Annotated in this window: 49 protein-coding genes, 1 other RNA gene and 1 pseudogene (2 of these 51 cut by a window edge); 35 read left to right on the plus strand and 16 right to left on the minus strand. The window is 50.4% G+C overall.

What is annotated here, in order from left to right; genetic code table 11:
- Nucleotides 1–1,027: the 3' end of an ExeM/NucH family extracellular endonuclease gene (locus L2725_RS16775; protein ID WP_249249994.1), read on the plus strand. The gene continues 2,099 nt to the left of window position 1, outside the view; the window shows 1,027 of its 3,126 coding nt (coding positions 2,100–3,126); the start codon falls outside the window, past its left edge; its stop codon occupies nucleotides 1,025–1,027.
- 74 nt (nucleotides 1,028–1,101) lie between these two features.
- Nucleotides 1,102–3,687, plus strand: a complete 2,586-nt coding sequence (locus L2725_RS16780; protein WP_249249995.1) for an endonuclease — start codon at nucleotides 1,102–1,104, stop codon at nucleotides 3,685–3,687.
- A 176-nt stretch (nucleotides 3,688–3,863) separates the two neighbouring features.
- Here the strand turns inward: L2725_RS16780 and L2725_RS16785 are convergent, their stop codons facing one another.
- Together L2725_RS16785 and L2725_RS16790 are read right to left on the minus strand one after the other, a co-directional pair.
- Nucleotides 3,864–4,526 carry a spondin domain-containing protein gene (locus L2725_RS16785; RefSeq protein WP_249249996.1) on the minus strand — a complete coding sequence of 221 codons (663 nt, stop codon included), beginning with the start codon at nucleotides 4,524–4,526 and terminating at the stop codon, nucleotides 3,864–3,866.
- 106 nt (nucleotides 4,527–4,632) lie between these two features.
- A complete protein-coding gene (locus L2725_RS16790; protein ID WP_249249997.1) occupies nucleotides 4,633–5,265 on the minus strand; it encodes a DsbA family oxidoreductase in 633 nt (210 codons plus the stop codon).
- A 275-nt stretch (nucleotides 5,266–5,540) separates the two neighbouring features.
- Between L2725_RS16790 and katG the strand changes: the two genes are divergently transcribed.
- From katG to L2725_RS16805, 3 genes are all read left to right on the plus strand, one after another.
- Nucleotides 5,541–7,757, plus strand: a complete 2,217-nt coding sequence (gene katG, locus L2725_RS16795) for a catalase/peroxidase HPI (RefSeq protein WP_249249998.1) — start codon at nucleotides 5,541–5,543, stop codon at nucleotides 7,755–7,757.
- Nucleotides 7,758–7,929: 172 nt separating this feature from the next.
- Entirely contained in the window at nucleotides 7,930–8,694 is a 765-nt protein-coding gene (locus L2725_RS16800) for a class II aldolase/adducin family protein (RefSeq protein ID WP_115137965.1), read from the plus strand.
- A gap of 38 nt (nucleotides 8,695–8,732) precedes the next feature.
- Entirely contained in the window at nucleotides 8,733–9,908 is a 1,176-nt protein-coding gene (locus tag L2725_RS16805) for a mandelate racemase/muconate lactonizing enzyme family protein (RefSeq protein WP_248935923.1), read from the plus strand.
- 148 nt (nucleotides 9,909–10,056) lie between these two features.
- Here the strand turns inward: L2725_RS16805 and L2725_RS16810 are convergent, their stop codons facing one another.
- From L2725_RS16810 to smpB, 4 genes are all read right to left on the minus strand, one after another.
- A complete protein-coding gene (locus tag L2725_RS16810; protein WP_249249999.1) occupies nucleotides 10,057–10,905 on the minus strand; it encodes an amidohydrolase family protein in 849 nt (282 codons plus the stop codon).
- Complete coding sequence (locus L2725_RS16815; protein WP_249250000.1) at nucleotides 10,905–11,630, minus strand: SDR family NAD(P)-dependent oxidoreductase; 726 nt, start codon at nucleotides 11,628–11,630, stop codon at nucleotides 10,905–10,907. Before L2725_RS16815 ends, L2725_RS16810 begins: the two co-directional genes overlap by 1 nt.
- A gap of 250 nt (nucleotides 11,631–11,880) precedes the next feature.
- Nucleotides 11,881–12,235: a transfer-messenger RNA gene (ssrA, locus tag L2725_RS16820) on the minus strand.
- A gap of 87 nt (nucleotides 12,236–12,322) precedes the next feature.
- Nucleotides 12,323–12,811 (minus strand): SsrA-binding protein SmpB, encoded by a 489-nt coding sequence (gene smpB / locus L2725_RS16825; RefSeq protein ID WP_248935919.1) that lies wholly within the window; start codon nucleotides 12,809–12,811, stop codon nucleotides 12,323–12,325.
- A 182-nt stretch (nucleotides 12,812–12,993) separates the two neighbouring features.
- Between smpB and L2725_RS16830 the strand changes: the two genes are divergently transcribed.
- The gene (locus L2725_RS16830) at nucleotides 12,994–13,428 is read left to right on the plus strand and encodes an SRPBCC family protein (protein WP_115137825.1); all 435 of its coding nucleotides are present in this window, start codon (nucleotides 12,994–12,996) and stop codon (nucleotides 13,426–13,428) included.
- Nucleotides 13,418–13,750 (plus strand): RnfH family protein, encoded by a 333-nt coding sequence (locus L2725_RS16835; protein ID WP_249250001.1) that lies wholly within the window; start codon nucleotides 13,418–13,420, stop codon nucleotides 13,748–13,750. Before L2725_RS16830 ends, L2725_RS16835 begins: the two co-directional genes overlap by 11 nt.
- Before the next feature lie 71 nt (nucleotides 13,751–13,821).
- Here L2725_RS16835 and L2725_RS16840 read toward each other — a convergent pair whose 3' ends face one another.
- Nucleotides 13,822–14,322, minus strand: coding sequence for an outer membrane protein assembly factor BamE (locus L2725_RS16840; protein WP_249250002.1), 501 nt, complete (start codon nucleotides 14,320–14,322; stop codon nucleotides 13,822–13,824).
- A 256-nt stretch (nucleotides 14,323–14,578) separates the two neighbouring features.
- On the opposite strand from L2725_RS16840, the gene L2725_RS16845 reads away from it, so the two are divergent.
- The 7 genes from L2725_RS16845 to L2725_RS16875 all read left to right on the plus strand — a co-directional run bounded on the left by L2725_RS16845 (nucleotide 14,579) and on the right by L2725_RS16875 (nucleotide 23,728).
- Nucleotides 14,579–14,818, plus strand: a complete 240-nt coding sequence (locus L2725_RS16845) for a hypothetical protein (protein ID WP_249250003.1) — start codon at nucleotides 14,579–14,581, stop codon at nucleotides 14,816–14,818.
- 262 nt (nucleotides 14,819–15,080) lie between these two features.
- A complete protein-coding gene (locus tag L2725_RS16850) occupies nucleotides 15,081–15,878 on the plus strand; it encodes an SAM-dependent methyltransferase (RefSeq protein WP_249250004.1) in 798 nt (265 codons plus the stop codon).
- Between the two features lie 41 nt (nucleotides 15,879–15,919).
- Nucleotides 15,920–16,135, plus strand: coding sequence for a hypothetical protein (locus tag L2725_RS16855; RefSeq protein ID WP_249250006.1), 216 nt, complete (start codon nucleotides 15,920–15,922; stop codon nucleotides 16,133–16,135).
- A gap of 17 nt (nucleotides 16,136–16,152) precedes the next feature.
- The gene (locus tag L2725_RS16860; protein WP_249250008.1) at nucleotides 16,153–17,898 is read left to right on the plus strand and encodes a tetratricopeptide repeat-containing diguanylate cyclase; all 1,746 of its coding nucleotides are present in this window, start codon (nucleotides 16,153–16,155) and stop codon (nucleotides 17,896–17,898) included.
- A 1,076-nt stretch (nucleotides 17,899–18,974) separates the two neighbouring features.
- Nucleotides 18,975–20,606: a malate synthase A gene (gene aceB, locus L2725_RS16865; protein ID WP_249250010.1), complete on the plus strand. Its 1,632-nt coding sequence runs from the start codon at nucleotides 18,975–18,977 to the stop codon at nucleotides 20,604–20,606.
- 57 nt (nucleotides 20,607–20,663) lie between these two features.
- Nucleotides 20,664–21,989: an isocitrate lyase gene (gene aceA / locus L2725_RS16870; protein ID WP_249250012.1), complete on the plus strand. Its 1,326-nt coding sequence runs from the start codon at nucleotides 20,664–20,666 to the stop codon at nucleotides 21,987–21,989.
- A gap of 311 nt (nucleotides 21,990–22,300) precedes the next feature.
- Entirely contained in the window at nucleotides 22,301–23,728 is a 1,428-nt protein-coding gene (locus L2725_RS16875) for an HDOD domain-containing protein (protein WP_249250014.1), read from the plus strand.
- 33 nt (nucleotides 23,729–23,761) lie between these two features.
- Here L2725_RS16875 and L2725_RS16880 read toward each other — a convergent pair whose 3' ends face one another.
- The 3 genes from L2725_RS16880 to L2725_RS16890 form a co-directional block, all read right to left on the minus strand.
- Nucleotides 23,762–24,583, minus strand: a complete 822-nt coding sequence (locus L2725_RS16880) for a M90 family metallopeptidase (protein ID WP_249250015.1) — start codon at nucleotides 24,581–24,583, stop codon at nucleotides 23,762–23,764.
- Between the two features lie 224 nt (nucleotides 24,584–24,807).
- On the minus strand, nucleotides 24,808–25,137 hold the full coding sequence (locus L2725_RS16885) for a hypothetical protein (protein ID WP_249250017.1): 330 nt from the start codon (nucleotides 25,135–25,137) through the stop codon (nucleotides 24,808–24,810).
- Nucleotides 25,097–25,840 (minus strand): AAA family ATPase, encoded by a 744-nt coding sequence (locus L2725_RS16890; protein WP_249250018.1) that lies wholly within the window; start codon nucleotides 25,838–25,840, stop codon nucleotides 25,097–25,099. The genes L2725_RS16885 and L2725_RS16890 overlap by 41 nt, the downstream gene beginning before the upstream one ends.
- Before the next feature lie 501 nt (nucleotides 25,841–26,341).
- Here L2725_RS16890 and L2725_RS16895 point away from each other — a divergent pair.
- From L2725_RS16895 to L2725_RS16910, 4 genes are all read left to right on the plus strand, one after another.
- Entirely contained in the window at nucleotides 26,342–26,551 is a 210-nt protein-coding gene (locus L2725_RS16895) for a DUF3820 family protein (protein ID WP_115137838.1), read from the plus strand.
- An 88-nt stretch (nucleotides 26,552–26,639) separates the two neighbouring features.
- Nucleotides 26,640–26,942, plus strand: a complete 303-nt coding sequence (locus tag L2725_RS16900; protein WP_115137839.1) for an NrfJ — start codon at nucleotides 26,640–26,642, stop codon at nucleotides 26,940–26,942.
- Nucleotides 26,943–27,018: 76 nt separating this feature from the next.
- A complete protein-coding gene (locus tag L2725_RS16905; RefSeq protein WP_249250019.1) occupies nucleotides 27,019–27,561 on the plus strand; it encodes a GNAT family N-acetyltransferase in 543 nt (180 codons plus the stop codon).
- A 131-nt stretch (nucleotides 27,562–27,692) separates the two neighbouring features.
- On the plus strand, nucleotides 27,693–28,166 hold the full coding sequence (locus tag L2725_RS16910; protein WP_249250020.1) for a DoxX family protein: 474 nt from the start codon (nucleotides 27,693–27,695) through the stop codon (nucleotides 28,164–28,166).
- A gap of 40 nt (nucleotides 28,167–28,206) precedes the next feature.
- On the opposite strand, the gene L2725_RS16915 is transcribed toward L2725_RS16910, so the two are convergent.
- Together L2725_RS16915 and L2725_RS16920 are read right to left on the minus strand one after the other, a co-directional pair.
- Complete coding sequence (locus tag L2725_RS16915; protein WP_249250021.1) at nucleotides 28,207–29,937, minus strand: bifunctional metallophosphatase/5'-nucleotidase; 1,731 nt, start codon at nucleotides 29,935–29,937, stop codon at nucleotides 28,207–28,209.
- A gap of 117 nt (nucleotides 29,938–30,054) precedes the next feature.
- Nucleotides 30,055–31,128, minus strand: coding sequence for a CNNM domain-containing protein (locus L2725_RS16920; protein WP_115137842.1), 1,074 nt, complete (start codon nucleotides 31,126–31,128; stop codon nucleotides 30,055–30,057).
- Nucleotides 31,129–31,392: 264 nt separating this feature from the next.
- On the opposite strand from L2725_RS16920, the gene rlmN reads away from it, so the two are divergent.
- The 10 genes and pseudogenes from rlmN to nrfA all read left to right on the plus strand — a co-directional run bounded on the left by rlmN (nucleotide 31,393) and on the right by nrfA (nucleotide 43,229).
- A complete protein-coding gene (gene rlmN, locus L2725_RS16925; RefSeq protein WP_115137843.1) occupies nucleotides 31,393–32,514 on the plus strand; it encodes a dual-specificity RNA methyltransferase RlmN in 1,122 nt (373 codons plus the stop codon).
- A gap of 111 nt (nucleotides 32,515–32,625) precedes the next feature.
- The gene (pilW, locus tag L2725_RS16930) at nucleotides 32,626–33,408 is read left to right on the plus strand and encodes a type IV pilus biogenesis/stability protein PilW (protein ID WP_249250022.1); all 783 of its coding nucleotides are present in this window, start codon (nucleotides 32,626–32,628) and stop codon (nucleotides 33,406–33,408) included.
- On the plus strand, nucleotides 33,408–34,364 hold the full coding sequence (locus L2725_RS16935) for a RodZ domain-containing protein (RefSeq protein WP_249250023.1): 957 nt from the start codon (nucleotides 33,408–33,410) through the stop codon (nucleotides 34,362–34,364). The genes pilW and L2725_RS16935 overlap by 1 nt, the downstream gene beginning before the upstream one ends.
- A 64-nt stretch (nucleotides 34,365–34,428) precedes the next feature.
- Nucleotides 34,429–35,541: a flavodoxin-dependent (E)-4-hydroxy-3-methylbut-2-enyl-diphosphate synthase gene (ispG, locus tag L2725_RS16940; RefSeq protein WP_115137846.1), complete on the plus strand. Its 1,113-nt coding sequence runs from the start codon at nucleotides 34,429–34,431 to the stop codon at nucleotides 35,539–35,541.
- 137 nt (nucleotides 35,542–35,678) lie between these two features.
- Nucleotides 35,679–36,953: a histidine--tRNA ligase gene (hisS, locus tag L2725_RS16945; RefSeq protein WP_115137968.1), complete on the plus strand. Its 1,275-nt coding sequence runs from the start codon at nucleotides 35,679–35,681 to the stop codon at nucleotides 36,951–36,953.
- A gap of 27 nt (nucleotides 36,954–36,980) precedes the next feature.
- A complete protein-coding gene (locus L2725_RS16950) occupies nucleotides 36,981–37,610 on the plus strand; it encodes a tetratricopeptide repeat protein (protein ID WP_115137847.1) in 630 nt (209 codons plus the stop codon).
- A 10-nt stretch (nucleotides 37,611–37,620) separates the two neighbouring features.
- Nucleotides 37,621–38,808: an outer membrane protein assembly factor BamB gene (gene bamB, locus L2725_RS16955; RefSeq protein ID WP_249250024.1), complete on the plus strand. Its 1,188-nt coding sequence runs from the start codon at nucleotides 37,621–37,623 to the stop codon at nucleotides 38,806–38,808.
- Nucleotides 38,809–38,876: 68 nt separating this feature from the next.
- A complete protein-coding gene (gene der, locus L2725_RS16960; protein WP_249250025.1) occupies nucleotides 38,877–40,343 on the plus strand; it encodes a ribosome biogenesis GTPase Der in 1,467 nt (488 codons plus the stop codon).
- 420 nt (nucleotides 40,344–40,763) lie between these two features.
- A complete protein-coding gene (locus tag L2725_RS16965; protein ID WP_249250026.1) occupies nucleotides 40,764–41,636 on the plus strand; it encodes a DUF2927 domain-containing protein in 873 nt (290 codons plus the stop codon).
- Between the two features lie 214 nt (nucleotides 41,637–41,850).
- A pseudogene (gene nrfA / locus L2725_RS16970) lies at nucleotides 41,851–43,229 on the plus strand (ammonia-forming cytochrome c nitrite reductase).
- A gap of 109 nt (nucleotides 43,230–43,338) precedes the next feature.
- Here the strand turns inward: nrfA and L2725_RS16975 are convergent.
- From L2725_RS16975 to L2725_RS16985, 3 genes are all read right to left on the minus strand, one after another.
- Nucleotides 43,339–43,683 (minus strand): antibiotic biosynthesis monooxygenase family protein, encoded by a 345-nt coding sequence (locus tag L2725_RS16975; protein WP_249250027.1) that lies wholly within the window; start codon nucleotides 43,681–43,683, stop codon nucleotides 43,339–43,341.
- 141 nt (nucleotides 43,684–43,824) lie between these two features.
- A complete protein-coding gene (locus L2725_RS16980) occupies nucleotides 43,825–44,652 on the minus strand; it encodes an SDR family NAD(P)-dependent oxidoreductase (RefSeq protein ID WP_249250028.1) in 828 nt (275 codons plus the stop codon).
- A gap of 121 nt (nucleotides 44,653–44,773) precedes the next feature.
- Nucleotides 44,774–45,763, minus strand: coding sequence for a zinc-dependent alcohol dehydrogenase family protein (locus L2725_RS16985; RefSeq protein WP_249250029.1), 990 nt, complete (start codon nucleotides 45,761–45,763; stop codon nucleotides 44,774–44,776).
- Nucleotides 45,764–45,877: 114 nt separating this feature from the next.
- Between L2725_RS16985 and L2725_RS16990 the strand changes: the two genes are divergently transcribed.
- From L2725_RS16990 to L2725_RS17000, 3 genes are all read left to right on the plus strand, one after another.
- Nucleotides 45,878–46,780 carry a LysR family transcriptional regulator gene (locus L2725_RS16990; protein WP_249250030.1) on the plus strand — a complete coding sequence of 301 codons (903 nt, stop codon included), beginning with the start codon at nucleotides 45,878–45,880 and terminating at the stop codon, nucleotides 46,778–46,780.
- A 366-nt stretch (nucleotides 46,781–47,146) separates the two neighbouring features.
- Nucleotides 47,147–47,773, plus strand: a complete 627-nt coding sequence (locus L2725_RS16995) for an NAD(P)H-dependent oxidoreductase (RefSeq protein WP_249250031.1) — start codon at nucleotides 47,147–47,149, stop codon at nucleotides 47,771–47,773.
- Nucleotides 47,770–49,695, plus strand: coding sequence for a monovalent cation:proton antiporter-2 (CPA2) family protein (locus tag L2725_RS17000; RefSeq protein ID WP_249250033.1), 1,926 nt, complete (start codon nucleotides 47,770–47,772; stop codon nucleotides 49,693–49,695). The genes L2725_RS16995 and L2725_RS17000 overlap by 4 nt, the downstream gene beginning before the upstream one ends.
- A gap of 44 nt (nucleotides 49,696–49,739) precedes the next feature.
- On the opposite strand, the gene L2725_RS17005 is transcribed toward L2725_RS17000, so the two are convergent.
- Nucleotides 49,740–50,231 (minus strand): peptidylprolyl isomerase, encoded by a 492-nt coding sequence (locus tag L2725_RS17005; RefSeq protein ID WP_249250034.1) that lies wholly within the window; start codon nucleotides 50,229–50,231, stop codon nucleotides 49,740–49,742.
- Nucleotides 50,232–50,324: 93 nt separating this feature from the next.
- Here L2725_RS17005 and cyaB point away from each other — a divergent pair, with 93 nt between their 5' ends.
- From cyaB to L2725_RS17025, 4 genes are all read left to right on the plus strand, one after another.
- The gene (gene cyaB, locus L2725_RS17010) at nucleotides 50,325–50,876 is read left to right on the plus strand and encodes a class IV adenylate cyclase (protein WP_249250035.1); all 552 of its coding nucleotides are present in this window, start codon (nucleotides 50,325–50,327) and stop codon (nucleotides 50,874–50,876) included.
- A 179-nt stretch (nucleotides 50,877–51,055) separates the two neighbouring features.
- The gene (locus L2725_RS17015; protein ID WP_249250036.1) at nucleotides 51,056–51,535 is read left to right on the plus strand and encodes a GNAT family N-acetyltransferase; all 480 of its coding nucleotides are present in this window, start codon (nucleotides 51,056–51,058) and stop codon (nucleotides 51,533–51,535) included.
- Between the two features lie 100 nt (nucleotides 51,536–51,635).
- Nucleotides 51,636–54,794 (plus strand): HD domain-containing phosphohydrolase, encoded by a 3,159-nt coding sequence (locus L2725_RS17020; RefSeq protein WP_249250037.1) that lies wholly within the window; start codon nucleotides 51,636–51,638, stop codon nucleotides 54,792–54,794.
- A 150-nt stretch (nucleotides 54,795–54,944) separates the two neighbouring features.
- On the plus strand, nucleotides 54,945–57,671 hold the 5' portion of the coding sequence (locus L2725_RS17025; protein ID WP_249250038.1) for an HD domain-containing phosphohydrolase. 432 nt of this gene lie beyond the right edge of the window; the window shows 2,727 of its 3,159 coding nt (coding positions 1–2,727); its start codon is at nucleotides 54,945–54,947; the stop codon falls past the right edge of the window.

The raw sequence follows: 57,671 nt of genomic DNA on the forward strand, positions 1-57,671 counted from the left end.
GGGTGTAGAGTTCGGTGATGCTACTGTTTGGGAAGATGATCCTGAAGATCTGGACGCGCAGGGCTCCTGTGAACATTTCCGCGTTGCAGCGGCTTATCACCTGGGTAAAGAGATGGAAAAGCTGCCTGGCGACAAGATCATCCTGGGTGACTTAAACTCCTATGCTCAGGAAGACGCCATGCTGGTGTTGACCGATAACCCAAGAAACAAGACGCTGACCACTGCCAGTTACACCTATATCGACAAGAAGCCTCAGTTCAATACCGATGGGTCTCCGGTCAATATCACCAAGAGTTATGGCTACATTGACTCAGTGGCACTCAAGAGCGCTGAGCGAGGTGAAACCGGCTGGAGTTACTCTTACAACGATGAGGTGGGTTCTCTGGATTATATTCTGATCTCCCCATCATTGTCTGACCGCCTGCTCGATGCGACTGATTGGCACATCAACGCTCCTGAAGCCTCACTATACGACTACAACCAGGAGTACAAAGGTGATTCGGTGGATCACTTCTATCAGCCAGGTCAGTTCCGATCTTCTGACCATGATCCGGCCATTATCTCGTTGAGCTATAAGCCTGGCGAGACAGATCCTGGTAAAGAGCTGCGCCTGCCGCTGTGGGACAAGCTGATGACGGCCCCTTATCAAATTCCTGAGTCTGTCGAAGTGATGGCTGGTGATATTGCCCATATCAACCTGACTCCTGAGGATGATGAAGAACGTCTGGATCTGACTCAGTTGGTATTACCGAGCGTGGTGATTAAGCAAGACGGTCAGCAGCTGGTGCAATTTGAGGTATTCGGTGCCCCGGAAGCGGCCTATTACGCCGATTTCTCGCTGCGTCGCAATGGCGAAGTCGTGCCTGGCTCAGAGCAGTCTGTGCTGGTGGAAGTTAAGAAGCGCGACACCCTGGTGCCTTCTTTGGTGACAGAGCCACACGATAGTACAGGTGGTGCCACTGGCCTGTTCGGTCTATTGACCCTGCTGGGTTTGACCGGTCTGCGCCGTCGTTGGTTCAAGGCTTAATTGTTTGTTGCCTCCGCTGGTTGTCGCCAGCGGAGGCATGACGTCGAATCAAAATAAAGTCTTAAGGATAAGAAATGAAAACCCATCCTACAAAAATCGCACTGGCGCTGATGGCGCTGGGCGGCTTTTCGGCGCAGGCCAGCGCCAATCTGGTGATAACTGAGTATGTTGAAGGTGGTGGTCAAAACAAAGCGATTGAGATTTCCAATATGGGAGCAGTAGAGGTTGATCTCTCTGCTCATGAATACAAGTTAGTTCAATATAAAAATGGGGCAACGAACTCTAGTTACATTCAATCATTAGTTGGAAAGCTGTCCCCAAATGAAAGTGTGGTCTATCGCCACAAAGACGCTGAAACTGAAGTTGGAATAGCTTCAACGATTATTGACCATAATGGCAATGATGCATACATACTGTACAAAGATGATGTGGTTATTGACCGCTTTGGTGTTAAAGGTGAGGACAAAACCTGGACAGATGCTGGTACCGGTTTTAACTCTAAAGATAAAACTTTAAGACGGAAAGCGTCTGTTATCAGTGGTGATACAAATCCTACCGCTCCATTTCCTTCAGATGCAGGTGAATGGGAAGTATTCAATAAAGACACTCTAGATGGACTAGGGTGCTCAGGTGTTGAAGCATGCGCTGGTTCATCAGAGGGCGTGCTGTTAATCACTGAGTATATTGAGGGTAGCGGTAACAACAAGGTTATAGAAATCTCTAATGTGGGTGGTGCTGATCTAGATTTAGATGCTCATGAGTATAAGTTAGTACTGTTTAGCGACACAGCAGAACCAGAGAAGCCTGGAAATACAGAAATCCTATCCGGCACTTTAAAGCCAAATGAATCTTTAGTTTTTTATAACAATACTGGAGATGATGAATTTAAAAAAACTGGCATAAGCTCGAATGTAACCTTCTTTAACGGTGATGACACATTAATTCTGTATAAAGATAATGTCGTTATTGACCGTTTTGGTAAGCTTGGTGAAAAGATTACTTGGACCGATGACACAACAGGGTTTTCTTCCGCAAATAAAACTTTGCGCCGAAAAGAAAATGTCACTGTTGGTGATACTGATGCTAAGGCTCCTTTCCCTGGGACTGATGTTCAGTGGGCCGTTTTTGATATCAACACGGCTGATGGTATTGGTTGCCCCGGCGAAGGCGCTTGTGACTCGACGCCACCAGGACCAGATCCTGATCCAGATGTTCCATGTACCAATTGTGAAAATCTGGAAAAAGTGGCTGATGCCACCAAGTACAACTTTGACCTCTACTACAATGACGTACTGACTGCTGATCTGAACACCCCTCAGGAGTGGAAAGCGGCGTTGTCAGCTGTTGCTTTGCAGGGGCAAAAGCCTCTCTCATATAAAGGTGTCTGGACGGTACTGACCTATTCAGATGAAGATCCTGCCAATCCAAAGAACGTGATTGAACTGTATTCAGGTAAATCCATCTCCAAGTACGATAATGGCGGTAACAAAGGCGATTGGAATCGTGAACACGTGTGGCCAAAGAGCCATGGCTTCCCGAGTGAGAGCCTGTGGGGCTATACAGATGCACACCACTTGCGCCCAACTGATGTTTCAGTCAACGGTGCCCGAGCAGCTTATGACTTTGACAACATCGCCACACTGGAAGGTTCGACAGAGTTGACTGGAGCTCCGGGCAACTATGTTAATGCTGGTATGAGCGCCTTTGAGCCAAGAGACGAAGTCAAAGGTGATGTGGCCCGTATGATGTTCTATATGGACACCCGCTATGAAACCGGTGGTAACGGCAATATGCCGGATCTGGTGTTGGTTGATAAGATCGGCACTGATGCTGATAAGCATGAAGCCGGTAAGCTGTGTGCTTTGTATCAGTGGCACTTGCAAGATCCTGTTGGTGACGCCGACCGTCAACGTAACGATGCAGTTTATGAATATCAGGGTAACCGAAACCCATACATAGATAACCCTGAGTGGGTACAGCAGGTGTATGGTGCTGACTGTGGTCCTGAACTTGATGTCACTTTCATGATTGAAGGCCCTGCGACAGTGGTTGAAGGTGTTGGCTTTACTTTGGATGCTGCCAAAACCACGGCTGCCAATGGCAAACCCCTGACGTTTGAGTGGAGTCATGCCTCCGGGATTGAGTTGAACATGTCTCAGGACGGGGCACTGCTGCGCGCTGTTTCAGGACCGGTTGCTCAAAACGAAACGGTAGAGCTTGAGCTGACCGTCACCGACGGTGAGTTGAGTGCAACCCACTTAATAGAGATAACCATCGAAGACAAACCGCTTGATGCAGATATCCAATTTGTTGGTGAAACCTCGGTCGATGAAGGTGGTGTGGTCAGTATTGAAGCCACCCCTGCTCAGACAGGTACTGGCGATGCAATTCAATATACCTGGACTCAGGTTTCCGGCACAGCCGTTGAGTTTAAACCAAATGGCGCATTGCTGGACTTCACTGCGCCAGACGTTGAGCTGGATGCTGAACTTGTGTTTTCGCTTGAGGCCTTTGATGGTCGTCACCATGCTCACAAAACACTGACCGTCACCGTGAAAAATCAGGCGAGTGCAGGTTGGGAAGAGCCGGAAGGTGGGGCTATGGGAGCCTTGTTGACTCTGTTGTTACCTTTGGCATTCTGGCGTCGCAGAAAAGCCTAGGTTGTATCGAATGAAAGCCGGGAATAACCCCGGCTTTTCTTTTTCCAAAAAAAAACAGCCACCCGTCCGGAATGGCTGTAATGCCAGGAGGTGTGCATCCTGCACTTCATAGCCTCTTTGGGCCACTTCATCATACCGGTTGCCTTTGGTGTAAGGCGTTAACCAATCTATGTTTATCAACGAATACGGGTAATTTTGACCTTACCTATGGTCCCCTGCCATTGATAGGCCGCGCGACTTAAATCGGCTTCGCCATGAATTCCCGGGCTGGGATAGACATAACCCTCACCGGGATCATCATCTGAAAAGGGCTCGCCGCCGCATTGTGGTCCCGGAATATTTGCACACAGCTCATCATTGGTCTCACTGCCGCCGTCAAATGCTTTGAACCTGTATGTTTTACTGCCCCATTTGGGCATCTCTACGCCACGAAGAGCGGCGAGGGTATCATTGGTGGGCAGTAGCATGGAGGTCATGGACAGGCGATTGAACCTACTCTTGCCTGAGATGGTAAAAGTAACAGATTCCCCTGGACCCAGTAGACCCTCTGTATTGGTGGTCATATGCACTCTGCGGTTTGCATTCCACTGGCTCATCAACCCGGAAATATCGCCGCCTTCAGCCACTCGTGACATTTCGTAAGACGCCGGTTCCCCCAGAGTAAACAGGCCAACGCCACTCCTGTGCGTCGCGGCAAACAAAGGGGTAAAGCTAATGCCTTTGGTGAGATTGGTGACAGTGACCTGATACTGCTTATTACCGTGATAATAGTCATTCGCTATTGCTGGAGCTGTAGTCATTGCTGATACAACAAGCAAAGCCGAAAGTGATTTTTTCATAGTATCCTCGCTGTGAAAGTATGGTGTCAGCAGGAGTTACGCTAACAAGCTCACAGCGGGCAAATCATCACGAAAACATCACAACTCTAAGGCAATTAGGTGACAGTTATCTGGCAACCAGGCTGTCGACCGTGGCAATGATGATCTCAGGTTTTACATTGCCAAACAGGCGGTAGCGATTGTTGTCCATCACCCAGGATGGACTGCCGGGAATTTTATCTTTTTCGGCCTGACGAAATTCGGCAATGGTTTTGGCCAGTGCAGAGCCATCCTGCAGGTGAGTGGTCAGGTCATGGTGGGCGATGGACTGCTCTTTTAACAGTTCAGTTAACACTGAGGCCTGGCTGACGTCTCTGGCCTCGGCAAAAAATGCCTCCCTGACTCTGTTGCTATACTCTATTGCGGCCAGTTCGCCATGGGTTTGCTCTACCGCCTTAATGGCTTGATGGGCCATCATGGAGGTAGTTGGCCGGGTTTTGCGCCAGATATCCGGGTGTACAGATAAGCCTTCAAACTTACTCACCAATCGCTCTGCGGCTGAAGCATATTTGTCCCATGCCTCTTCACCCTTGAAGTTCTTTTCAACCCTGGCTTTGACATCACCATAGAGTTCCAGATAGCGGAATCGCCACTCAACCTGAGTATGGTCCCAACGTTTCAGCAATTGACGGTTGTGATGCTGGCCAATCCAGCCCCAGATACACAGGATGTCGGAATAGAAATCTATGGTCAGTGGCATGCTGTTTTCCTGAATTAAAGGTTTCAAAACTCTATCAAAGTTAACGTCTGAAGCATGCAGTGGCAAGGCCAGACAGATTGTCTCTGTTCTCGCTTTCATCTGTTCAATAGATGTTCTCAATCTGGAATACCCATTGGCTATGTGGGTATTTCAGTCGTAGCTTAAGTAAACGGTAGGGTAATGACGTGCTGCAGGTAGTCTTTTGCCCGCCGGGCTTGTTTTGAGGTCAGGCTCTGTTCGGGGATATCCCCGTCACCAAGGAAGAGGAAGGTTAGATGAGACATCAATTTAAGGTCGTGCTGGCTGCCGGATTATCCAGTTGTTTGATACTGGGTACCGCTCAGGCTGCTGACACGCCAACCACCAATGAGTATTGGTGGCCTGAGCAGCTTGATTTGTCCCCATTGCGCCAACACAGCGCAACATCCAATCCGTATGGCGAAAACTATGATTATGCCGCCCGTTTTAATTCATTGGACCTCAATGCGGTTAAAGCGGACATAGAAAAAGTACTGACCACATCACAGGACTGGTGGCCGGCAGACTATGGTCACTATGGGCCTTTCTTTGTTCGTATGGCTTGGCACAGCGCCGGTGTTTATCGGATATTCGACGGACGTGGCGGCGCTAATGGCGGTCAGCAAAGATTCGAGCCACTGAATAGCTGGCCGGATAACGTCAACCTGGACAAGGCCCGCAGACTGCTTTGGCCTGTAAAGCAAAAGTATGGCGCAGATCTGTCATGGGCCGATTTAATGGTATTGGCGGGCAATGTGTCCATGGAATCCATGGGTTTCAAAACCCTGGGCTTTGCCGGTGGCCGTAATGATGACTGGGAAGCTGAAAAGGTAAATTGGGGCGCAGAGAAACAGTGGCTGGACAATAAACGCCACAATAAAAAAGGTGAGCTGGCCAAGCCGCTGGGGGCAACCCAAATGGGGCTTATTTATGTTAATCCTGAAGGTCCCAACGGTAACCCGGATCCTTTAGCCTCAGCTCAGGAGATACGCGATACCTTTGGCAGAATGGCGATGAATGATGAAGAGACCGTTGCCCTGATTGCCGGCGGCCATACCTTTGGTAAAGCGCACGGCGCCCATAACCCCAATAAATGTGTCGGGGCAGATCCCGCCGCCGCCCCTGAACAGCAGCAGGGACTTGGCTGGAAAAACAAATGTGGTAAGGGTCATTCCGAAGATACCGTCAGCAGTGGCTTTGAAGGTGCCTGGTCATCCAACCCTACCAAGTGGACCATGGAGTATCTGACCTGGCTGTATACCTTTGACTGGGTGAAAACCAAGAGCCCTGCGGGTCACACTCAGTGGATCCCGGCTGATGGCAAGGCGGCAAATCTGGTGCCTGATGCCCACCTGCCAAACAAACGTCATGCGCCGATTATGTTTACCACTGATATTGCGCTGAAAGAAGATCCTGCATACCGCGAAATCACCACTCGCTTCCTGAACAACCCAGCTGAATTTGAACAGGCTTTTGCCAGAGCCTGGTTTAAACTGACCCACAGAGATATGGGACCAAAAGCCCGCTATCTGGGCATTGATGTTCCTGCTGAGGTGATGATCTGGCAAGACCCAATTCCAAACGTGAGCTACAAGCTGATCGATGCCAAAGATCAGGCTAGGTTGAAAGCCGATATATTAAAAACCGGTTTGACTGTGCCTGAGCTGGTGGAAACCGCCTGGGCGGCGGCAGCCAGCTTCCGCAATACCGACATGCGTGGTGGTGCCAATGGAGGCCGTTTGGCTCTCGAGCCACAGAAAGACTGGCCGGTAAACGATCCAAAACAACTCTCAAAGGTGCTGAAAAAGCTTGAGAAAGTTCAAAAACAGTTCAACAAAAAGGCCAAAGGCGGGAAGCAGGTGTCCCTGGCTGATGTGATTGTGCTTGGAGGCAATGCCGCGATCGAGAAAGCGGCTAAAGATGGTGGCATCTCCTTGAAAATACCATTTACTCCCGGCCGCGCCGATGCATCGCAGGCACAAACTGATGTCGCCTCCTTTGCCGTACTGGAGCCTAAGGCTGACGGCTTCAGAAACTACTTTGTTGAAGAAAGTCTATTGCCACCGACAGAGGCCTTGGTGGAAAAAGCTTCAACGCTGGGGTTGAGTGTGCCGGAAATGGCAGCTTTGCTGGGCGGTATGCGAGCTTTGAATGCCAACACCGGCAAGAGTCAGGACGGTGTGCTGACATCCAGGCCTGGTACTTTGTCCAATGATTTCTTTGTCAATCTGTTGGATATGTCCACCGAGTGGCAGAAGACGGATAAGCCCGGAGTATACAAGGGCGTTGACCGTAAAACCGGTAAGCCCAGGTGGACTGCGACCTCTGTGGACCTGATTTTCGGGGCTAACTCTGAGCTGCGCGCTGTTTCTGAGGCCTATGCCTCTAATGACGGTAACGAGCTGTTTGTGACTGAATTTGCTGATGCCTGGAACAAGGTGATGAATAACGACAGGTTTGACGCTCTAGATTGATACTCCTGATTTAGAGTGAGAGAAGGCCACCTTTGGGTGGCCTTTTTTACGTCCGCTGCAGGATGAATAATCATCATGTCGGTTGCTCTGCTCACTGTTAAAATTTAACATGAATTAAACCCGCGTAACGCTTTGTTGCTTTAAGGAGAAAGTCGTGGCACAGCTGCCCTGGATGGAGTTGGAAAAGTTAAATGTGAAGGACAAGGTCAGCGAGGCTGAATGGCAGCAAAGAGTGGATCTGGCAGCCTGTTATCGTCTGGTTGCTGATATGGGGTGGGGCGACCTTATTTACACCCATATTTCAGCCAGAGTGCCGGACTCTGACACCTATTTGGTTAATGCTTTTGGCGTGGCGTTTGATGAGGTCACCGCATCCAATCTGGTGAAGGTAGATCTGGACGGGAATGTGCTTGATGACTCACCTTTTGCTATCAATCCGGCTGGATTCACTATTCACAGTGCCATACATCAGGTTCGCCATGATGCTATTTGCGTGATTCATCTGCATACCCCGGCCACCATAGCGGTAGCCAGTCAACAGCAGGGTTTGTTGCCCCTGAGCCAATACTCTATGTTTTCACTGCCATCACTGGCTTATCACCAATATGAAGGCCTGGCGGTCAATATGGCTGAGCAGCAGCGTCTGCAACAGGATTTAGGTGACAGGAATCATATGCTGCTGGTTAACCACGGTGCATTAACTGTGGGCCCAAGCGTGGCAGATGCGTTTATGCGCATGTATGACCTGCAGCGTGCCTGTGAGGTGCAGCTGCTGATCCAATCCAGTGGTCAGCAAGCCATACCTGTTGCCCAGTCCATTCAGGACAATATTTATGCCCAGGCCAATCTAGTGCACTCCGGCTCCACCGGTGGGCAGAAAGCCTGGCCATCATTACTGCGTAAAGCTTACCGCCTGGATCCGGGCTTTATGGACTAGCAGCTTGATTGCAGGCATCCCAAATTCAAGGAGAAGAGATGAAAGTTGTATCGGTAGAGGTCTTTGATATCCATTGTCCGGAGCGTCCACCCTGGAACCCGGTATTTGTGCGCATTCATACCGATGAAGGTATCAGCGGAGTGGGTGAGGCGGGGTTGGCCTATGATTTGGGGCACAGTGCTGCTGCCAACATGATTAAAGAGATGGCCGAGGCATTCTTGATTGGCCATGATCCATTTCAAACCGAGAAGCTGTGGGCACGCATGCTCAGGGAAAGCTTTTGGGGCCTGGGAGGCGGACCTGTGGTCTATGCCGCCATGAGCGCCATTGATACTGCCTTGTGGGACATTAAGGGTAAAGCGCTTAATCAGCCTGTTTATCAGTTGCTGGGCGGTAAAGTAAATGATGAGCTGCGCACCTATGCGTCGCAATTGCAGTTCGACTGGGATAAAGAGTTCAAGGCACTGTATCGCCCTGAAGAGTATGCCGAGGCTGCACTTAAAGCGGTCGCTGAAGGCTACGATGCGGTTAAGGTTGACCCCATCATGTATGACAAAGATGGCAACACCTATTATGAGCGCACCAAGATTATCTCCCGCGCGGAGATGAAGTTGTACCGCGCTCGCATGCAGGCTATCCGCGATGCCGTGGGTGATGAAGTGGATATTATCTTTGAATGCCACAGCCTGCCCGGAGCCACCACAGCGATACAGCTGGGAGCGATTGCCGAAGAGTTTGATTGCATGTACTACGAAGAGCCGGTGAACTATCTTAACCACTCACTGCATGCCAAGGTTGCCGATAAGGTAGCGGTGCCTATCGCCGGTGGTGAGCGTTTATATAATCGCTGGGGTGTGCGTCCTTATCTGGAAGATCAGAGTGTGGATGTGTTGCAGCCTGATATCGGTCTGTGTGGCGGCTTTACCGAGACTAAAAAGGTGTGCGATTACGCCGATATCTTTGATGTTCGCATTCAGGCCCATGTATGTGGTGGCCCGGTTGCGACGGCTGCATCTTTGCATTTGGAAACTGCGATTCCCAACTTCCTGATCCACGAACACCATACCTATGCCATCAAGTCCTGGAACCGTGAGTTGTGTATTCAGGACCCTCAGCCGGTTAATGGTAAGTTCAAGGTCTCAGATGCGCCGGGAATTGGCATTGAACTGAATGATGAAGTGGTGAGTCGCTCGCCCAATATACTTATCAAATAGCGGTTTAATCGCTGAAAGTACAACAAGCAAAAACCGGCCAGAAATACTCTGAGCCGGTTTTTTGTTCTCGTCTTAAAACCACCGCCTATGGCGATAGTGATTGTTTTGGGATGGTGTTAGCTGACGTTTTGTTGGATTGCTATAAGGCTCAATCAAATCGGTAAATACGCTTGGCGTTGTCGTGAACCAGCGCCGCCAGAGTGTCGGCGTCCACCGAGAGCATGGTGTATTCTTGCCATAGCTCATCATAGTCCTTACTAAGCAGGCAAAGAGGAAAGTTACTGGCAAGCATGACTCTTTGCTTACCAAAACAGGCTATCAGCTGATTCATCACCTGCACCGCAAATGTCAATTCGTACTGCCTGTCGGTCATCTCCCAGCCGGATGCCTTAATCACTATATTGCTGCAAGCCGCCATCAATTCCGTAGCCTGAAGCCAGTGTTGCCAGTTATCCGGGGAAGGGAAGGCGGCGTGGTTAATCACCAACACCAGGGAGGGATTTTCATCCGCTATCTGCACAAGGTGATTTATCGCTTGCAAGTCTCCGCCACTGAGCTGAACCTCAAAATGTAGTTCCTTCGCTGCAAGCTGCTTAAGATTACGGATAACCTGAGGATTACTGAGCAGCGCTTGCGCCTGCTCATCCAGAATATGGCGAATGCCCACGACCGATGAGTATTGTGTAAGTGTGTGAAGCAGCGCATCAAACTCGGCAGCTGGCAAGGTTAAATCTGCAAAGGCCACAGAGCGAAAAGGCAGATTCACACTGCTTTCCAACCACTCAATTTCACGCCAGGGGTGCGAGTTATCAAATCCCGCCTCCAAATGGACAAAGCCAGCCAGCTGTATAGGTGAGGGCAGGGTTAGATCTTCACTCGCAAAGTCCCGACAGATTAGGTGTTTGTCCGGCCAGTTCGGCGGAAAGTTGGGCTTCAACCAGTCATAGCGACCAAGTCTGAGGTCAAACAGATGCAGGTGAGGGTCGATAATCTGCATCAGCGCGCCGTGTATCCACCGTCGATATCATAAAGGCTACCGGTAATAAAACTGGCCTTGTCACTGGCGAGGAAGGCGGCCAAATCGGCAATCTCCTCTGGCTTGGCTATGCGACCCAAAGGCTGCAACTCAGCCTCTTCCTGATGCACCTGCTCCTTATCTGCCCCGGTGCGTTCACAGTAGTTATCAATCGCTGCCTGATACAGAGGCGTATCTGTGGTGCCAGCGCAGATCACATTGGCGCGGATATTATATTCGGCATAGTCGATGGCAGTAGTTTTGCCCACAGAGGCGAGGGCATGCTTACTCAGGTTGTAAGCAAAGGAGTTGGGTTTGGCGATATGACACTGATCTGAGCCCATCAGCACTATGCTGCCATGCTGCTGGGCTTTCATGGTTGGCAGGCACCCCTGGATGGCGGTAATGGCACCGTAAACATTAATGGATAGAATGCGCTCAAGTTGCGCCATCGAGGTATTTTCAATATTGGCACTGAAATGTACCCCGGCATTACAGATAAGGGTGTCGATTCGGCCAGCCTCTTTGACTACCTGCGCAATGGCTGAATCCACAGATTCCTTATCTGTCATATCACACTCGATAAACTGCCCGGGGCCGGGCTGAATATCCAGATTGTAGACCCGGTACTCCTGCTCCAGCAGTTCATTGACTATGGCAAGACCAATCCCCTTGGCCCCACCTGTGACTATTGCGACTTGTGCCATCCCGGCCTCCAGTTAACTTCAGACCTACCCTGTAAGGGGGTCTATCTCCTGAGATATTTGCAACCGGGAACAACAGATGACACAAGGCATCTTTCCAGCTGATATGTAGAGAAAATAGTCATGATTTAACGCCGATAAGTCAACCTTAAGAGTTTGTTTTATTAGCTTGTTTCAACCATAGAAAGGGGAGGTGAGGTGAAACTTGAGACAAATAAAAAGGGCCACCCGATGGGTGGCCCTTTTCAAGAGTTGGTGGAGGCGGCGGGATTTGAACCCGCGTCCAAGGCACCTACGCTCAAGGCGCTACATGCTTAGTCTCTCTTTTATTTAACCGTTCGCACTCCGAAAGACAGGATTACTTACGGTGAGTCCGGTACTGTTTCGCGGTTCACCCCCGAACAAGGTTCCCTCGCTAGCACTATGTAGGGTGACCATCAAATCCACTGCCCATGTGCGAAACATGTGGGTGATGGCTAGCGGCATTAAGCGGCTAGAGCGTAGTTATCGTCGTTTGCAACTATAACTGTGCGGCTTTTTACGAGGCCAACCGCCCCTCGGCATGCTCCCGGAGTTTCGTGAACCCTGTCGAATCCTGAATCGCCCCCGTTAGTTTTGTCATTGTAATACTTTGTTTTTGCATTACTCAAGCAGGATTTGCATCTGCCCTGACTAACTGCCCGTTATTCGTGCAGTTATTTGTTCTTCATCACCCGGGCTTTTTCGATGGCCCACTCGCGCTCTTTAGTATCAGCACGCTTGTCGTGATCTTTCTTACCTTTACCCAAACCTATTTCCAGCTTGACCCAGGAGCCTTTACCCCAATACATGGAGATGGCAACCAAGGCGTAACCCTGGCGCTCAACCAGACCAGCCAGTCTGTCCAGCTCGCGACGGTTGAGCAGCAGCTTACGTGGTCGGGTTGGGTCAGCCACAACATGGGTAGATGCTGCATTGAGCGGCACTATGTTGCAGTTGTACATATGGGCTTCGCCATTTTTAATCATGACAAAGCTCTCGGACAGGTTCACTTTACCTGCCCGGATGGATTTTACTTCCCATCCCATCAGGGACAGGCCCGCTTCGACTTTCTCTTCAAAACGATATTCGAAGGTCGCTCGTTTGTTACGGGCGATAGTAGCCGTGGTATTTTTTGCGGATTTTTTGGAGTTTTTCTTAGCCATAGGCGGGCTATTATACGCAGGCAAGGGGAATTTGGAATTGCCTTGGCATCACTTTTTAACGCCTTACTGCATCTGTGCCGTTTTTTTCGACACACTGTGAAAAAGCAAAGACAAGGGCGGGTGCGTTTTCATGGTCAGGTGTTAGAATGCCTCTTTTATCTCACAGTTAAATCTCTGGTTCCATGCCGAAAATCAGTCGAAGTGTGTTGGTGCGTTTCAGCGCACGCCAGATGTACGATCTGGTCAATGATGTTGAGTCTTACAAGGAATTTTTACCCGGGTGTGTCGGTGGCAAGGTGCTGGAGTTTGATGGTACCAGCATGCTGGCGTCTGTGGATGTCAGTAAAGCGGGTATTTCCAAGACATTTACCACGCGTAATCAGTTAGTTCCGGGAAAACGCATTGAACTGAACCTGGAGAATGGGCCTTTTAAACATCTTAAGGGTGAATGGGTGTTTACTGAGCTGACAGAAGATGCCTGTAAGGTTGAGTTTGAGCTGGACTTTGAGTTTTCCAGTACTTTGGTTGCCATGGCCTTTGGTAAAGTGTTCCAGGAATTAGTGGGCTCTATGGTGAGCGCATTTACAGAAAGGGCGAAGGTGATATATGCCAAATGATGCCGATAAGTTCGCAGTAGACGTGATATATGCGCTTGCGGACAAACAGAAAGTTATCCCGGTCAAAGTGACGCCGGGTACCACCTTTATTGAGGCGGTTCGTCAAAGCCGAATGGCAGAGTTCTTCCCTGAGATCGACCTGGATAAGGTCAAGCTGGGGACTTTCAGTCGCTCAGCGAAACATAATGAAGAGCTGCAACCCGGGATGAGGGTGGAAATCTATCGTCCTCTGATTGCCGACCCCAAGGATGTGCGCCGAAAGCGTGCAGAAAAAGCAAAAGAGGAAGGTCGTGCCAATAAGGTTACCGGTGGCCGCGCCTGACACTGAGCAAACCCATCAAAAAGCCCGCATTCAGTGCGGGCTTTATTATTTCAAGCACAAGCTTAATGTCATCAGGCTTTATCCTGATCCAGCTCCTGCTGCTGTGACAAAGGCTTCTTCTCTTCCACCAAAGGTTTGGCATCGCCACGTTGCTTAGGCAGCAAAGGCTCTGAGGGTTCAGCAACACCGGTAGGCAAGCTGCTTTGTTCCAGCGGAGTATCAAACTCGGAGCTGAGTTCATAGTCACCGTCTACTTTCACCAGCTTGTCATCAGCGAAGTGCAGTACCAATTCTTTGTGGGTAATACTGGCATCCCGGCCACTTTTGAAGTGGTAAACATAGTACCAGGTATCATCTGCGAAGCTGTCACGCAATACCGGACGGCCCAGAACATACTCTGCCTGAGCTTTGGTCATGTTGATGCGTAGTTTTTCAACCTGCTGAGGTTCCATGTAGTTGCCCTGAGGCACATCTGGCTTATAAACCAGCCAGTCAAAAACACTGCATGCGCTCAAAGAGACTGACAACAGGGCGGCGCCGAGCAGGGTGACACTTTGCTTCTTATTTATCATTGTTTTTACTGTTCGATTGAAAATCTGGCCACATCATACCCAAGGGCTGAGGCCAGTGACAAGGTTGCTTGACTCCAGCGGGTCATTCTATTGCTCCGCCAAGGTTGATTTTTGCCCAAATGGCAGTGATATTGACCCATCCAAACGTAAATAGTTTCGCTGTGATTGCTGTTTTTGGTGATGCAGTGAATATTCGCTTCTCTGACTAAGTATTTATTCAGCACTTGAAATTCAGTAATAAAATTAAGGAGCTGGTATGAGTAAACTAAATCAGTTTATGGAAGCTCTGGCCACCAATGCACCATTGATGCAGGCGTATCACCTCTGTCCTGAAAGTACCATCAAGCGGTTCGGGGTCTGTGAGGCTGAGGTCATGGCGCTCACAGCATCAAGTTGTCAAAACGCAGATGACAAAGATGATGGTGATGAGACATTCGGTACTTATCTGTTTATTCACTGGCCGGGCAAGAACTCGGGCATAGCGACTCCCTTGTAGGAGTTTGTTACAAAATCTTTTTTATGGATTGTGATCCACTCATGGCAGATTAAGTATTCAACAATATTTGAGCGTTCAGGCGGAGTAATTACTCCGCCTTTTTCTTTGCGGGTACAAACTAAGCTGTGCACGGTGGGATGAAAAGTAAGCGGCTGGTTTTAAAAAGGTTGCATTGGTTCTGTCGAGTTAACAAAATGATGCCTGATTTCAAGCGTTGTTTGGCCAAGGTTTATTGGGCAAGCAATTAGTGATGTGAGGGAATATGTCAAAGGGATCCTTGGTTTGTGTCGGTACCGGCCTCAAGATGGCTGGCCACATCAGTGTGATTAGTCGCAGCTATATTGAGCATGCAGACAAAGTCTTCACACTGATGCCGGATGTGCATACCCAGCAGTGGATAGCACGTTTGAATCCCAGCCTGGTGAACCTGCAGCAATTTTATGCTCAGCCGGGACAAGTAAAGAGTCGCCGGGACACTTATCACCAGATGGTGGATGCCATGATGCAGGCGGTCAGAGCCGGGGAGCGGGTTGTTGGCGCATTTTATGGTCATCCAGGGGTATTTGCCTGCGTGCCACATATGGCAATAGCACAGGCTCGCGAAGAAGGGTTTGAAGCTCATATGGAGCCGGGTATCTCCGCAGAAGCTTGCTTATGGGCAGATATGGGCATTGATCCCGGTGATTATGGGCATCAGAGCTTTGAAGCCAGTCAATTTATGTTTTTTAAGCGGACACCGGACCCGGCCGCACACCTGTTATTGTGGCAAATCGCGCTGGCAGGAGAACATACACTGACTCAGTTCAGCACGACATCGGAACGGTTGGAAATTTTGGTGAGATATCTGCAGCAATGGTATCCCGCAGATCATAAGGTAGCGATTTATGAAGCTGCCAATTTACCTGTTCAGCAGCCAAGAATTGATTGGCTGGAATTACAGGCATTGCCAGGGACAAGACTGACGGCGGCCAGTACATTACTGATACCGCCATCCAGACCTCAGGAATACAACTATGATTTACTTCAGCAGTTGGGTATTACTCCTGAGGATTTTGGTTAGTTAGCAGGGCTTTATAACACTAAAAACTAAGGAGAGTACCCATGAGTAAATTTAATGAGTTTTTTGAACAGCTGGCCAGTGACGCTAAGTTAATGGAAGCCTATAAGCAGGATCCAGAGGGCGTGATGAAATCATATGGCTTGACTGACGGTGAAATTGAGGCGGTGATGAGCGGCGATCAGGACAAAATGAAAAAGTTCAGCGGGGATGCAGGTACTTACGCGACCTATATCCATATTCACAAGCCAACAAAGTAATACGCCAGACTTTTTATATGGCTAAGATATGTTGGTTTCTATTGGTAAGTCTTGTCTCTTTTGCCGCTCAGGCATTAGACGAAGTCTCTATTGAACAGAAACTGCAATCTTTGGAGCAGGCTCTTATCACTGAGCCTGCTCAAACAGAGCAATTGATTACAGACCTTGGAGAACAGATCCAAGAGATGTCAGATAGTCAAAGAGTACGCTATTACTCTCAGATTGGGATTAAAGCTATTCTTGATGCTAACTATCAGAAGTCCATTGGAAGCTTTAATCTGGCTTTGGAATTGGCCGGCTCCTTAGAAGAAAAGGTAACTATTCACTATTTTATGGCGACAGCTGAACTGTCTGTTCGCGACTACGCCAAAAGCCTCACACACCTCAGCGTTATGCTTCAGAACATTGATAATATCGATGATGCTCACCTGCAGGTGAAATCCTACAACAGATTGTTTAATGCCTACTTTCAACTTGGCGCTCATCAGGAAGCTGCAGAATATGCGCTGCTGGCCCATAGGTTAAATGCCGGAAAAGACCCGATAAGTCACTGTACCAGTTCATTGTTTATTGGACTGAGCGCATTTAAGTTAGGCGACAAAGCTAAAGCTCTGTCCTGGCTTAATGAGAGTGTTGAGTACTGCGGAAAGCACCAGTTGCCTCTGATGGTTGCCATGTCCCACAAGGGGACCGGTGAACTCCTTTTCTCGCAGGATAAGTTTGCTGAGGCCCTGGCTGAATTGAAACAGGCAGAAGCTGGCTATGCCAAAATCGGATATCAAATTGAAATTGTCTCTGTAGACAGCATGCTGGCACAAACCTATGCCGCTTTGGGGCGTTCGGATGATGCTATCAGTTACGCCATGAAGGCTTTTGATAAAGCAGGCCAGGAAGAGTACATGGATGCCAGAAAACGTGCAGTCCGGGTACTTGCCGATATCAACTACCTCCGCGGAAACTTCCAGCAGGCCTACGATTATCAACAGATCTACCTTGAGCTGACAGAAACCATGTTGTCAGATATAGCGGCCAAATCATTGGCTTTTCAGCTGGCTAAATTTGACAGTGATGAGAAGGACCGACATATCCATCTGCTCGAGCAGGAAAGAGGGGTTTATGTTGAGCAAAGGGCCACTGAACATCAGAAGCAATCCAATCTGACCTTGTTGCTGCTGGTGGCAGCAGCGGGCTTGATGATCTGCCTGATCGTTATCATTCTCGGCTATACCCAGCGTGGGCGGTACAAACGTATGGCTCAATATGACAGCCTGACCGGCGTAATGAATCGCAGTACCGGCTTTACCAAGGCTGAAAATACCTATGTTTCAGTGATGGCCCGTCATTCAGTGATGTCTGCCATTATGGTTGATCTGGACGCCTTCAAAGCCGTTAATGATCAACATGGCCACAGCACCGGAGACTGGGCGTTGAGGATGCTGGTTGATGGGATTAAAGCCAAACTTAGGCGTATGGATATTCTGGTTCGCTTGAGTGGTGAAGAGTTTGCGATATTCCTGCCGGATATGCCTGCGACAGACGCTGAAAGTGTGGCTGAGTCAATAAGGCTATTGGTGATGGAGATGGAGCCCAGGTATGCAGAGGATGCATTTAAACTCACAGCCAGTTTGGGCGTGAGTGTGTCCAATGAAGGAGACCTGAGTCTGGATCCTATTCTGGCAAGAGCCGACATCGCTCTGCATCAGGCTAAGGAGTCCGGAGGTAATCAGGTTGTGGTTTATGGCAGGCACAACCAGGAAGTATAAGCTGCGCTCCTGTTTTCACGATTTCTTATCCTTATTGCGACATTCTGGTGCATCAACAGCTGTCGAGTGATTTAACGTTTAACGCTTTGAAGTGGCCATTCCCAATTCAGTCAGTTCTCGTCTCCCAGGTACAACACATTTTCTATTTCTGTCACGACTGAAGCCTCTGGTCTGACTGCCTCAATTGTTCAACAACAACTGACTGTGTAGGCCGCGGCTACAGTCATGCCTATCTTGCGGCGCTCAGGCGCTGTGGATAGCTGTGGAGGCTTCTTAAACCTTCTAAAGATATCGGGCTGGCTGCACCATTATTCCCTACGCGCTATTGCTTCGTTAAGATGCTGAGTGCCAATACCCTTGATCATCGAACAGCTCCTGAATCTCCTTTTAATCACTTTTCTGTGCCTGCACCAAACCCGCGCCCCAATCGGGCGCAAATTTGGCATTTTTTTGAACTTTTTTTGAGAAAAACCAAAATAAATCTCTCAGGTAGTCACCTGACATACTTTCTTGCGGCCCATTCACTGTATCCCATCTTTTTTGCGTTGACGTTAACGTCAAATTCAAACGGCCGTTTAAACCTGCATGTCAGTGAGTATTGGTTAAGTCGCTGATTTTTGTAGTTAAATTTTTGTCGGTCAATAGGTGGAAATAAACGCTCCTGCAAAAGGAGGAGCGACTTTGGTCTAATTTAAGGTGTAACCAATGCATTCCGTCATGTATTTAAAAACCGTAAAAAAATAACAATTGTGTGCTGTGGTCAATTTGTAAGACAACTTTTTGTGAGCTGGAACTGTAGATTTCTAACATCAGAATAAATTTATTTAAAACAATGGTTAATGTGATTTTTATGTGTTTGGTCTTACCAATTTATATTCAGATTTCGATGATATTTATTCTGTTTTGGTCAATGCGTGAACTGTTGCCTTCGAAAGTTTTTGTTATTAGGTTTTGTGGGAAACAAACAAATGAAAGCTCAACTGGGGATTTAACGCACTGAGCTAGCAAAGCAGAGACTGGGGTAACCCGGACTTGCAGCGCTCATAACAGTATCCAGACGAGTAGGGGGGACGGACATGACACAGGCAGATATGACCAACGAACAAAAGGCGCAAACTCAGGGGCAACTTAATATTGTTGGCGCGCATGTTGAGGGACAGCAGCAGGTATTCACTGAAGGTGCATTGAACCTGCTCAGTGTACTGTGTGCCAACTACATGGACGAGCTTGAGTCTTTGTTGGAGGCCCGCGGTGAGCGGCAACGTAAGTTTGACCAGGGCGAGCTGCCGGATTTTCTACCTCACACCAGAGAAGTTCGTGAGGGCAATTGGCAAGTTCGTGGTATTCCTGCAGATCTGCAGGATCGCAGGGTTGAGATTACCGGCCCCGTTGACCGTAAGATGATCATTAATGCCCTGAATGCGAACGTAAAAGTATTTATGGCTGACTTTGAGGATTCGCTGTCACCAACCTGGGAGAAAGTGGTTCAGGGGCAGGTAAACCTGATGGACGCGGTGCGCGGTGATATCTCATTTACCAATGAGCAGACCGGCAAGCATTACCAATTGAAGGAAGATCCTGCAGTACTGATTGCCAGGGTGCGAGGCCTGCATCTCAAGGAGAAGCACATAGAGTTCGCTGGTAAGCCTATCCCGGGTGCCCTGTGTGACTTTGCTCTGTATTTCTACCACAACTACCACCAGTTACTGGCCAAAGGCAGCGGACCTTATTTCTATATTCCTAAGCTGGAAAGCCATCTCGAAGCTCGCTGGTGGGCCAAAGTATTCAGAATGGTTGAAGAGAGGTTTTGTCTGGCGCCGGGAACAATCAAGTGTACCTGTTTGATTGAGACTTTACCGGCAGTGTTCGAAATGGATGAAATCCTGTTTGAACTCAAAGACAACATAGTGGCGCTGAATTGTGGGCGCTGGGACTACATCTTCAGCTATATCAAGACCCTTAAGAATCATCCGGACCGTATTTTGCCTGACCGTCAGCAGGTGACCATGGATAAGCCGTTCCTCAGTGCATATTCACGTCTGCTGGTGAAAACCTGTCACAAGCGCGGGGCACTGGCAATGGGGGGAATGGCGGCCTTTATTCCTGCCAAAGATGAAGCAGGTAATGCTCAGGTATTGACCAAAGTCAGAGGCGACAAAGAGCTGGAGGCCCGCAATGGTCACGATGGCACCTGGGTGGCACACCCTGGGTTGGCCGACACCGCCATGGGCATTTTTAACGAGTATATAGGTGAAGGTCACGCTAACCAGCTGCATATCACCCGGGATGTTGATGCCCCGATTCTGGCTGCCGAACTCCTGGCTCCCTGTGATGGCGAGCGCACCGAAGAGGGGATGCGCCTGAATATCCGAATTGCCCTGAGGTATATCGAAGCCTGGATCAGTGGCAATGGTTGTGTGCCTATATACGGCTTGATGGAAGATGCCGCGACTGCCGAGATCTCCCGTGCTTCAATCTGGCAGTGGATCCAGCATGAGCAATACCTGTCCAACGGCAAGTTGGTCACCAAGCAACTATTCAAAGATATGTTGGTGCAGGAACTGGCCAACGTGAAAGAGGAAGTGGGGGCAGAGGCCTTTACCCATGGCAAGTTTACCCAGGCCGCAGTGCTGCTGGAGCAGATTACGACAGCAGATGAGCTGGTGGACTTTTTAACCCTGCCGGGCTACCGGATGTTAACGGAATAACTCAAACAAACAATGGCTGCCCAGCAGCGTGAGCGAATATAAGGAAGGAGAAAGACCATGACCAAGGCGACTGAAACACTGACCAGACAACAACAGATTGATGCCCTGAAAAAAGACTGGGCCGAGAACCCACGCTGGGCTGGCGTACGCCGTCCATACACTGCCGAAGAAGTGGTAGCACTGCGCGGCTCTGTGGTACCTGAAAACACCATTGCAGCCAAGGGTGCTGCCAAGCTGTGGGAACTGGTAAACGGTGGTGCCAAGAAAGGCTATGTTAACTCTCTGGGGGCACTGACGGGTGGTCAGGCTGTCCAGCAGGCTAAAGCCGGTATTGAAGCGATTTATCTGTCAGGTTGGCAGGTCGCGGCAGATGCCAACCTGGCGGGTACCATGTATCCGGATCAGTCCCTGTATCCTGCTAACTCAGTGCCAGCTGTCGTTGGCCGTATCAATAACTCTTTCCGCCGTGCCGACCAGATCCAGTGGGGCAATGGAGTGAATCTGGGTGATGAGAACTTTACCGATTATTTCCTGCCGATTGTGGCTGATGCTGAAGCGGGCTTTGGCGGCGTACTGAATGCTTATGAACTGATGAAAGGTATGATTGATGCCGGTGCTGCTGGTGTCCACTTTGAAGATCAGCTGGCCTCGGTGAAGAAATGTGGCCACATGGGGGGCAAGGTTCTGGTACCAACTCAGGAAGCCGTGCAAAAGCTGGTTGCTGCCCGTCTGGCAGCCGATGTCAGCGGCGTGGAAACCCTGGTGATTGCCCGTACAGACGCCAATGCTGCGGATCTGCTGACATCTGACTGCGATGCATATGACCGCGACTTCCTGACCGGTGAGCGCACCAGTGAAGGTTTCTTCCGCGTGAATGCTGGTTTGGATCAGGCGATTTCCCGTGGTCTGGCTTATGCGCCATATGCTGACCTTATCTGGTGTGAAACTGCCAAGCCGGATCTGGAAGAGGCCCGCCGTTTTGCTGAGGCGATTCATGCCCAGTACCCCGATCAGTTGCTGGCTTACAACTGCTCGCCTTCTTTCAACTGGAAGAAGAATCTGGACGACGCCACTATCGCCAAGTTCCAGCAGGAGTTGTCTGATATGGGCTACAAGTACCAGTTCATTACCCTGGCCGGTATCCATAATATGTGGTTCAACATGTTCGACCTGGCATATGACTATGCCCGTGGTGAAGGTATGAAGCACTATGTTGAGAAGGTTCAGGAGGCTGAGTTTGCAGCGGCCGAGAAGGGATATACCTTTGTGGCTCACCAGCAGGAAGTAGGCACAGGCTACTTCGATAAGGTGACCAATGTGATTCAGGGGGGCCAGTCTTCAGTGACTGCACTGACAGGCTCCACTGAAGAGGAGCAGTTCTAACTTGCTGTAATGCTATCCGGGCGTCTTGTGCCGCCCGGGTGAGTTCCTCCGGAACTCACTTCCCGGTTTGTTTTCCCAGGGCTTTGCCGCAGTCGGGATTTCAAAAGTCGGTCGTTGCCCTATTGGCGGCCGACACGTCAGAGGTTTCCTCTGACACGGTTGACCTTCTTTTGAAGGAAAACCAAAGGATAATCGAACAACTCCCCGTTCGGTTTCCCTTCCAGTGATTGTATTGCTTGTGTTTTTTGGCGGCCGTCAGGCCGCCTTTTTTATCTATACTCAATAAAATAGCAATCAATAGGAACTGCATAGTGGCTCTGGCCAAACAGGAAAATAAGGGACTGGGTTATTGGGTCCACCGCATCAGCGATGAGGAGATGCCTGCACTTTGTTCTATGGTGAAAAGCCTGGAGTCACTCAGTGAGGACGACATATCTTCACTGTCCAAATTAGGCCGCAGTGTGATGCACGACAACGGCCTTACCAGCCGCATATTGCGCGTTGCCAACAGCGTTATTTATAACAAGGGACGCAATCAGATCACCACCGTCAGCCGGGCAGCTGTGGTACTTGGATTTAACTCTTTGCGAAATATTTGCCTGACAGCCCGGCTTATCAGCAGCCTGCTGGAGTCAAGGGAGTTGGATCCCAGAGTTCACCGCCGCTTGCTGGCCCGTATGGCAGGTTCATTTCAGGCGGCCATGCTGGCTCGGATGATGCAACCAGAGCTGGATGAGCAAGGTCAGGAAGAGGTGTTTATCGCGGCTTTGCTGTACCACCTGGGAGAGAGCGCATTTCTCAGCACAGGCGCGGAGGATGCGTTGTTTCTGGTTAATGAGCTGGATCTCGCCAATTCTGAGGACGTCAATACCATCGTCCGGCGGCGACTGGGAACCAGTTTCAACCAATTGACTCAGGGATTGGCCAGTCAATGGGGGCTGGGAGAGTTACTGACCAGGTCATTGAAGGATCCCCTCCAGAGAACCGGAGAAGTGCAGTGTATCTATCTGGCCAATGCCATCAGTGATGCCATGACCAGGGGTGATGAGGAGCAGTTGGCAAGTTTGGTGACTAAAGCCGCTTCAGTGGTGGAAATGCCGGAACGGGAGTTCAGAGCAAAGGTCCAGCGTTGTACCCATGCCACCATGAAGTTGGCTGAAGCCTATGGTGCAAAGGGGATGGCTGATTATCTGAGGGAAACGACCGACAAACCGCTGGAGGTGGCTCACGGTAGTGAAGATCAGCAACAATGTGTCGGGGATGATGCTACCCAACTCATGCAACTGCGAAAACTCAGCGCCCTGGCAGAGTCAGGCGGTGATTTTAATGAAGTGGTGATGACCACATTGACAGGCCTTAAAGACGGCGTTGGCCTCAATCATTGCGGCGTATTTCTGTTGAGTCGGGACCGGAATCGGCTGCTGCTCAGAATTGTACTGGGATTGGATGACAGGGGCCAACAGTTGCTGCAGGAGTTACCGCTCGATTCTGCCAGCGTATTTGAACCTGTTATAAAGCTGAAACAACCGCTCAGGGGTGATATCGGTATTTCTGAACCCGTGAATGGATTGGTGGCCGGGGGCTTAATCGCAGCGCCTCTGGTGGTCGAAAGCAAGGTGATTGGCATCTTTTACGGCGCTAACCGGGACAAACAAACGGTTATCAATGATGAGCAATATGGCGCATTTTTGCATTTTACCCGCCAGGCCAACCTCTGTTTTGCACTGTCCCGTCGATGACCATCGGCAGCTATCCATTGGAGTGAAGCTCATTTACCACTGCAATGGATCCAGCCTGTAGTAGTGACTCAACTCCCGGTAAAGTTGAGGATGCAGATTCAGAAACTCATCGGGTTGCTCGAAAAATACTTCGGTAATCACGGCAAAAAACTCGGCCGGATTGGTTGCCCCGTAATAGCTGAACAGAGACGGCAGGCCATTATTGGCGCAGTATTGCAGCGCTGAAAACTCTCTGCCCAAAGTATCGGACCAGCTCTTGTAATCTGCCGGATGGGCCAAAGGCGGCGCGCCATTGGCGCTGCCATCCTCCTGATCAAGTTGATGGGCAAACTCATGAATCACTACGTTGGATCCATCCCGCGGATCGGCCGCACCTTTGAGGGTCTCCTGCCAGCTCAGGATAACCTGCCCCTCTTCCCATGATTCCCCAAGTAACACCGCCCTGTGTTGAAAATGCAGGCCATTACCATCCCGCTGCTCTTTGTCGACAATAAAGGCTGCTGGATAGACCAAAATTTGCCGCAGTTTTGGATAGTAGTTTGTGTTTCGGTTAAGCAACAACAGACAGGCCTGAGCCGCAATGGTCACCCTGATTTCATCGGTAATTGCCAATCCATCACAACCAACAAACTGCTTTTCTGACAAAAAGACTTTGATGTGGTCTTTCAGTTGCAATTGCAGATGAGTGGGCAGAGTTTTGAAGATCGGTATTCTGCGCTTGATTATCTCGCGCCAGGCTTTCGGAAAAGGCTGACGTCTTACCTGTTGTCGCCTGAGTCTAACCCTGGCCGGTCCCGAGGCAAGCCACACGATGGCTGCCAGACCGAGCAGTGAAACCAGCAGGATTGCAAACATAGTTCGAGCCTGTGAATGGATGATGTTAAAGAGATGGGGACAAATGTGATGGAAATCAAGAAAAGGGGCCGGCAAGACCCCGGGAAGGGACAGATACGGAGCCTGAACTCTGTATCAGTTCCTCCCCATAGCGGGAGAGGGAGGATCTGCCGGCATAATCCGGAGTAGCGATTATATTGAAGGTTTCAGGTCGTTTGCTGACACCCTGAATACCTCACTTATTATTATTCTGTGGGACTGGCAGATTCTATCTGCGCCTGAGTCTCCTTAGTGCGGTTGAAGTGCTCATTAATCAAGATTCTGAGGAGCTTTGATTTGGCAATATGACCATCTCCCGTCATCTCTGTCAGCTGCTGTATGCTGGTTTCACTCAGCGTAAAGGTGGCATTTCTGAACCTGCGACCTTTATGTTTACAGCAGTCATTGGCAGCCTGAGAGGTATGGCGTTTCATGCCCATGGCGTACAGAGTAGCGCCATCAATGAACTCTTCCAGGCTCAGTTGCTGCGACAGCTTAGCTGGCGAAGCGTTTTTCTTGAGATCTGCCAGACCCATGTTGACCTCCCGCTTCTTCCAGTTTCACCTTGCCAAGCTTGGACTTCAGAGCTTCGGCGTTATCGACCCCCATTGCTTCACAGGCAATTGCGCGGATCTCTGCAGCTGCTTTGCCTCTCGGGTCGATCTCCATCACTGACATTCCAGACTCTTCGCTGTCGTCATAGATGTTTCGAGCATAGGTGATGGCATCAAGTACATTGATGTCGTAGGTGCGGCACACCTCCTTGGCTTCAAGAATGCGGTTCGCCTGGCTTGGCAGGTTAGGGCACTGAGTAATTACAAAAGACGCTTTCATCTTTGGATTAATCATTAAGCAGGTGGCAATAACGTCATCCATGTGGGAAACAGTCTTCAAATCCCGGCGCTTTGGGCGCAGTGGCATTAATACGTGAGATGCTACTGACATCGTTGCTCTGAGCGCCAGATTGTCCTGGCCGCCGCAATCGACAATCACGCAGTCGTAATGTTGTTCGAGGCTCAGCAGGTCATTGCGTATCTTGCCGTAAAGCTGAACGCAGTTGATGCCCGGCAGATCTTCATTGTTATTACGTGCTTGAATCCAATCAGAAGTTGTTCTTTGAGGATCACAATCAACCATGATGACGGAAGCCCCGGCTTCCTTGGTCATAAAGACCGCCAGATTCTGCGCCAGACAGCTTTTACCGCTGCCACCTTTTTCTCCACCTACCAAAATAATCATATTGTGTCCTCTCCAAACACAGGTCAGCCCAGCTGAATCAGATGAGACTGAATTAAAATCCATGGTTTGAATCTAGATGTGTGCCAGCACGTATTCAACTGTCTGATTTATGACGATTTCAGCAAATTGACGGTAGGACGTAATATTGACTTGTTGTAGTGAACGACAGTCATTTGACAAATGCGTAACACTCCGTGCTTTTGTGGGATAAATTCAATAAATACAGTTTGTTAGTGGGGGATTAAATATTGACGCTGGCTATCAGGCAAAGCGGATGACCTCCCGCTGGGGGATATATGCGACATTCTAATGAACAATTGGAATTATTTGTTGCTTTTATATTTCATTAAGTTCTATAAAAAACAGCATAAAAATATCAATTGGAAACCGGGGCAATTCGCTTTTGTGCCTTGTTACTCATGGGCAAAGGTTTTTCATGAGCTTTCCAGTATCGACATAGCGACATAAAATGGCCGCTTATTCAATGCGGGTGGAAAATATATGCAACAGGAGTTGGTGGAAGCCATCAATCAAATTATGCCCTTTGGCAAATATGCCGGTAGAAAGCTGTTGATGCTACCGGAGCCTTACCTGGTGTGGTTTCACAGCAAAGGATTTCCTGAAGGTAAGCTGGGCAGACAATTAGCATTGGTTTATGAGATTAAGCTCAATGGGCTAGAGTCGACTTTTGCTCCTTTACTCAAAGATTGATTGGCAAAATTGCAAACTGGGTAGCGGAATTGGATTTTAGGACGTGCTTAAATGTCCTAACTAATTTAGTAAGTTAACAGGAAAATCAATGAAGAAGATCGGACTGAAACTGTTGGCGGCCGCTTCTTTGGCAATGGCCAGCATGCTGACATGGGCACAAACCGGCATGCATCAGGGAACCGTTCTGGAAACCATGAACTCAGGTGGTTACACCTATGTTCAGATTCAGGAAGGTGATAAAACCCTTTGGGCTGCAGGTCCTCAGGTTAACCTTGAAAAAGGTGACACTGTGTCTGTAACCAGTGCTGGTTGGATGAAAGACTTCCACAGCAAGACTCTGAACCGCACTTTTGCTGATCTGCTGTTCGTCAGCAAAATCGTAAAAGAGTAATTGTCTTTATAGACATAAGCATACCCCGGGCAACCGGGGTTTGCTTTTTTTGTGTCTTAACGCCAAATTAGCGATTATGCACACTCGTATATCAGTCTCTCCCGTGCTGGACAGATTTCAGGTTCAGCCTTACAGCCGGGCATTCGCCAATCAGGTCAGCATGATTTTTCATCTGGCAGTGCATGGTATTGCAGGAAAGCACTACTCTGACGCCCAGCTTCATGCCTGGTCCAATCAACCCAGGTCTGACAGATATTGGCATCAAAGGCTCACCCGTACACAATCCTGGGTCATGTTGGACTTTAATCCGCCTAAACCTCTGGCTGCGCCACTGTGCTGTGGCTTCATCAACATTGAAACCCAGTATTTTCACCGGGGTTATATAGACAGTTTGTACGTTCATCCGGCCTATCAGGGGCTGGGCTTTGCGGCGTTATTGTTCAGCACCGCGCGGGATTGGGCCCGCGAGCAAGGATTTCCGGAATTGACTGTCGATGCTTCCTATTACTCCCGCCCTCTGTTTGAACGGGAGGGGTTTGTGCTCGAATATAAATCTTATCAACCCAAATCCGGGCAGATGCTGCCGGGTTTTCATATGCGCTTGCCGCTGAACATCTGAGTTTTACATTCTTATAAAAGGAACAGTCCGTCCTATATTCACAAATTTTAATCTTTATTTGTGAATATAGACTGGGTTCATCAAATCAAGGACGCCATACCGGCGGGATGAACCCAATCGAGGACAGTAAAATGACAGCACTCCTTCACTCACTTTTTAAATCCGAAAGCAGCCTTGCACCTTTGGCACTGCGTGTGCCGGCTGGCATTATCTTTGCCGCCCACGGCGCCCAGAAACTCTTTGGCGTGTTTGGTGGTTATGGTCTGGAGGCTACAGGACAGTGGATGGCATCTATAGGTCTGGCTCCCGGTTATCTGATGGCGTTGCTGGCGGGCAGTGCTGAATTCTTTGGTGGTCTGTTTATCTTACTTGGGCTGCTTACCCGGCCGATGGCTGTGGTACTTGCCTTTACCATGCTGGTGGCGATTGTGACTGTGCATCTGGATAACGGCTTGTTTATGAGTAATAACGGCTATGAATTCGGATTGGCATTGCTGGCCATATCAGTGTCGTTGGCGGTATCGGGTGCGGGACGCTTTGGCTTGGATAGCTGGCTGCAAAAATTCCTGTCGTCCGAAAACAAACCTGAGGTTGCTGCGGCTTAAGCGCAACAAAGCCGGCTGAATGCCGGCTTTGTTTTTTTACTCAATCCTGTTTCAGATGACTGGTGTAATGCACGTTTGGCCCAACCGGGTCGGCCCACACATCTCCGGAGCGAATAAACTCAATAAAGGCTCCGGGCAGGGTAAGTGCGTCCATCTGTTGTCGCCACTCATTATTCAGCAGAGGGTGATATCCCTCTTTTCCTGAGATGGTGTACTGACTGGAGACGCCTGTGTACAGCTCATCACTATTTAATGGACGCCACTGTTTCTGCTGCATCACTTCCAGCGAGACAATTCTCTCGCCACGGGGACGTCGGCCATCGTACTGGTATCTTAATCCATAGGTGTAGGGGAAACTGCCGGTGCCTGTTCCCTGAATGCCGTTATTGGTCGCGGTATCAATGGCTGACTCCAGTGCCTGGCAGATATACCGGCCGCGGATCTGATAGCTCACCAGTGGAATATCGAATGGCAGTACTTTGCCCAGTACATCAGCCAGAGAAAGTTCTCCCGGATCCAGGGAGTCACGCACACCGCCTGCGTTATGCAGGGCAAAGTCGATACGTTTATCCTGCAGTTTGGCGCGGCTGTACATGGCACGACTAACCCAGGGAGCCAGTTCACTGCCGTGGGGCAGGGCTTTGCTCGGAAGGCGGGTATGCACCATGTTCTGGGGCACCAAAGCCACTATCTGACGCTCTAGCTCATCAATGCGTGGACGGTATTTTTGTGCCAGCAGGTTATCGACCTGTCGATCTCCTGGCTCCCAGGTGATGGCAGGGTGGGCCTGCAGCAGGCTCAACGCCTCTTGATAGTCATCCTCTGGCAACGGCTTGCCTGAATGATCCGTCAGATCCGTATCCAGCATAAACAGGTTACGGCCGCTCAGGGCGGTTACCTTGCCATCGGTGTTAAATTCAATATCGGCCAGCCCCAGAGTCTCTGCATACTTACCTGCGTGGACGATTGGGGTGTGATTAACCACTTCGCCGTAGGGCAAGGCGGGAACACCCAGATCCTTACAATCGCCCTGTTGAGTATGGCTGTGACCACCGACGATAAGACTGATACCATCGACAGCGTCGGCCAACACTCTGTCACCATCTATACCCAGGTGGCTGAGCACCAGAATATGCTGTACTCCCTGTCCATGCAGCATTTGCACTGTATTGCGGGTGACGTCGATTGCACTGTGAAACTCTGTGCCGGGATCAGGATGAGCAATTGACTTCATTTGATCCAGGGTGATGCCAAATATCGCCAGCTGGGTATTGCCCATGGCAATAAAATGTACCCGGGCACATTGGCTTTGCGGGTCATAATCCAACATGCGTGGATGTCCCTTCAGGCCCTTATCACCAAGCTGCTCCTCGGAGAGTTCCATATTGCCGGCCATCAGCGGAAACTCGATGGCGTCCAGAAAACGGCGAACCGGGGCATTGCCGCCATCAATTTCATGATTGCCCAGCACCATGGCGTCGGGTTTCAGTTGATTCAGCAGATCGGCGTTGGCGGCACCTTTAAACTCGCGAAAATAAAGTGTGCCCTGGAAGCTGTCGCCGCCGTGCAGAAATACAAAGTGCTGGCCGTGTGCATCTGCGTCAGCCTTGGTTTTGTCCAGCTGGCTTTTAATTCTGGCGTAACCGCCGGTATTGGCGCTTATCGCAAGTTGTTTGTTTGGGGATTGCAGGGTGAACCGCACCCGGCTTGGCTCAAAGTGGGAATGGGTGTCATTGATGTGAGCCAGTTTGAGTAACAGTCTTTGGGTCATAATCTTCCTCTCTCGGGCGGCAGATTGTAGCACCTATGGCGCGCCGGCGTGTGATGCTTTGCAAATGAGAGGCACAAAAAAGGGAGCCTGGGCTCCCTTTATTATGGTGTATGGCGGTTACTGCTCTGCAACCGGCTCGAAGTCACCGTCATCGGACAGGCGGATACCTTTATGCTTCATGCGTCGCTTCCACAGTTTGCGGGCCAACTGCTGCATATCGGTTGCCGGATCGTTCAGATCGACAATCTCCAGACCCAGCATGGACTCGATGATATCTTCCTGAGTCACAATACCCTGACTGGAACCATACTCATCCACGACCATGGCGATTTGAGTATTGCGCTTAATCATCAGCTCAAACAGAGGCAGGATTTTCGCAGTTTCAGGCACAGCCAGCAGGCTCTTCTTCAGCGGATTCAGGGTTGCCTCAGGTGTATCACGCTCAGCCAGCAGAATATCGGTACGGTTTACATAGCCGATAATGTCATCGTGGTCTTTGGCATACACAGGAATACGGGTGAACGGCTTGTTCATGTATTTTTCAACAAACTCGTGCTGCGTCAGGGATACCGGCAGAGAGAACATCACAGTACGTGGCGTCATAATCGCGGTAACAGGCATATCACGCACGGTCAGCATCTGAGTCAGAATCTTGGATTCCTGCTCGTCCAGCTCGCCGGACTCATGTCCAATTCGGGCCATGGCGCTCATTTCCTGACGGATATACTGGCCATCATCGCCTTTACCCATCAATTTGGTGACCTGTTGAGACATCCAAATCAAAGGCAGTGTAATACGTTCCATCCAAAACAGTGCGTGAGTGACTACAGGAGCCAGAGCTCGCCAGTAGTTGGCACCGATGGTCTTCGGAATAATTTCCGAGAAGAACAGGATGATAAACGTCAGCACCCCGGAGAACACACCCAGCATTTCATCGCCGAAAACCTTGGCTGCCTGAGCACCGGCTACCGCCGCACCTACTGTGTGGGCGATGGTGTTCAGAGTCAGAATAGACACCAGAGGTGATTCAACATTTTCTTTTTGTTTGGCCAGACGTGCAGCTGCCCCTGGGTTGGATTGCTCCAGATTAGCAATATAGCTGGGGGTAACAGACAACAGAACGGCTTCAAAAACGCTGCACAGGAAGGACACACCGACAGCGACAACGATAATTAGGATAAGGGTTAACATAGGGGGTGGAATTACAACTCCGAGGTAAAGGCCAACATTGACCCGGGCGCGATTTTACCACACTCTTTTGCTATGACGGATAATTATCTGTGCATGAAATCACATCCGGGTAAAAACCACTGTGATAGCCCAGACTTAATTGTGCCACGGAGCTCCGCACCTCTCTGAAATTTACAGGGTGTTTGCGTACTGGCTAATTTTCATGTCTCTCTGTATAATTCGCCGCCCTGTTTGCAGGTTTTCGGTTTTTTGAGGTTAGCCAGAATGAGTGAGAAAAAGATCAATTTGTTGGACCTGGATCGCAATGCGATGCGGGAAATGCTGGTGGAGATTGGTGAGAAGCCATTTCGTGCCGATCAGCTAATGAAATGGATCTATCACTTCGGCGTCAGTGACTTCGATGAAATGAACAACATCAACAAGGCGATGCGTGCCAAGCTGAAAGCTCGCTGTGAGATTGTTGCTCCGGAAATCTCAACCTTCCAGAAATCCTCTGATGGCACCATTAAATTTGCCATCAACGTGGGCAATGGCCAGGAAGTGGAAACCGTTTATATCCCTGAAGATGACAGAGCAACTCTGTGTGTGTCTTCACAGGTAGGTTGTGCTCTGGAATGTTCATTCTGTTCCACCGCGCAGCAAGGCTTTAACCGTAACCTGAGCGTATCTGAAATTGTGGGTCAGATCTGGCGTGTGTCTGAGTTCCTGGGCTTTGCCAAGGAAACCGGTGAGCGTCCGGTGACCAACGTGGTAATGATGGGCATGGGTGAGCCACTGCTGAACCTGTCCAACGTGATTCCGGCGATTAAGATCATGCTGGATGATTTTGGCTTTGGTCTGTCCAAGCGCCGTGTAACTGTTTCTACCTCAGGTGTGGTGCCAGCGCTGCCTAAATTGGCGGACGAACTGGACGTCGCCCTGGCGGTCAGTATTCACGCTTCCAATGATGAACTGCGTAATGAGCTGGTACCTATCAACAAAAAGTATCCGCTGGAGCAGTTCCTGGCTGCAATCCGTGACTATATCAGTCGCTCCAACGCCAACCGTGGTCGTGTGACTCTGGAGTATGTGATGCTGGATCATGTTAATGATTCCACGGATCAGGCGCACGAGCTGGCTAAGCTGATGAAAGATACCCCATGCAAGGTGAACCTGATTCCATTCAATCCGTACCCGGGCTCTCCTTACGGCCGTTCATCTAACTCCCGTATTGATCGCTTCTCCAAAGTACTGATGGAGTACGGTTTAACTGTGATTGTGCGTAAGACCCGTGGCGATGATATTGACGCCGCCTGTGGTCAGTTGGCCGGTGATGTTCGTGACCGTACCAAGCGCCTTGCAAAAAAACGCATGCAAGATCAACAAATTTCAGTAAAAATGGCTTGATAATTAGCAGCATAGATTTACTCTGATGAGAGTGTGCTGTATTGAATCCAGATTCAGTGACCGGTCGCGATAAGACGGCCGGCAATGCACAACCATTAACAGGTAAATACCATGAAGCAGGGATTGCCAATTGTGTGTGCACTTCTGTTGTTAGGTTTGACAGCAGGGTGTGTCACAGAGCGTACCTACAGTGGAACCGATATCCAGGTTCAGGAACGCAAATTCGACAAAGTGTCCGCCGCCAGAGAGCGTATTCAGCTGGGGTTGACCTATTTGCAGCGTGGCAACAGCGAACAGGCAAAGTACAATCTGGATCGGGCCTTGTCCCATGCGCCAGACCTGGAAGATGCCCACATTGCCATGGCTTACTACTACCAGACAGTTGGGGATTTACGTCGGGCTGAATCCGCTTATCAGGGTGCAGTCAATACCCGTAATCCCTCTGGTGATGCATTGAATAACTTCGGGGTTTTCCTGTGTCAGCAGGAGAAATATGAGCAGGCAGAGAAGATGTTTCTGGCCGCCATTGATACCCAGGAATATACCCGCACAGGTTCCAGTTATGAAAATCTGGGAATTTGTAGCAGAAAAGCGGGTCATATAGAGAAAGCGAAACAATATTTCGAGTCGGCGCTGAAGTATGAGCCGCGTCGGGCTTCCACCATGATGGAATTGATTCTGTTGTCGCTGGAGCAAAATGATTTCAGTGACGCGCGTCAGGAATTGGCGCGTTATCACAGAGTGGTACCCGAGTCGGCACAAAGTCTGGCGCTTGGAATAAAAATTGAGCAGGGCCTGAATGATCCCGAGGCGGTTAAGCGGTATGGCATTAGCCTACTGGCTAAGTTCCCCGCCTCAGAGCAGGCCAGGCAATACCGGGCTAGTTTGAATTGATGACAGACAACCAACAAGAGTTACTCAAGGAAGAAACAGTAGCTGAAGAATCAAAGGATATCACCGCCACTGTTGGCGAGATTCTTAAACATGCCAGAGAAGCCAGTGGGCTGACCATTGAAGATATTTCCGGACGGCTGCACTTGCGCCCCTCTCTGGTTCGGGATATCGAAGCGGACAAGTTCGATGGTATCTCCTCAGCCACCTATGCTCGTGGCTATGTGCGTAACTATGCCCGAATTCTGGGGGTGGATGAAGCCGAAGTGATGGCCTGTCTTGAACAACAGGTACCCAGTGAGGCTGAACCTGCCATGCAGAGCTTTTCCCGCAAAACCACCCATCAGGCCCGTGACAGTCGTTTGATGATGGTGACCTGGTTTATCGTGATTGTGCTGGCCGCCTTGGTGGTTCTCTGGTGGTTCCAGAAATCCAATATGAATACAGGTATGGATCTCTCGCAGCCAAGTGCTGAAGAGGTCGCGGCAGCTGTTGAACTCGGTGCGACTGAAGCGGGTGAACCGGTTATCAGCACCGCCTCTGTGGTGAGCCTTCCTCTGACAGATGAAGAGCAATCTGAGCCTGTCCAGACTGAAACCCCTGACGCTGCAGAGACTACTTCAGCGCCCGAGCTGGTACCCACTGAAACAGAAACTGAAAGCAGCGCCACAGTTACTTCGCCTGAACAAAGCCAACCCCAATCTGAAGAGGCAGTAACCGCAAGTCTGAATGTATCCCTTGCCGGTGACTGCTGGATGAAAGTTGAGGATGCCACTGGCAAAGTATTGATCAGTGGCGTGAAAGAGGCTGGTCGTTCTATGGATGTAACAGGTGTGGCGCCATTTAGTCTGGTCATTGGTGCGCCGCAGGTTGTATCCCTGCAATTTAATGGCGAGAATATCAGCCTGGAAGATTATCCTGCCGGTAAAGTCGCCCGCTTCAGCTTGCCGCGCGAATAAGCTCTTACCCTGTGTAAGATAACCGGGCAGAGCCCTTACTGAGCCTAAACAGAGCTAAGCCAAGATGTACAACGAATCTCCTATTAAACGTCGTCCCTCTACCCGCATCTATGTGGGCAATGTTCCTATTGGTGACGGTGCACCCATTGCCGTTCAGTCCATGACCAACACACGTACAACCGATGTTGATGCCACAGTGGCGCAGATCCGTGCGTTGGAAAACGTGGGTGCCGACATAGTTCGGGTATCTGTACCCACCATGGATGCTGCTGAAGCTTTTAAGCTGATTAAGCAACAGAGCAAGGTGCCTTTGGTGGCAGACATTCATTTCGACTACCGTATCGCCCTTAAGGTGGCTGAGTACGGTGCCGACTGTCTGCGTATCAACCCGGGCAACATTGGTAACGAAGAGCGTATTCGCAGCGTGGTGGATTGTGCCCGCGACCTGAATATCCCAATCCGTATCGGTGTTAACGGCGGGTCTTTGGAAAAAGATCTGATGGATAAGTACAAGGAGCCGACGCCTGAAGCTCTGGTTGAGTCCGCCATGCGCCATGTGGATATTCTTGACCGTTTGAACTTCGACCAGTTTAAGGTGAGCGTGAAGGCTTCTGACGTCTTTCTGGCTGTAGAGTCCTACCGTCAGCTGGCAAGACAGATTCAGCAGCCTCTGCACCTGGGCATTACAGAAGCCGGTGGTTTCCGCTCCGGTTCGGTGAAGTCCGCTGTCGGTCTGGGAATGCTGCTGGCTGAAGGCATTGGCGATACTCTGCGTATCTCCCTGGCCGCCGATCCGGTGGAAGAGATCAAAGTGGGCTTTGATATCCTCAAGTCCCTGCGCATTCGCTCCCGCGGCATTAACTTTATTGCCTGCCCATCTTGCTCCCGTCAGGAGTTTGATGTGATTGGTACTGTCAATGAGCTGGAGCGCCGACTGGAAGATATCGTCACCCCGATGGATGTGTCCATTATCGGTTGTGTGGTGAATGGCCCGGGTGAGGCGCTGGTGTCCGATCTGGGGTTGACCGGTGGTAACCGCAAGAGTGGTTTCTATGTAGACGGTGAACGTCAGAAAGAGCGTATGGACAACGACAATCTGGTGGAGCAGCTGGAAGCGAAAATCCGGGCTCAGGCCGCCATTGTTGCCCAGCGAATTCCGGTGGAAGACAAGTCTTAATTCAGTATATTGAGCCGGGGTCTTTCCCCGGCTTTTCATACCCGTTGCTCAAGGATTGCGCGGGTTTTACGTTTAGTATGGAAACGCCTATAATACCGGGCGTTTTTTCTTATTTACCGAACAATCGAGTCGATACAGTGGCAAAACAGATCCAAGCGATTCGCGGAATGAATGACATTCTGCCGACCCAAAGTCCAGTGTGGCAAAAAGTAGAAGCGGTAGTCCGCAGTGCAGTAAGCGCCTACGGTTACAGCGAGATCCGTACGCCAATCGTGGAAAGTACAGACCTTTTCAAGCGTTCTATTGGTGATGTCACCGATATCGTTGAAAAAGAGATGTACACCTTTGAAGATCGCAATGGTGACAGCCTGAGTCTGCGTCCTGAAGGTACTGCGTCTACTGTTCGTGCCGGTAATGAGCACGGCTTGCTGTATAACCAGGAACAGCGTCTGTGGTACATGGGCCCTATGTTCCGCCACGAGCGTCCGCAAAAAGGCCGCTATCGCCAGTTCCACCAGTTTGGTGTGGAAGTTTATGGTATTGGCACTGCTGACGCTGATGCTGAAGTCCTGATGCTGTCCAACCGTTTGTGGAAAGAGCTGGGCCTGACCGAACACGTCACGCTGGAGCTGAACACTCTGGGTGATAACCACGAGCGTGCCGAATACCGTGATGCCCTGGTGGCATTTCTGGAGCAGCACAAAGACAAGCTGGATGAAGATTCTCAGCGTCGTATGTACACCAATCCACTGCGTGTACTGGACAGCAAAGACCCTCAGGTTCAGGCGATTCTGGCCGATGCGCCAGAGCTGATGTCCTTCCTGGGTGAAGAGTCAAAAAATCATTTTAATCAATTATGTGAACTATTGGAGGCCGCAGGCATCCAATACCGTATCAACCCACGCCTGGTTCGCGGTCTGGACTATTACAACCGCACCGTATTTGAGTGGGTAACCGACAGTCTGGGTGCTCAGGGCACGGTACTGGCCGGTGGCCGTTACGATGGTCTGGTGGGACAATTGGGTGGTAAAGACACCCCGGCAGTCGGTTTTGCCATGGGTATCGAGCGTATCGTGCTGCTGGTAGAAACCCTTGAGCTGACTGCAAATGTAGCTGGTGCTGTCGATGTCTATGTGACTGCCATGGGCGACAACTGTCGTATCGAAGCGATTAAAATCGCCGAGGAGTTGCGCAACGCAGTGCCAGGCCTTAAGGTGATGAGCCACTGTGGTGGTGGTAATTTCAAAAAACAGATGAAGCGCGCCGACAAAAGCGGTGCTGCAGTTGCCTTGATTATCGGTGAGAACGAGTTGGCTACCAATCAGATCGCCGTTAAGCCACTGCGCAACAATGACGAACAACAACTGGTTGCCCGTGAAGCGCTGGCAACTGTATTGGCAGAACTGATCTAAGAGTGATCGTAAGAAGGGGACGTGCGAGTGGAAATCTATAGCACAGAAGAACAACAAGTTGATGCTATCAAACAGTTCTGGAAGGATTATGGCACCTCAATCCTGGTAGGTGCAGTAGTAGGTTTGGGCGGCCTGTATGGCTGGAACTACTTCTCAGCTCAAAAAGTGGAAAATGCGGAATCAGCTTCCGTTGCTTTCCAGCAGATCCGTAATCAGAACCCTGATGCGGCGACATTGGCGGGTCAAATTGCCAACTTCGACAAAGCCCATGACCAGAAAGGTTATCAGGCGTTGTTGGATCTGATGCTAGCCAAGCAGGCGGTGGAAGCCGGTGACCTGACCAAGGCTGCTGATGCTCTGACCCAGGTGATTGCAGCCAAACCAGGTTCAGGTCTGGGGGAGATTGCCACACTGCGCCTGGCTCGTATCCAGGCTCAGGAAGGTCAGATTGGTACCGCTCTGTCTACTCTGGACACAGTAACTGATGCAGCCTTTGCTGCTCAGCGTGATGAATTGAAAGGTGATTTCCTGGTGCGCCAGGGGGAAACTGACAAAGCTCGTACTGCATACCTGGCGGCTAAAGACGCGCTGGCTGCAGAAGGTCAGATGGAAAGCCCTGCACTGCAGATGAAGATAGATAATCTGAACAAGGCATAAGGAATAGCCAATGAAGTCCTGGTGTAAATCCCTGCTGGCGGCGAGCCTGAGCATGGCCCTGTTGTCGGCCTGCTCATCGTCTGACAGCATCGAAGAACCTATCGCAGAGCTGCAGGAAATCAACGCCACTGTATTCCCTGAAATCAGTTGGCAGGCTCAGGTTGGCGATGGGGTAGGTGAATACTATTCCCAACTGCAACCCGCGGTACGTTACGGCAAAATTTTTGCCGCTGATCGCGACGGTGTGATTGAAGCATTCGACGAGAAAACCGGTGAAAAGGTTTGGGAGCGGGACTTCAGTGAAGCATTCCGTGACGGCGTACTGGCTAAAAATAAAGGTGCCCGTCTCGCTGGTGGTTTGACTGCAGCCCGTAACAAGCTGTTTGTGGGCAGCGAAAGTGGTGTGCTGGCCGCGCTGAACGTAGAAACCGGTGAACTTGAGTGGCATGCGCTAACCAAAGGTGAGTTGCTGTCTGCCCCGACTGTGGCCGACGACATAGTGGTGGTGAATACAGGTTCCGGTCAGCTGGAGGCTTTTGACGTGGAGTCGGGTGAGTCCCTGTGGACTTACGAAGCCCTGATGCCAAGTCTGACCCTGCGTGGTACAGGCAGTGCAGCTTTTGAAGCCGGTGGCTTCTTTGTGGGGACTCCGGATGGCAAGGTGGCGGTTATCATCAAGGATAATGGTCAACCGGCATGGGAGCAGGCTATCTACACACCAAAAGGCGGTAATGAATTCGCCCGTATGGCTGATGTGGATATGACCCCACTGATTATCGGTGATACCCTGTACGCGGTTAGCTATAACGGCAATCTGGTGGCGATGGAACTCCGCACTGGCCGTATTATGTGGTCCCGCAAATACTCCAGTTTTAATGATTTGGCGTCTTCAGGCTTCAGCCTGTTCCTGGTAGATGACCACAGCCGAATTTACTCTGTGGATCGTCGTAACGGCCTGGAGCAGTGGAGCAACAGTGAACTGACCAATCGCAGTCTGACTGCACCCGTGGTGTTCAACGACTATATCGTTGTGGGTGACTATGAAGGTTACCTGCACTTTATCGACCGCAGCAATGGTCAAATTGCCGGTCGTTTACAGATTGACAGCAAGGGCTTGTTCAGCGCGCCTATAGTGGCGGATGGCAAGCTTTATGTGCAAGGCCGCAGCGGTGAAGTTGTGGCAGTGACACTTCCTTAAGTAAGGCTAAAACCTTATAGAGCCCCTGGAAGTGCTTCCGGGGGCTTTTTATTGAAAAGAGGCAAAACATGATCCCAGTAGTGGCCCTGGTGGGTCGCCCCAACGTGGGGAAATCTACCCTGTTTAACCGACTCACCCGCACCCGTGATGCGCTGGTGGCTGACTACCCTGGTCTGACCCGGGACCGTAAATACGGCCGGGCATTTTTGTCAGGTTACGAGTTTATCGTAGTTGACACAGGTGGTATTGACGGTACTGAAGAGGGTATCGAAACCAAAATGGCTGAGCAGTCTTTGGCTGCGATTGAAGAAGCGGACGTCGTGCTGTTTCTGTGTGACGCCCGTGCCGGTTTGACCGCCGCTGATATGGCGATTGCCCAGCACCTGCGCAGCCGTGAAAAGACCACTTTTGTGGTAGCCAACAAGGTTGATGGTATCGACGCCGACTCCGCCTGTGCTGAGTTCTGGTCTCTGGGTCTGGGCGAAGTGTACCAGATGGCTGCGGCTCAGGGCCGTGGTGTGACCAACATGATTGAATACGCGTTGGCACCTTATGCCGAGGCGCTGGGTGTCAATCGCGACGGCGAGGAAGAAGAAGCCACTGACCTGCGTGAGTACACTGAAGAAGAGGCCGAAGCTGAACAGGCGCGTCTGCAGGCGCAACCTATTAAGCTGGCCATTATCGGTAAGCCAAACGTGGGTAAATCCACATTGACCAACCGTATTCTGGGTGAAGAGCGTGTGGTGGTATACGATGCGCCCGGGACGACCCGTGACTCCATCTATATCCCAATGGAGCGTGACGGTCAGGACTATGTGATTATCGATACAGCCGGTGTGCGTCGTCGCTCCAAGGTGTATGAAGCGGTAGAGAAGTTCTCCGTGATTAAAACCCTGAAAGCGGTAGAAGATGCCAACGTGGTACTGCTGGTTATCGACGCCCGTGAAGGTATTGCTGAACAGGACCTGGGCCTGCTGGGCTTTGTACTGAACGCAGGTCGTGCACTGGTTATCGCTGTCAACAAGTGGGATGGTATCGATCAGGGTGTGAAAGATCGCGTTAAGAGCGAACTGGACCGTCGTCTGGGCTTTATCGATTTTGCCCGCATTCACTTTATCTCTGCGCTGCATGGCACTGGTGTTGGCCACCTGTTTGAGTCCATCGAAGAAGCTTACGAAAGTGCTACCCGTCGTGTGGGCACCTCTATGCTGACCCGTATCATGCAGATGGCTCAGGACGATCACCAGCCACCGCTGATCAATGGTCGTCGTGTGAAGCTGAAGTACGCTCACGCCGGTGGTTATAACCCACCAATCGTGGTGGTACACGGTAACCAGGTGAGCAAACTGCCAGACTCCTACAAGCGTTATATGATGAACTACTTCCGTAAGTCTCTGAAGGTTGTAGGTACGCCAATTCAGCTGCGCTTCCAGGAGGGTGATAACCCGTTTGAAGGTAAGACGGAGAAACTGACCCTGAGTCAGGAACGCCGTCGTAAGCGTATGATGACACACATCAAAAATAAAAAGGGCTAATCGGCTCTGATCAGAAAAGGAACCCAATTGGGTTCCTTTTTGTTTTTCGGTGAGTAATACCAATCCGCATAGGAGTTTAGTCACTCAGCGAGAATTTAAAGGCGTGGAGACAATCGGAGCGAGCGAAGATCTATCGGGATAAATCAAGAGAGCTCTGGGCAGTATGCGCGCCTTTAAAACTCGCCCTTCGGGAGCCTGTCAGCCACACGATTACTGCCCCAAATTGTCTAGTCATAGAACCACTATGTCGTCACCAATTTGGATTGTACTCGAATGGCTGACATGGCTCTGATGAGGTCAATCTTCTATGCGGATTGGTATAATCCCCTGGTCTGTGCATGCTACAGTTAAAGCAATCGGAATCATTCGAAATGGAGCCTTGGTTTCTGGACAACAGGGCTGATACCGAAGGAACAAAACATGAAGCCTGAAGCAGACAGATTAAGGGATAATCTTGAACGTGCTTATCCAGTGGATAGCGGCATGGCTCACGCTGTCAGCTGTCATTCCACTGCAGCCTCCAATCTCCTTTGCTACCTTGTCTCTGGCTTGTTGTTGATCATGCTGGCTATGCCGGTCTCTGCCGAGTGGAGCGATAATGCCTATGTATCCAAGGCGTTCAATCTTATTGCCCTGAATAATGAATATGATGACCACGAGTACCCGGTTCGCAAATGGCACAGACCCATTCGTGTTTGGCTGGACCATAGAGTCGGGGATGAAGAGCTGCATACCAAACTGGTGCAGATGCAGATGATGCATCTGGGAGATATTACCGGCCACGACATTGGTATGGCAGACAGTGAGCAGAGTGCCAATGTCAGGGTGCTTTTCACCAGACAGGCCACCTGGCAAGCAGAAACCCGTGAGCTTATTGGACCCTCAGGTGGCAGCCTGCCTTTTTATGGCACTGTGTGCATGGGTCATCTGTGGATGACCAGGCAATCGGAGATCCGTCATGCCCTGATAGTCATCCCGGTGGATCAGGCCCGCATGCACGGTAAACTCCTTTCCTGCGTGGTGGAGGAGTTCTCCCAGGCGATGGGCTTACCCAATGACTCTGAGCAGGTGTTTCCCTCCATCTTTAACGATGCCTCCAAAAATAATCTGTTGACCCCTCTGGATGTGACCTTATTGCGTTTGTTGTATCTGCCCGAGATATCCGCCGGGATGGAAGGCAGCAAGGTGATGCCGCTGTTACGCAGCTGGCTCGAGTCTAATCCAGACTGGTCGCAGCAGGCGGTAGAGCTTTCTCTAAGCTCGGCATTTCGCCGTGAACTTGGGTTGAACTAAGTTGCTGCAACTTTTGGTTTACGTCATAACACTCTGTTTTTAAATATTTTATAAGGTGCATTAAAAATATGTGTATTTCCCTTGGCATCCTGTCCGTGATTAGTTAGCTTCTAAATCAGGAGTGTGAGATTTAACTTGCATCGACTCTGGGCAGTGGATGACGCCGGGGGCAGTTGTGGTGCATTGTCTGCTTATTTCTGATGAGGAAATCACTATGCGACCCGCGACGCAATTGCTGACAGCTGTGCTGGCACTTGGCGTTAGCCTGCCTGTGTTTGCTAAAGATAACCCTGCAAATAACGCCCAATATGAAAGTAAATTCCCCAATCAGTACAAGACCTGGAAACAAACCGGTGAGAGTGAAGCCCTCGACGATGCGCTGGGGGGCGATCCCAATCTGGTGATCTTGTGGGCGGGGTATGGTTTTGCCAAAGATTACAATGCCCCCGTGGCCACCTTTATGCGGTAACAGATGTCCGTACCACATTGAGAACTGGTGCGCCCATCAAGGAAGACGAAGGTCCAATGCCCATGGCTTGTTGGAGCTGCAAAAGCCCGGATGTCGCCCGTTTGATTAAAGGTGAGGGAGAGGCTGAATATTTCCAAGGTAAGTGGGCCAAAGGCGGACCCGAGATAACCAACAGTATCGGTTGTACCGACTGTCACGTGCCGGGCACTGCGAAGCTGAGGGTCAGTCGTCCTTTTGCCGAACGAGCTTTTGAAACCATAGGTACGCCTTTTGCTGAAGCTGACAGAACGGAACAGCAAAATATGGTCTGTGGTCAGTGCCATGTTGAGTATTATTTTGAGAAAACCGCAGATCGTCCCAACTGGGTGAAGTTCCCCTGGGATATGGGTACCTCGGTTGATGAGATTGAAGTCTATTTTGACAGTATTAACTTCAGCGACTGGACGCACAAACTGTCTCGCGCGCCTATGCTGAAGGCTCAGCACCCGGGGTATGAAACCACCAAGCTTGGTGCCCATGGCCGCAATGGTGTTTCCTGCACCTACTGCCACATGCCCAGAGTGCAGAACGAAAAGGGCAAATGGTTTACCAGCCATAAAGTCGGTAACCCTTTGGACCAATTCTCTGATACCTGTGAACGATGCCATACCCAGAGTAAAGAGTACTTTGTGGAGCAGATGAAAACGCAAAAAGCCCGTGTTGCCGAGCTGAAGAAAGAAGCTGAAGCTCAGCTGGTTAACGCGCACTTTGAAGCTGCTGCGGCATGGGGAGCCGGTGCCACCGAAGAGCAAATGGCCACCGCACTCAAAGATATTAGACACGCCCAATGGCGCTGGGATTTCGCTATCGCCTCCCACGGTGTGGCGGCACATGCCCCTCAAGAAGCCTTGCGTATTCTTGGTACGGCGATCAATAAAGCGGCGGATGCCAGGGTGAAACTGGTGCGTATTCTCGCTGAAAATGGGGTGACACAAACGGTCGCCTTGCCGGATATATCGACCAAAGCCAAGGCTCAGGCGGTACTGGGAATGGATATGGATAAGATGAATGCCGACAAAGCCATATTTATAGAGGAGGTGGTACCTGTTTGGGAAGCTGACTACAAGGCCAATAATGGCGGCTAAATCGCTACCGCCCTAAATACGGTGACGATTTTCTATTGAAGCCAGTTGCTTAGCAACTGGCTTTTTGATGTACCTCACTCGGGGTTTTCAAGCCCTTGCTGCCGGCACATCAGTTATGTCGGGATTGACTGTCAGCCGGTGCTTCATCCCTCGGCGCCATGCCATAGTCGCGAATGACTCCGGCAACCCGCAGCCGATAGTCATTAAAGACACCACCCTGGCCAATAGACTGGGCCATACGGTGGGCTTCCAGTTGTCGCCACTGGGCAATCGCCTCTTCGTCACGCCAGAAAGAGAGGGACAACAGCTTGCCTGAATCGCTCAAACTCTGAAAACGCTCAATAGAGATAAAGCCGTCGATTTGCTCAAGCATGGGACGTATTTCAGCTGCAGCAGCTAAATATTCAGGGGATTTCCCCTCTGCTATCTCTACTTCAAAAATAACTGCAATCACCCAAAACTCCCTGCTTTATTGAAAACTGCGAGTGTAGCGTGTTTTGGCATTAACACATTGATCTCAATGAGGAGTAACCTCAGCAGTGACAGATACAATAAAGCCCGGACATACCGGGCTTTATTGTATCTGTTATGACGTTTAGCTTTGTGAGCTGTATATGGACTCCAATCCCAACATGGCATCCATGGTGGTAAGCAGTTTGTCTGTTTGAGCTTCATCCAACGCTGCCGGGTGAGGCGGGGCAAACTTGCCAGAATCATTGTCAAAGTATTTGCCGCTGGCATCGGCAAAGCTGGCATCCAGTCCCGCTTTAATCAGGATATTAGCACCTATGCTGATATCGTTACCGGCCACACCGAAGCCATCTTTGACCATCTTGCTGGCCAGCAGGGAGCCGGGATTGACTGCGATAATGGCAGGTCCTCTGTCGCCCAATTGTCTGGCAAGGGCACGACTCCAGGCGGTAATTGCCAGCTTACTTTGGGCATAGGCGGCAAAATCATCAGCAAGGTGCACTTTGCCCTGCAACGCGTCCAACTGCACCGGCGCCTGAGCGGCGGAGGAGAGGTTAACAACCCGGCCGTCAGCCGACATTAAGGGCAGCAGTGCCCGGGTTAATAACCAGGGTGCCAGAGTGTTCACCACGAAGCGTACATCTAAACCTGCGTGGTTGATTGCTGAAGCCGTTTTAAAGACACCAGCGTTGTTGATAATCACATCCAGGTGGGCAACCTGAGCCTTTACCGCTTCTGCCAGTTTACTGACCTCATCAAGTGAGGAAAGATCTGCCTTCAGGGCGGTAACACTGATGTCAGGATAAGCTTCCGCCAGCGCTTGTGTAACACTGGCCAACTTCTCCGGATTACGGCCATGGATCAGCAATTGATGTCCCTGCGCAGCCAACAGTCGGGCTGTCGCCAAACCAATACCATCTGTCGCGCCGGTTAACAAAATGACCTTACTCATAGTAACTCCCTGGTGTATTGATAAGGTGCCACCTCAAGGTTGGCGACATCCTTTTTATTGCTGCTAATGGCTCTTCTTGCTGCTAATAGCTTTGGTGACTGATGTGCCAAAACTCTGGCGATTAGTCGATATCCACCACGACTTTACCCATGGCTTTACCACTGCTCAATCTGGCGTGGGCATCACCTGCCTGCTCCATACTGAATTGCTGCTCATCGAGCACAGGTAACACACCACCGGCTTCAACTATTCGCGCCAAATCGGTCAGAATTTTGCCATGCTGTTCACGTCCGACATTATGCAGCATTGGGAGCAGCATAAAGACTACGTGCAGTGACAAACCTTTAAAGTGTGCTAAAGACAGATCCAGCTCCACCAGAGACACGGTTGAGGCTATCTGACCATTTAATGCGGCCGCCTCAAAAGAGTTGAGCATGTTGGCGCCGCCCACAGAATCGAACACAAGATCAAAACCGCGTCCCTGAGTGTGTCTGGCAACATAGTCAGTCACTGTTTCTGAGGTGTAATTAATACCAGTGGCTCCCAGGCGTTCAATCAAGGCCAGTTGCGCATCTCCACCACAGGTTGAGAACACTTCAGCTCCCCAGTATCTGGCTAACTGTAACGCTACATGACCGACACCACCAGAGCCGCCATGAACCAGCACCTGTTGACCGGCTTTTATGCCCGCGCGCTGCAACCCTTCGTAGGCAGTAATGCCCACCAGAGGTAAAGCGGCGGCTTGTCGCATGGAGATATTTTGGGGCTTATGCGCTATCAGTCTGGCGTCAGCTGCTATGTATTGCGCCAGAGTGCCGGGCAGTTCGGCCAGGCCACCTGCACAGCCATAGACTTCATCACCAATGCTGAATCCTGTCACATCGTCGCCGACCGCTGCCACCACACCGGCAAAGTCCATGCCCAGGATTGCTGGCAGAGCAGGGGACAGAGGCCGTTCAGGCCCCATCTGGCGGATCATGGTGTCCACAGTGTTGACACTGCTGGCATGGATCCGAACCAGCACCTCGCCGGATTTAGCAACCGGCGCAGGAACTTCAGTCAGTTTGAATACGTCTGTGCCGCCAAACGCTGTGATTGTCATTGCCTTCATTTGTGCTGCCCTCAGGGAGTTTCTGTTGCTATTGGCTAACTATAATTTCTATTCCCTTGGTTGATAATGTTCGTCAATATAGAATCACTTTTAAGATTCTATTGATAATTAGCTATGAATATCGATCACCTTAAATTGTTTTCCCGGGTTGCCGAAACCCAGAATATCAGTGTGGCAGGTCGGGAAATGAGTCTGTCCCCTGCGGTTGCCAGCAGCTATATCAGTAAGTTGGAGACTTCTCTTGGCACCCGATTAGTGCACAGAACCACACGAAAGGTGGCATTAACGGAAGAGGGTGAAGCCTTCCTGTCCCATGCCAGAGACGTGCTGGACAGCGTCGAGGCAGCTTATTCTTCAGTGGGTAAGGGGACTCAATCGCCCTCCGGAATATTGCGGGTGACCGCGCCTGCGTCCTTTGGCCGACTGCATCTCATGCCTGGATTGAAGGGGTTTATGGAGAAATACTCTGATCTGACCGTGGACTTTCGTTTTTCAGATGCCATTGTCGATATGGTCGAAGGGGGCTTTGATATTGCTATTCGCAATGCTGCGCTGGAGGACTCAAGCCTTATCGCCCGCAAGCTGGCAGCGGACAGCCGGATTGTTTGCGCCTCTCCTGGCTATTTAGCCCGTTTTGGTGTGCCAGCGACGCCTGCAGAGTTAAAACAGCATGACTGTATCCACCTGTCGGGATCGGACTCCTGGACGTTCAAATCGGGCAAAGACCTGGTCAGCGTGAAAACTCATGCAAAGTTCCGTACTGATAATGGTGATGCTCTGCGTCATGCCTGTATAGATGGCTTGGGTATCGGTATTAACTCGGTGTGGAGTATTCACAGTCAGCTGGCGCGGGGAGAGCTGGTGCAGATCCTGCGGGATTATCCTCTGGTGTCGGATACTGCGTTGTGGGCTTTGTACCCAAGCAATCGTCAACTGGCTTCCAAGGTGAGGGCATTTATCGATTATTACGTTGAGTATTTTGCTTCCAAAGATTGTTGGCATCGTTTTGCCGATTAATTCAGGTGGTAACTAAAAATCAACCGCTTGAAGATTATCCTGCAGCATATTAGGGTCTATTGACCTTTCATGGTTGAGTTTTGCTCGAGATAGACGCGCTTTAATCGCGACGCAAGGTGTGCCGCCTAGTGGGCCTAAGCAAATACCTTGCAACAAAGAGTAAAGCGCGTATAGCCGAGCCCTTCGGGCAGCGTTTGTCGTCGCTTTCTACTGCATTAACGCTCATTTATGTAGAAACAACTACACCGCAATCGCGTTGCTTTGTATAAAACAACGGCAAAGCGCTGCAAAAACCATCTTCAAAGGTCAGTAGACCCTAATTTGGTTTTGAAATTCAGAATAAAACAATAAGGAAGCCGGAATTCCATGGCAGAAAAATCCGTACTCTTGCTATACGCCCATCCTTCTCCCCACAGGAGTGAAATTAATCAGCCCATGTTTGAGGCTGCGTGCCGTGTTAATGGTGTCACGGCAATAGACCTCTATGGGGAATACCCCAGGTTGAATATCGACATTGACCGGGAGCAGCAAAGACTGGTTGACCATGATGTGGTGATCTTTCAGTTTCCGCTTTACTGGTACTCCACACCGTCAATTTTGAAGGAGTGGCAGGATCTGGTGCTTGAATACAATTTTGCCTACGGCTCTGAAGGCACGGCGCTTCATGGCAAACGGTTTCTGTGCGCTCTGACCGCAGGTGCTGGCGAGGAAGCCTATCACACCGACGGTTACAATCATTTTCCCCTCAACGAGTTACTCAGACCTCTTGAGCAGACCGCCAATCTTACCGGAATGGAATGGTTGCCTCCCTTCGTACTGTTCGGTGCCCGAACCGCAGCAGATGATGGCCGATTGGATGTCCATCGCAGCCAGTGGCAGAGTCTGCTGGAACAATTGACCAGTGGTTCGCTGGAACCCGGGAATCTGGGTGAGTTTTGTACCTTGAATCAATACCTGGAAGGGGCCCAAAGCACTGGAGGGGAGGCGCTATGACTGAGTACTTTTTACAGGCGTTTATCTATCTGGTTGCCGCCGTTATCACAGTGCCCATTGCCAAACGTCTTGGCCTCGGTTCTGTATTGGGATATCTGATTGCCGGTGTTGTTATCGGGCCGGTCACCGGTTTGGTGGGCGCCGAAACCAATACTATTCAACACTTCGCCGAATTTGGTGTGGTGATGATGTTGTTTCTGGTGGGGCTGGAGCTGGAGCCCAAGGTATTATGGGAGATGCGCAACCGCCTGATAGGCCTGGGTGGGTTACAGGTATCTATCACTACGGTTGCGATTGGCGCTATTGCATTGGCTCTGGGGCAAGTGTGGTCTGTGAGCCTGGCTATCGGTCTTATCTTTGCTTTGTCATCTACCGCCATTGTGCTGCAAACCTTCAGTGAGAAAGGGGTATCCAAAACAGAAGGGGCCCAGAATGCCTTCTCGGTACTGCTGTTTCAGGATATCGCTGTGATCCCTATGCTCGCCTTTATTCCTTTGCTGGCACTGCCGGAGCTGGTTGAGGCGGCTCAGGCATTGGCTCAATCCGCCGACCATCATGAAAGTATGAGTCTGGTGGCTGGATTGCCGGGATGGGCGTATGCCCTGGTGATTATTGGTGCCATTATCGGATTGGTGGTGGGCGGTCACTTCCTTACCCGTCCTTTGCTGACGTTTGTTGCCAGCTCGGGTCTCAGGGAGATATTTACGGCAACGGCGCTGATGCTGGTGGTAGGTATTGCAGCCTTAATGAGTCTGGTAGGGCTTTCACCGGCACTGGGAACCTTCCTGGCTGGTGTGGTACTGGCCAACAGTGAGTTCAGACACGAGCTTGAATCCAACATTGAGCCCTTCAAAGGTTTGTTACTCGGTCTTTTCTTTATCACAGTTGGCGCAGGTATTAACTTTGGCATTCTGTCCGATAACCTGTGGGCCATCCTCGGACTGACGCTGGGAGTGATGGCCCTCAAGGGAGTGGTGCTCTACTTTTTGGCGCGACTGTTCAAAATCAGTGGCAGTGACCGCTGGCTGTTTACGCTGAGTCTGGCTCAGGCCGGTGAATTTGGCTTTGTGCTGCTGAGCTTCTCGGTACAAAACCATGTGCTGCCCACAGAGCTGGCGCAAACCCTCTCACTGGTGGTCGCTTTGTCCATGTTGCTGACACCGGCCCTGTTTATTTTGTATGACAAGGTGATATTGCCCAGATTTGAAGACAGGTCGAATGAGGGGCAACCGGATGAGATTGAGGAGATGGGAACCGTCATCATTGCCGGTATGGGGCGCTTTGGTCAGATAGTTAACCGTATGCTGGTAGGTATAGGGGTCAATACTGTGGTACTTGATTATCAGGCGGGCCAGGTAGATAACCTGCGCAAAATCAATACCCGGGCCTATTTTGGTGATGCAACCAAGCCAGATCTGCTGCACACCGCCGGCATTGCTGAGTGTGAGTTATTGGTGGTGGCCATCGACAATCAGGATGCCGCCGTGGAGCTGGTAGAGTATGTGAAACACACCTACCCCAATGTAGCTGTTCTGGCACGGGCATTCGACCGTGGTCACGGTTATCGGCTCAGGCAGGCAGGGGCTGATGTTATCCAGTCTGAGACCTATTGCAGCGCCCTTGAAATTGGTACTGCCGCCATGCGCAAACTGGGGTGCCATCCGTTTGTGGCGGAGCAGCAAAAAAACAGTTTCAAGCGCATTGATGCAGAACAATCAGATATCTTATATAAGGCATGGCTGGCGGATACTGAAGAGGGCGAGAGGTTCGATACCCATTACAGGGATCTGTTTATGCAGTTGGAAGAGCAGATTAAAACCGCCATGAATACCGACCGTGTCGACAGGCATTCACTTTCAGATCGCGGCTGGACGCCACCACCCAAAGGCTATACGGATGCCCTGAAAGATAAAGAGGACTGAATAATCACGAAAAAGGCGGGGTACCCCGCCTTTTACTGTGTGGACTATTTGATAGTCACTTTCTCGACGATAACCGCGTCTTTAGGCACATCGTCATGGCCAAACTTAGAGCCGGTCTTTACCTTGGCAATGGCGTTTACCACATCCATCCCCGCAGTTACCTTACCGAATACACAATAGCCCCAACCACGGTTGGTGGTGGCAAAGTGATCCAGAAAGTCATTGTCTTCCAGATTGATAAAGAACTGAGCTGTGGCCGAGTGCGGCGCATCGGTGCGGGCCATGGCGATAGAGCCTGTGACATTTTTCAGGCCACGGTTGGCTTCGTTGACGATAGGCTCGCGGGTGTCCTTTTCGCGCATTTCCGGGGTGAAACCACCGCCCTGGATCATAAAACCATCGATAACACGATGGAAAATGGTGTTGTCGTAGAAGCCATCTTCACAGTACTTAAGGAAGTTTTTGGCCGTTACCGGGGTGGTTTCCATATCCAGCTCAATTTCAATATCGCCGAAGTTAGTGGAAAAGATAATCATGTGAATCACTCGCGAGATTTTTCAGGAGGCACAGTATACTCCCTGATGTCAGAATCACCCAATAGAGTGGGATTTTCCGGGTTGGATAACGCATTGAACACAGAACATTTTAAAGGCAGCTTTGAAGTCGAGCTAAAGTACAGATTAGACGATAAAAAGACATTTCTTGAGTACCTGAATCAACAGGCCTTTGAGGTGATGTTTGAAGATAACCTTGAGCTGGACACCTTCTATGATACGGCCGATCGCCAATTGGCCTACGAGGGGAAACTGCTTTGTATCAGGGAGCTGCAACCTTCAGGTGTGATGATCTGGTTTTTAAAAGGACCAGAGCCGGAACGTTGCGAATCAACCAATATCAATGATGCAGGCGCCGCCAAAGCCATGTTGTTGAGTATGGGGTACAGTGAAGTTGCTCGCTCAACCAAGCACAGAAGCGTGTATTTCGTCGATAAGTTCCATATTACCCTGGACCGACTGGATAACATCGGCTGGTTTGCTGAGTTCGCCGTGATGACGGATGACGAGACTCTGGCTCCTGCAATGACGTCAGAGCTGCAATGTCTTGCCGCCAGATTTGGCCTGACTGAGCAGCACAGGGAGTATCAATCCTATCGTGAATTGATGGGAGTTGAGTTCAGCTGATTGGAGAGTAAAGCTGACCGCAGTTAGCCAATTCATCTCAGGGATAGAACCAAAGCAGGGCAGGGGCTCATCATCTTGGTGCAATGGAGCCTTAGTTCAGGCGGTAATCTGCCGTTTCAGTGGCTTCCCGGGCGGGCATGATAATTGCGACAGCTCTGATTTTGATATCGGAGCACGCTGTGAAAATCGTATTGGACAACGTCACCCACCCCCAAGTCATCGCCCTGCTGAATGAGCATCTGCAGGATATGCACTCCAACTCGCCTCCTGATGCCGTACATGCATTGAATGTCGGCCGTTTGCAGTCCGCTGATGTGCGTTTCTTCTCTTTATGGTGTGATGGAAAACTCGCCGCCTGTGGTGCCCTGAAACGTCTGGATGGGGATAGAGGGGAGCTCAAATCAATGCGCAGTGCCAACGGATTTCGCGGCAAAGGGTATGGCCGCAAACTACTCAGATTTTTAATTCGGGATGCCCGGGCCGGAGGTATGACAGAGCTGTATCTGGAGACAGGTAATGCTCCTTTATTTGATGCTGCCAGGGCCTTGTATAGCAGTGAAGGGTTTGAGTATTGTGGCCCTTTTGCAAGATACCGGGAAAACGACTTCAGCTGTTTTATGAAGCTAGACTTAACTCATCAAAAAGTTTCGCTAAATTAGCTATTTGCAATATTTGGGGAACATCTTATTTTTGTTGTTTAGTTGCCTGCTTTTGCTATTGTTGCGCTGTTGAATAGTTGCTGGGAAGGGATAAGCAGCAATGGTAAAAGCCTCAAAAAAACGCGTAACAATTAAAGTCGCCGTCGGCACAATGTTTGTGCTGGTAACCTGTTTGACCTCACTTATTGCAGTGGCACTGCAATATTATTTTTTGCGTGAGAGTGAGCTTGGCCATGTAGTAAACAAAAACCAGCAAATTGCTGTCAACGTGGCAGAGCAGTTGACACAGCTGGATTCGGTCGCTGCGCATACTGCAAGACAGGTTGCCCATATGATAAGGGTGCTTGACGATGCCAGTGCAAGCGAAGAGTTACTCGGTGCGTTTGCGCAGTCGCTCAAAAGTCATCAGGACTTGTCCAGTGTCTATGTGGCGGGTGACGATGACAGTTTTTTCGAGCTGTTTAACCTGGTGTCAGAGTCAGTGAAATTGCAGTTGGGCGCACAAAGTAGCGACAGGTGGCTGCTGGTGCGGCACAGTGGCAGTGGTGCCCAGCGAACCAAAGTCAGCACCTATTTTGACAGCCAATTTAACATCAGCGCTCAAAATACGGCGCCCAGCAGTTATTACCCCACTCAGCGGCCTTGGTATACCAAGGCCAGTGTCGGCACTATTTTTAAAACAGATCCTTATTTGTTTAATAACCCCAAAGTGACCGGACAAACCTATTCGGTTAGGTTGGGAAACGGAAAGGGGGTGTTGGGCGTTGATGTTAAGTTGCAGGCGATTGAGTCAAAACTGCAGCAAAACTATGCTTCCTCATCCGAGGGCGATGTCAGTCAGGCGTTTTTATTTTTGCCAAACGGGCAGCTGATCGCCTCCAACCAAAAACGCTCAGCGCAAGCAGCCATTCCTAAAGCTACGCCGCTTATCTTGTCGGCCGAACAACAAGCCCTGATTGAGCGTAGCGGTCCGTTAAAGGTGTCAAATCAGGATGACTGGGAGCCACTGGATTTTGCGATATCAGGTCGACCCAATGGTTATGCCATTGAGCTGTTTGAACTGGTATCACAAATGACGGGAATAGAGTTTGAATATATCAATGGCCGCAGTTGGAATGAGTTGACTCAGGATTATGCCGCGGGAAAGTTAGATATTTTGCACTCGATTGTCGCCAATCCGCAGACGCCTTATCCGGGAATTTATGGCAGTACACTTTATGAAGTGCCGTTTGGCTTGTTGGCGCCGCTTGGCGGGCAGGATATAGAGAGTCTTGCTGAGCTTAAGGGGCACACAGTGAGTATGCTTAAAGGTTGGAGCATCAGCCACACGCTGCAAACTCAATATCCCGATATCACCCTGATTTTGCATGATGATCTGCATGAAGCCATCGAGGCTGTACAAGCTGGGCAGTCGATTGGGGTGTTGGAACTTGCGCCGGTTTTGAACCATAAAATTCAGCAACGTTTTTACCAGGGGCTCGGTGTGACTGAGCTTGATGACAACATGCTATCGATGAGCTTTCAGTATGCGATGGCTGACCATCATGCAGAGCTGATAGCCCTGATAAATCTGGCGCTGACCAATATTACCACTGAACAGCAACGCGCCTTATACGATAGATGGTTAAATCCAGAAAAACAGTTTGCCCACTATAATCATGTGCCTTATCGGGAGCTGTTGGAATATAGTCAGCGGCCAGACGTTGATAAGCAGATGCATGAAGTCGAGATTAAGGGCGCCAGTCATTATCTATTTATCAGCCCATTGGATCACGGTCAGGGGGAGTATTTTGCGGTATTAACCCCTGCAGATGTCATCTTATACAGCGTGCACCAGCGGATCGGCTATTTCCTGCTGCTGTCTGTGGTGGTTTTAGCCTTGTTGCTCCCTCTGGCCTGGGTCTGTGGAAACCCTATTGTGCGTCCAATAAATGCACTACGTCGGCAAACCAAAAAAATTGAACATCGTCGTTATCAGGATGTCCGCATTATTGACAGTCACATTAAGGAGGTGTTTGAGCTGTCCCGGGATGTGCGTTGTATGGCTAAGTCATTGGCTGAGCATCAGGCGCAGCAAGATGAGTTTATTGAAACCATTATCCGCATTATCGCCAATGCCATTGATGAAAAGTCACCTTATACAGCCGGCCACTGCAATCGGGTGCCAGAGCTTGGCATTATGCTAGCCCGGGCGGCAGAGCTTAGTGATGCTGAACCGTTCAGACATTTTGCATTTGCCAGTGACGATGAAAGACGGGAGTTCAGAATCGCAGCCTGGCTGCATGACTGCGGTAAGATCACCACGCCCGAGTTTATTGTTGATAAAGGCAGCAAGCTTGAGGCCAATTACAATCGTATCCATGAGATCCGCACCCGTTTTGAAGTGCTGTGGCGTGATGCCGAAATTACCGCATTGAAGCAAAAGTTGCTGGGACAGGACGAGCAAAGTGTCGCGGCTGAGTTGGTAAACAAGCAGCAGGCGCTGCAGCAGCAATTTGCCTTTATCGCCAAATCCAATGTGGGTGGGGAGTTTATGTCAGATGACGATATTGCCCGTTTGCATGCCATAGGGGCGCAGCAATGGGTGCGTCACTTCGACAGTCGTCTCGGGCTGGGGCCAATTGAGGAAAAGAGGTACGCATCTGCGTCAACTCCTGCAGTGGAAACCTTACTGGCCGATAAACCTGAGCACATTATTGAGCGGGATCGGCCAATGGATCTTAAGCCCGCTTTGGGTATCAATATGGAGATCCCTGAGCATTTGTATAATCAGGGCGAGCTTTACAACCTGAGCGTTAAGCGAGGCACATTAACGGCTGAGGACAGGTTTAAGATCAATGAGCATATGATCAGCGGCATCAAGATGCTGGAGAATATTCCTTTCCCGCCGGAGCTCGCCAGAGTGCCCAGATACGCCTCCACTCATCATGAAACCCTGAGGGGAGATGGTTACCCAAGAAAACTCACTGGCGAGCAATTGTCAGTGCCTGAACGTATTCTGGTGCTGGCGGATATTTTTGAAGCTCTGACGGCGTCAGACAGGCCATATAAGAAAGCCAAGCCGTTGAGCGTTGCAGTGGATATTTTGCACAAGATGGCGTTGGAAAAGCATCTGGATATGGAGCTGTTTAATCTCTTCCTCTCCAGTGGCGTGTATATGGAGTATGCCTGCGCCTTCCTGCCGGAACATCAGATTGATGAAGTGGATATCAATAAGTATCTGCAACCTGAGGCTCATTGGATGTCCAAAGCCAGCTGATATCCAGAGCTGACGTCTGTCTGGCGGTAGCCTGTGACTGTCTTGTGCGTTTTTTGGCAATAGTATGAAATACAATCAGTTTTGCTGACATTAATCTGTTCTTTTGCTATCGTCACTGCGTTATCTGAGGCTCAAAAAAGGACTTTTGACGTGCAGCAAAAAGGGAAGAAACGAGTCACCATCAGGGTCGCAGTCGGGGCCATGTTTGTCATAGTGACCAGTCTGACAGCACTGATAGCGGTATCCCTGCAATATTACTTTGCCCGGGAAAGTGAGTTGGACCATGCGCTGAACAAGTATCGCCAGATAGCCGGTACGGTAACAGAGCAGCTGGCTCAACTCGACTTTATTGCCATGCATACCACCCGCCAGGCAGCTCAAATCATCAAGGTGTTGGGCGATGTTGAGCCGGGAAAACCCCTGCTGGAATCTTTCGCCCAGGCGCTGCAAACCAATGATGGTCTCTACAGCATCTATGTGGCGGGAGATGATGACAGCTTCTTTCAGCTTATCAGCCTTGCCTCTCCCGCTATCAGGGAGAAGGTGCATGCCCATGGCTCTGACAGATGGTTGTTGATTGTTCATCAGGGTGCGCAGGGCGAGCGCACTAAAGACAGCTTTTACTACGACGCGGACTTCTCACTTCGCACCCGGCAAACCGAAGCCAGCACCTACTATCCATCCCAGCGTAACTGGTTTATTAAAGCCGGGGTCGACAGGATCCATAAAACTGCCCCCTATCTGTTCCACAACCTGAAGGTCACTGGGCAGAGCTACGCCATGCGCCTGAACAGTGAATTTGTACTGGGTGTAGATGTAACCCTTGCTGCCATAGAGTCGAGATTGGCGAGCAGTGTGGTGTCTGACTCAGTCGATGCGGATACAGAAGCATTTCTGTTTCTTGAAGATGGCAGGTTGATTGCGACCAATCAGGAAGTGGATATCAGTGATGATCTGCCGCTGGTGGAACCCATGGCGCTGTCTGCCGACGAATGGGCCCTGGTTAACAGCACGCCGCCGCTTAGAGTTTCCAATCAGGATGATTACGAGCCGATGGACTTCTCCATTTCAGGCACGCCATATGGCTACACCATGGATGTATTCAAAATTGTGGCAGACATGACGGGTTTGAAGTTTGACTATGCCAATGGCCGCAGCTGGAATGAACTGACCGAGGATTACCAGGCAGGGAAATTGGATATTCTGCACGCCATCGCCCAGCAGAGTGAGCGCCGCTTCCCCGGAATATATGGTGAGCCCCTGTATCAGGTGTCCTATGGCGTACTGTCTATGTCCGGCAGCCAACTGGCGTCTGACCTGGCCGGATTGGAGGGACGTAAAGTCGGTATTCTTAAAGGCTGGAGCATTATCGACACCCTCAAAGCGCATCACCCGGATATTAAACTCGTTATTTATGATTCCATTCATCAGGCCATGGTGGATGTGCAGGCTGGCAAGATATATGGCTTGCTGGATCTGACCCCTGTGCTGGCTCACAAGGCCAAGCAGAAGTTTTATACCGGCCTTAAAGTCACTGAGTTGGATGAAGACCTGCTGCCTGGGAATTTCCTGTATGCCATGGGAGAGCAGCATCAAGAGTTGGTAGAGATTATCAACAGAGCTTTGCAGGCGATAACCCCGGCGCAGCGCGCCGCACTCCATGACAAATGGCTGAGACCGACAGAGAGATTTACCCATTACACCCATGTTCCCTATGAGCTGATCCTGGATTACGCCGCGGCAGAAAATGCAGGTAAGCAGATGCATAAGGTTGAGATTAACGGCCTGACTCAGTATCTGTATGTTTCCGCCCTGTCCCGGGGGCAGGGAGAGTTTCTGGCGGTGCTGGTGCCCAGCTCTGTCATCATGGCGACGGTTAACCAGCGAATAATTTACTTTATTGCGTTTTCCCTGCTGATTCTGGGCATGCTGTTGCCGTTGTCCTGGCTGTTTGGTAACCCCATCTCCACTCCCATCAATGCCCTCAGACGCCAGACCCACAAGATTGAAGAGCGCAGATATGCTGATGTCAAAGTGATAGACAGTCATATCAAAGAGGTGTTTGAGCTGTCCCGGGATATTCGCAGTATGGCGGACTCGATTGCTGCTCATCAGCAGGCCCAGGATGAGTTTATTGAAACTATTATCCGTATCATCGCCAACGCTATCGATGAAAAGTCTCCCTACACCGCCGGGCACTGTAACCGGGTGCCAGAGTTGGGCATGATGTTGGCGAAAGCCGCTGAGCGCGACAATACTGAGGCGTTCAGGGCGTTTGAGTTTAACTCTGAGGATGAAAGACGGGAGTTCCGAATCGCTGCCTGGCTGCACGATTGCGGCAAGATCACTACGCCGGAATATATTGTCGATAAGGGCAGTAAACTGGAGACCAACTACAACCGTATCCACGAAGTCCGCACCCGTTTTGAAGTCCTGTGGCGGGATGCCGAGATTGCCGCCTTGAAGCAGCAATTGCAGGGGCAGGATGAGCAAAGTGTGGCGGCTGAATTGGCCCAGAAGCAGCAGGCGTTGCAGCAGGAGTTTGCCTTTATCGCCAGGGCCAATGTGGGCAGTGAGTTTATGTCTGACGATGATATCGCCAGAGTTAAGACCATTGGCGCGCAGCAGTGGGTTCGTCATTTTGACAACAGACTGGGGCTCGGCCCGCTGGAGGAGGAAAGATATCCGCAAACCCAGGTGCCTGCGATGGAGCCGCTGCTGGCTGATAAACCCGAGCATGTCATTGAGCGGGAGCGGCCGATGGAGCTGGATCCTGTGCTGGGCATCAATATGAATATTCCTGAGCACCAGTATAACCATGGTGAGCTCTATAACCTGTGCATTAAGCGTGGCACCCTGACCGCCGAAGACAGATTC

This window comes from Shewanella corallii (genome assembly GCF_023349125.1).
Taxonomy (GTDB): domain Bacteria; phylum Pseudomonadota; class Gammaproteobacteria; order Enterobacterales; family Shewanellaceae; genus Shewanella; species Shewanella corallii.

Coding starts and splice junctions, on each gene's coding strand:
- L2725_RS16910 (WP_249250020.1), top strand. CDS start 27,693: ATGACAGCACTCCTTCACTCACTTTTTAAATCCGAAAGCAGCCTTGCA.
- L2725_RS16845 (WP_249250003.1), top strand. CDS start 14,579: ATGAGTAAACTAAATCAGTTTATGGAAGCTCTGGCCACCAATGCACCA.
- L2725_RS16985 (WP_249250029.1), bottom strand. CDS start 45,763: ATGAAGGCAATGACAATCACAGCGTTTGGCGGCACAGACGTATTCAAA.
- L2725_RS16915 (WP_249250021.1), bottom strand. CDS start 29,937: ATGACCCAAAGACTGTTACTCAAACTGGCTCACATCAATGACACCCAT.
- L2725_RS16965 (WP_249250026.1), top strand. CDS start 40,764: ATGAAGCCTGAAGCAGACAGATTAAGGGATAATCTTGAACGTGCTTAT.
- L2725_RS16990 (WP_249250030.1), top strand. CDS start 45,878: ATGAATATCGATCACCTTAAATTGTTTTCCCGGGTTGCCGAAACCCAG.
- L2725_RS16835 (WP_249250001.1), top strand. CDS start 13,418: ATGCCAAATGATGCCGATAAGTTCGCAGTAGACGTGATATATGCGCTT.
- bamB (WP_249250024.1), top strand. CDS start 37,621: ATGAAGTCCTGGTGTAAATCCCTGCTGGCGGCGAGCCTGAGCATGGCC.
- L2725_RS16890 (WP_249250018.1), bottom strand. CDS start 25,840: ATGATTATTTTGGTAGGTGGAGAAAAAGGTGGCAGCGGTAAAAGCTGT.
- L2725_RS16800 (WP_115137965.1), top strand. CDS start 7,930: ATGGAGTTGGAAAAGTTAAATGTGAAGGACAAGGTCAGCGAGGCTGAA.
- L2725_RS16885 (WP_249250017.1), bottom strand. CDS start 25,137: ATGGGTCTGGCAGATCTCAAGAAAAACGCTTCGCCAGCTAAGCTGTCG.
- L2725_RS16785 (WP_249249996.1), bottom strand. CDS start 4,526: ATGAAAAAATCACTTTCGGCTTTGCTTGTTGTATCAGCAATGACTACA.
- der (WP_249250025.1), top strand. CDS start 38,877: ATGATCCCAGTAGTGGCCCTGGTGGGTCGCCCCAACGTGGGGAAATCT.
- L2725_RS16805 (WP_248935923.1), top strand. CDS start 8,733: ATGAAAGTTGTATCGGTAGAGGTCTTTGATATCCATTGTCCGGAGCGT.
- aceA (WP_249250012.1), top strand. CDS start 20,664: ATGACCAAGGCGACTGAAACACTGACCAGACAACAACAGATTGATGCC.
- pilW (WP_249250022.1), top strand. CDS start 32,626: ATGAAGCAGGGATTGCCAATTGTGTGTGCACTTCTGTTGTTAGGTTTG.
- L2725_RS16900 (WP_115137839.1), top strand. CDS start 26,640: ATGAAGAAGATCGGACTGAAACTGTTGGCGGCCGCTTCTTTGGCAATG.
- L2725_RS16855 (WP_249250006.1), top strand. CDS start 15,920: ATGAGTAAATTTAATGAGTTTTTTGAACAGCTGGCCAGTGACGCTAAG.
- L2725_RS16810 (WP_249249999.1), bottom strand. CDS start 10,905: ATGCAGATTATCGACCCTCACCTGCATCTGTTTGACCTCAGACTTGGT.
- L2725_RS16905 (WP_249250019.1), top strand. CDS start 27,019: ATGCACACTCGTATATCAGTCTCTCCCGTGCTGGACAGATTTCAGGTT.
- L2725_RS16840 (WP_249250002.1), bottom strand. CDS start 14,322: ATGATAAATAAGAAGCAAAGTGTCACCCTGCTCGGCGCCGCCCTGTTG.
- L2725_RS16780 (WP_249249995.1), top strand. CDS start 1,102: ATGAAAACCCATCCTACAAAAATCGCACTGGCGCTGATGGCGCTGGGC.
- L2725_RS17000 (WP_249250033.1), top strand. CDS start 47,770: ATGACTGAGTACTTTTTACAGGCGTTTATCTATCTGGTTGCCGCCGTT.
- L2725_RS16995 (WP_249250031.1), top strand. CDS start 47,147: ATGGCAGAAAAATCCGTACTCTTGCTATACGCCCATCCTTCTCCCCAC.
- aceB (WP_249250010.1), top strand. CDS start 18,975: ATGACACAGGCAGATATGACCAACGAACAAAAGGCGCAAACTCAGGGG.
- L2725_RS16860 (WP_249250008.1), top strand. CDS start 16,153: ATGGCTAAGATATGTTGGTTTCTATTGGTAAGTCTTGTCTCTTTTGCC.
- L2725_RS17005 (WP_249250034.1), bottom strand. CDS start 50,231: ATGATTATCTTTTCCACTAACTTCGGCGATATTGAAATTGAGCTGGAT.
- smpB (WP_248935919.1), bottom strand. CDS start 12,811: ATGGCTAAGAAAAACTCCAAAAAATCCGCAAAAAATACCACGGCTACT.
- katG (WP_249249998.1), top strand. CDS start 5,541: ATGAGACATCAATTTAAGGTCGTGCTGGCTGCCGGATTATCCAGTTGT.
- L2725_RS16815 (WP_249250000.1), bottom strand. CDS start 11,630: ATGGCACAAGTCGCAATAGTCACAGGTGGGGCCAAGGGGATTGGTCTT.
- L2725_RS16790 (WP_249249997.1), bottom strand. CDS start 5,265: ATGCCACTGACCATAGATTTCTATTCCGACATCCTGTGTATCTGGGGC.
- L2725_RS16880 (WP_249250015.1), bottom strand. CDS start 24,583: ATGTTTGCAATCCTGCTGGTTTCACTGCTCGGTCTGGCAGCCATCGTG.
- ispG (WP_115137846.1), top strand. CDS start 34,429: ATGTACAACGAATCTCCTATTAAACGTCGTCCCTCTACCCGCATCTAT.
- L2725_RS16850 (WP_249250004.1), top strand. CDS start 15,081: ATGTCAAAGGGATCCTTGGTTTGTGTCGGTACCGGCCTCAAGATGGCT.
- L2725_RS16935 (WP_249250023.1), top strand. CDS start 33,408: ATGACAGACAACCAACAAGAGTTACTCAAGGAAGAAACAGTAGCTGAA.
- rlmN (WP_115137843.1), top strand. CDS start 31,393: ATGAGTGAGAAAAAGATCAATTTGTTGGACCTGGATCGCAATGCGATG.
- L2725_RS16830 (WP_115137825.1), top strand. CDS start 12,994: ATGCCGAAAATCAGTCGAAGTGTGTTGGTGCGTTTCAGCGCACGCCAG.
- L2725_RS16920 (WP_115137842.1), bottom strand. CDS start 31,128: ATGTTAACCCTTATCCTAATTATCGTTGTCGCTGTCGGTGTGTCCTTC.
- L2725_RS16895 (WP_115137838.1), top strand. CDS start 26,342: ATGCAACAGGAGTTGGTGGAAGCCATCAATCAAATTATGCCCTTTGGC.
- L2725_RS16980 (WP_249250028.1), bottom strand. CDS start 44,652: ATGAGTAAGGTCATTTTGTTAACCGGCGCGACAGATGGTATTGGTTTG.
- L2725_RS17020 (WP_249250037.1), top strand. CDS start 51,636: ATGGTAAAAGCCTCAAAAAAACGCGTAACAATTAAAGTCGCCGTCGGC.